Origin of the sequence: Kineococcus sp. TRM81007 (assembly GCF_022669155.1) — a bacterium.
Taxonomy (GTDB): Bacteria; Actinomycetota; Actinomycetes; order Actinomycetales; family Kineococcaceae; genus Kineococcus.
Genome location: NZ_JALBVB010000056.1, coordinates 422587 through 469124 on the forward strand (window position 1 = coordinate 422587; position 46538 = coordinate 469124).

General features: G+C 75.2%; 35 protein-coding genes and 2 tRNA genes. 22 read left to right on the forward strand and 15 right to left on the reverse strand.

The window, feature by feature from the left end:
- Positions 1-182 precede the first annotated feature (182 nt).
- The 4 genes from MN205_RS16185 to egtD are packed head-to-tail and all read left to right on the forward strand — an operon-like array spanning position 183 to position 4455.
- Positions 183-1424 (forward strand): glutamate-cysteine ligase family protein, encoded by a 1242-nt coding sequence (locus MN205_RS16185; protein WP_242129126.1) that lies wholly within the window; start codon positions 183-185, stop codon positions 1422-1424.
- Positions 1421-2761 (forward strand): ergothioneine biosynthesis protein EgtB, encoded by a 1341-nt coding sequence (gene egtB, locus MN205_RS16190; RefSeq protein WP_242129128.1) that lies wholly within the window; start codon positions 1421-1423, stop codon positions 2759-2761. The genes MN205_RS16185 and egtB overlap by 4 nt, the downstream gene beginning before the upstream one ends.
- A complete protein-coding gene (gene egtC / locus MN205_RS16195; protein ID WP_242129130.1) occupies positions 2762-3460 on the forward strand; it encodes an ergothioneine biosynthesis protein EgtC in 699 nt (232 codons plus the stop codon).
- Positions 3461-3483: 23 nt separating this feature from the next.
- Positions 3484-4455, forward strand: a complete 972-nt coding sequence (gene egtD / locus MN205_RS16200) for an L-histidine N(alpha)-methyltransferase (RefSeq protein WP_374115960.1) — start codon at positions 3484-3486, stop codon at positions 4453-4455.
- 117 nt (positions 4456-4572) lie between these two features.
- Here the strand turns inward: egtD and MN205_RS16205 are convergent, their stop codons facing one another.
- From MN205_RS16205 to MN205_RS16220, 4 genes are all read right to left on the reverse strand, one after another.
- Positions 4573-4983 (reverse strand): globin, encoded by a 411-nt coding sequence (locus tag MN205_RS16205; protein ID WP_374115961.1) that lies wholly within the window; start codon positions 4981-4983, stop codon positions 4573-4575.
- Between the two features lie 35 nt (positions 4984-5018).
- Complete coding sequence (locus MN205_RS16210) at positions 5019-6581, reverse strand: SDR family oxidoreductase (protein WP_242129134.1); 1563 nt, start codon at positions 6579-6581, stop codon at positions 5019-5021.
- Between the two features lie 67 nt (positions 6582-6648).
- Positions 6649-7743, reverse strand: coding sequence for a mechanosensitive ion channel family protein (locus MN205_RS16215; RefSeq protein ID WP_242129136.1), 1095 nt, complete (start codon positions 7741-7743; stop codon positions 6649-6651).
- 76 nt (positions 7744-7819) lie between these two features.
- Positions 7820-9952, reverse strand: a complete 2133-nt coding sequence (locus MN205_RS16220; protein ID WP_242129138.1) for a prolyl oligopeptidase family protein — start codon at positions 9950-9952, stop codon at positions 7820-7822.
- 124 nt (positions 9953-10076) lie between these two features.
- Between MN205_RS16220 and malQ the strand changes: the two genes are divergently transcribed.
- Together malQ and MN205_RS16230 are read left to right on the forward strand one after the other, a co-directional pair.
- Complete coding sequence (malQ, locus tag MN205_RS16225) at positions 10077-12299, forward strand: 4-alpha-glucanotransferase (RefSeq protein ID WP_242129140.1); 2223 nt, start codon at positions 10077-10079, stop codon at positions 12297-12299.
- 144 nt (positions 12300-12443) lie between these two features.
- Entirely contained in the window at positions 12444-15455 is a 3012-nt protein-coding gene (locus MN205_RS16230; protein WP_242129142.1) for a BTAD domain-containing putative transcriptional regulator, read from the forward strand.
- Here MN205_RS16230 and MN205_RS16235 read toward each other — a convergent pair.
- The gene (locus MN205_RS16235; RefSeq protein WP_242129144.1) at positions 15418-15930 is read right to left on the reverse strand and encodes an N-acetyltransferase; all 513 of its coding nucleotides are present in this window, start codon (positions 15928-15930) and stop codon (positions 15418-15420) included. The two genes, MN205_RS16230 and MN205_RS16235, sit on opposite strands and share 38 nt — an antisense overlap.
- 141 nt (positions 15931-16071) lie before the next feature.
- Between MN205_RS16235 and MN205_RS16240 the strand changes: the two genes are divergently transcribed.
- The gene (locus MN205_RS16240; protein ID WP_242129146.1) at positions 16072-16428 is read left to right on the forward strand and encodes a WhiB family transcriptional regulator; all 357 of its coding nucleotides are present in this window, start codon (positions 16072-16074) and stop codon (positions 16426-16428) included.
- A gap of 44 nt (positions 16429-16472) precedes the next feature.
- Here the strand turns inward: MN205_RS16240 and pepN are convergent, their stop codons facing one another.
- Positions 16473-19028: an aminopeptidase N gene (gene pepN, locus MN205_RS16245; protein ID WP_242129149.1), complete on the reverse strand. Its 2556-nt coding sequence runs from the start codon at positions 19026-19028 to the stop codon at positions 16473-16475.
- Between the two features lie 151 nt (positions 19029-19179).
- Here pepN and MN205_RS16250 point away from each other — a divergent pair, with 151 nt between their 5' ends.
- The 3 genes from MN205_RS16250 (at position 19180) to MN205_RS16260 (ending at position 21160) form a co-directional block, all read left to right on the forward strand.
- Positions 19180-19797, forward strand: a complete 618-nt coding sequence (locus MN205_RS16250; RefSeq protein ID WP_242129151.1) for a DsbA family protein — start codon at positions 19180-19182, stop codon at positions 19795-19797.
- Positions 19798-19875: 78 nt separating this feature from the next.
- Entirely contained in the window at positions 19876-20349 is a 474-nt protein-coding gene (locus MN205_RS16255; protein ID WP_242129153.1) for a ribose-5-phosphate isomerase, read from the forward strand.
- 13 nt (positions 20350-20362) lie between these two features.
- The gene (locus MN205_RS16260) at positions 20363-21160 is read left to right on the forward strand and encodes an Fpg/Nei family DNA glycosylase (protein ID WP_242129155.1); all 798 of its coding nucleotides are present in this window, start codon (positions 20363-20365) and stop codon (positions 21158-21160) included.
- Here MN205_RS16260 and MN205_RS16265 read toward each other — a convergent pair.
- Positions 21148-22362, reverse strand: a complete 1215-nt coding sequence (locus MN205_RS16265) for a glycerate kinase (protein ID WP_242129157.1) — start codon at positions 22360-22362, stop codon at positions 21148-21150. The two genes, MN205_RS16260 and MN205_RS16265, sit on opposite strands and share 13 nt — an antisense overlap.
- Positions 22363-22420: 58 nt before the next feature.
- Between MN205_RS16265 and MN205_RS16270 the strand changes: the two genes are divergently transcribed.
- The gene (locus MN205_RS16270; RefSeq protein WP_242129159.1) at positions 22421-22870 is read left to right on the forward strand and encodes a hypothetical protein; all 450 of its coding nucleotides are present in this window, start codon (positions 22421-22423) and stop codon (positions 22868-22870) included.
- 69 nt (positions 22871-22939) lie between these two features.
- Complete coding sequence (locus MN205_RS16275) at positions 22940-23386, forward strand: hypothetical protein (RefSeq protein WP_242129162.1); 447 nt, start codon at positions 22940-22942, stop codon at positions 23384-23386.
- Between the two features lie 62 nt (positions 23387-23448).
- On the opposite strand, the gene MN205_RS16280 is transcribed toward MN205_RS16275, so the two are convergent.
- Positions 23449-23522: transfer RNA gene (locus MN205_RS16280), tRNA-Gly, on the reverse strand.
- Between the two features lie 105 nt (positions 23523-23627).
- Here MN205_RS16280 and MN205_RS16285 point away from each other — a divergent pair.
- The 5 genes from MN205_RS16285 to clpX all read left to right on the forward strand — a co-directional run bounded on the left by MN205_RS16285 (position 23628) and on the right by clpX (position 28357).
- Positions 23628-23701: transfer RNA gene (locus MN205_RS16285), tRNA-Pro, on the forward strand.
- Between the two features lie 164 nt (positions 23702-23865).
- Complete coding sequence (gene tig / locus MN205_RS16290; protein WP_242129164.1) at positions 23866-25350, forward strand: trigger factor; 1485 nt, start codon at positions 23866-23868, stop codon at positions 25348-25350.
- A gap of 244 nt (positions 25351-25594) precedes the next feature.
- The gene (locus MN205_RS16295; RefSeq protein ID WP_242129496.1) at positions 25595-26170 is read left to right on the forward strand and encodes an ATP-dependent Clp protease proteolytic subunit; all 576 of its coding nucleotides are present in this window, start codon (positions 25595-25597) and stop codon (positions 26168-26170) included.
- Positions 26171-26234: 64 nt separating this feature from the next.
- On the forward strand, positions 26235-26888 hold the full coding sequence (locus MN205_RS16300; RefSeq protein ID WP_242129166.1) for an ATP-dependent Clp protease proteolytic subunit: 654 nt from the start codon (positions 26235-26237) through the stop codon (positions 26886-26888).
- A gap of 176 nt (positions 26889-27064) precedes the next feature.
- Positions 27065-28357 (forward strand): ATP-dependent Clp protease ATP-binding subunit ClpX, encoded by a 1293-nt coding sequence (gene clpX, locus MN205_RS16305; RefSeq protein ID WP_242129168.1) that lies wholly within the window; start codon positions 27065-27067, stop codon positions 28355-28357.
- 94 nt (positions 28358-28451) lie between these two features.
- Here the strand turns inward: clpX and MN205_RS16310 are convergent, their stop codons facing one another.
- From MN205_RS16310 to MN205_RS16325, 4 genes are all read right to left on the reverse strand, one after another.
- Positions 28452-29234, reverse strand: a complete 783-nt coding sequence (locus tag MN205_RS16310) for a YceI family protein (RefSeq protein WP_374115962.1) — start codon at positions 29232-29234, stop codon at positions 28452-28454.
- 74 nt (positions 29235-29308) lie between these two features.
- The gene (locus MN205_RS16315; RefSeq protein ID WP_242129172.1) at positions 29309-31837 is read right to left on the reverse strand and encodes a DHA2 family efflux MFS transporter permease subunit; all 2529 of its coding nucleotides are present in this window, start codon (positions 31835-31837) and stop codon (positions 29309-29311) included.
- On the reverse strand, positions 31834-32271 hold the full coding sequence (locus MN205_RS16320) for a MarR family winged helix-turn-helix transcriptional regulator (protein ID WP_242129174.1): 438 nt from the start codon (positions 32269-32271) through the stop codon (positions 31834-31836). The genes MN205_RS16315 and MN205_RS16320 overlap by 4 nt, the downstream gene beginning before the upstream one ends.
- A gap of 119 nt (positions 32272-32390) precedes the next feature.
- A complete protein-coding gene (locus tag MN205_RS16325) occupies positions 32391-32819 on the reverse strand; it encodes a MarR family winged helix-turn-helix transcriptional regulator (protein WP_242129176.1) in 429 nt (142 codons plus the stop codon).
- A gap of 148 nt (positions 32820-32967) precedes the next feature.
- Between MN205_RS16325 and MN205_RS16330 the strand changes: the two genes are divergently transcribed.
- Positions 32968-33561 carry a PadR family transcriptional regulator gene (locus MN205_RS16330; protein WP_242129178.1) on the forward strand — a complete coding sequence of 198 codons (594 nt, stop codon included), beginning with the start codon at positions 32968-32970 and terminating at the stop codon, positions 33559-33561.
- Positions 33561-34640 (forward strand): inositol-3-phosphate synthase, encoded by a 1080-nt coding sequence (locus MN205_RS16335; RefSeq protein ID WP_242129179.1) that lies wholly within the window; start codon positions 33561-33563, stop codon positions 34638-34640. Before MN205_RS16330 ends, MN205_RS16335 begins: the two co-directional genes overlap by 1 nt.
- A gap of 409 nt (positions 34641-35049) precedes the next feature.
- Here the strand turns inward: MN205_RS16335 and valS are convergent, their stop codons facing one another.
- The 3 genes from valS to MN205_RS16350 all read right to left on the reverse strand — a co-directional run bounded on the left by valS (position 35050) and on the right by MN205_RS16350 (position 41118).
- Positions 35050-37701: a valine--tRNA ligase gene (gene valS, locus MN205_RS16340; protein ID WP_242129181.1), complete on the reverse strand. Its 2652-nt coding sequence runs from the start codon at positions 37699-37701 to the stop codon at positions 35050-35052.
- A 100-nt stretch (positions 37702-37801) separates the two neighbouring features.
- A complete protein-coding gene (locus MN205_RS16345) occupies positions 37802-39877 on the reverse strand; it encodes a 3-hydroxyacyl-CoA dehydrogenase NAD-binding domain-containing protein (RefSeq protein ID WP_242129183.1) in 2076 nt (691 codons plus the stop codon).
- Positions 39877-41118: a thiolase family protein gene (locus MN205_RS16350; protein WP_242129185.1), complete on the reverse strand. Its 1242-nt coding sequence runs from the start codon at positions 41116-41118 to the stop codon at positions 39877-39879. Before MN205_RS16350 ends, MN205_RS16345 begins: the two co-directional genes overlap by 1 nt.
- Before the next feature lie 408 nt (positions 41119-41526).
- Between MN205_RS16350 and ileS the strand changes: the two genes are divergently transcribed.
- The 3 genes from ileS to MN205_RS16365 are packed head-to-tail and all read left to right on the forward strand — an operon-like array spanning position 41527 to position 46522.
- Positions 41527-44757 carry an isoleucine--tRNA ligase gene (gene ileS / locus MN205_RS16355; protein WP_374115963.1) on the forward strand — a complete coding sequence of 1077 codons (3231 nt, stop codon included), beginning with the start codon at positions 41527-41529 and terminating at the stop codon, positions 44755-44757.
- The gene (locus MN205_RS16360; protein ID WP_242129190.1) at positions 44754-46142 is read left to right on the forward strand and encodes a folylpolyglutamate synthase/dihydrofolate synthase family protein; all 1389 of its coding nucleotides are present in this window, start codon (positions 44754-44756) and stop codon (positions 46140-46142) included. The genes ileS and MN205_RS16360 overlap by 4 nt, the downstream gene beginning before the upstream one ends.
- A complete protein-coding gene (locus MN205_RS16365; protein ID WP_242129192.1) occupies positions 46139-46522 on the forward strand; it encodes a DUF4233 domain-containing protein in 384 nt (127 codons plus the stop codon). Before MN205_RS16360 ends, MN205_RS16365 begins: the two co-directional genes overlap by 4 nt.
- Positions 46523-46538 lie beyond the last annotated feature (16 nt).

The window sequence follows — 46538 nt, forward strand, 5'->3', positions numbered from 1 at the left end:
GCAAGATCACGGTGGGTAGGGGCGGGGGGGCGGGGAGGGGCGCGGGGCGGGGAACGGCGGGGGAGCGGTCTTGCCGGTGTCCGGGGGGCGTGCGAGGCTCCCGGCGAGGCCACGAACGGTGGCCCCACGCCGACCCGCGGCTCCCCAGGGAGCCGGTCCGGACCTGGAAGGGGCCTTTGCCAGTGCTGTCCTCCGTCGAGCAGGCGGTCCGGGACGACGCGGGGGAGCACGCCGCCCCCCTCGACGCCGACGCCGTCCGCGAGCACGTCACCGCCGGTGCCCTGCGCGACGGGCCGGTGGGCTCCGTCGGCCTCGAGCTCGAGCGGCACGCCGTGGACCTGCACCACCCCCACCGCCGCGTCGCCTGGGACCGCCTCACCGGCGCGCTGCGCGAGGCGGTCCCGCCCGCCGGGAGCCGCGTCACCCTCGAACCCGGGGGGCAGGTGGAGCTGTCCAGCCCGCCGCTGCCGGGGGTGGCGGCCGCCGTGGAGGCGCTGCGCCGCGACGCCGCGCACCTCGACGCGCTCCTCGCCGCGGACGGGATCGCCCTGCTGAGCACCGGCACCGATCTCGTGCGCGAACCCGTGCGCGTCAACCCCGGCTCCCGGTACGCGGCGATGGCCGAGCACTTCACCGCCGCCGGCCACGCCGTCGACGGCGCCGCGATGATGTGCTCCACCGCGTCCCTGCAGGTCAACCTCGACGCCGGCCCGGCCCACCGGTGGCCGCAGCGCCTGGCGCACCTGCACCGCCTGCTGCCCGCCCTCGCGGCCCTCGGCGCGTGCAGCCCCCTGCTCGCCGGTCGCACCGACGGCACCCGCTCCACCCGCCAGGGCGTGTGGCGCCGGCTCGAACCCGGGCGGTGCACCCGCCCCGCCGACGGCACCGGCGGCCCCGACCCGGCGGGGGAGTGGGCCGCGTTCGCCCTCGCCGCGCCCGTGATGCTCGTGCGCGACGGCGAGGACGCCCCCTGCCGGCCCGTGCTCGAGCCCGTGCCGCTGGCCGACTGGGCCGGTGGGCGCCGGCTCCTGCACGGGCGCCCGCCCACCGCCGCCGACGTCGACCTGCACCTGAGCACCTTGTGGCCACCGGTGCGGATGCGCGGGTTCCTCGAGGTGCGCGTCCTGGACGCCGTGCCCGCCGCCTGGTGGCCCGGCCTGGCCGCCGTGGTCGCCACCGTCGTCGACGACGAGCGCGCCGCCGACGCCGCCGCCGCCGCCGTGGACGCCTGCGGGAACGACACCGCCCGCGCCGCCCGCGGTCTCCTCGACGCCGCGCTGCCCGCCGTGCCCACCGCCCTGCGCAGCTGCGTCGAGGTGTGGGCCGACCTGCTCGACGCCGGGCACCACCCGGCCGACCTCGTCCTGGACCGGGTCCGCCGTGGCGGCCCCACCGGCTGCCTGACCGCGGAGGAACTGCGATGACCGACACGCCGACGACCACCCGCACCGCCCCCGGGTTCGGGGCGGCGGGGCTCGGGGCGGTGGGGTTCGAGGCGGCCGTGGCCGCCCTGGAGTCCGCCCGCCGCACCACCCTGACCCTCACCGAGGCGGACGACGCGGAGCTGACCGCCCAGCACTCGCCGCTGATGAGCCCGCTCGTGTGGGACCTCGCCCACGTCGGCCAGCAGGAGGAGCAGTGGCTGCTCCAGGCCGCCGACCCCGACCGCGAACCCGTCTTCCACCCCGCCGTCGCGTGCCTGTACGACGCCTTCGAGCACCCCCGGGCCACCCGCACGCAGCTGCCGCTGCTGGACGCCGCGACCTCCCGCCGCGCCCTGGCCGAGGTGCGCGGGCGCGTCCTCGGCGCGCTGGAGCGGGCCGACCCCGACGACGCGCACTTCACCGCCGGCATGGTCGCCCAGCACGAGTTCCAGCACGGCGAGACCATGCTCGCCACCCACAACCTGCGCGCCGGCGAACCCCTCCTCACCCCGGCACCCACCCCACCGGGCCGACCCGTGCCCGCCGACGCCGTGCTCGTGCCGGCCGGGCCGTTCCTCCTGGGGGCCGACCCCGCCGTCGAACCGTGGGCGCTGGACAACGAACTGCCCCAGCACGAGGTCCACGTGCCCGCGTTCCGCATCGCCCGCGTCCCCGTCACCAACGGCGAGTGGGCCGCGTTCGTCACCGCCGGCGGTTACGACGACCCGCGGCTGTGGACCGCCGAGGGCTGGGCCCACCGCAGCGGTCAGGGCCTGCGCGCGCCGATGTCGTGGGAACCCGACGGTGCCGGGTGGTGGACTCAGCGCCGCTTCGGCACCGTGCGCCCCGTCGACCCCGCCGAACCCGTGCAGCACGTGGACTTCCACGAGGCGCAGGCGTACGCGCGCTGGGCCGGGGCCCGGCTGCCCACCGAGGTCGAGTGGGAGAAGGCGTGCACCTGGGACCCCGCCGCCGGCCGGCGCCGCCGCTGGCCGTGGGGCGACGAGCCCTGCACGCCCGAGCGAGCGAACCTGGGCGGCACCGCGCTCGGCCCGGCCCAGGTCGGCGCCTACCCCGCGGGCGCCTCCGCGTACGGCGCCGAGCAGATGATCGGCGACGTGTGGGAGTGGACGAGTTCCGCGTTCGCGCCCTGGCCGGGTTTCTCGGCGATGCTCTACGCCGACTACTCCGCCCCCTTCTTCGGCGGCGACTACCGGGTGCTGCGCGGCGGAGCCTGGTCCACCCACGCCGGTGCGGTGCGCCCCTCGTTCCGGAACTGGGACCACCCGATCAGGCGGCAGGTCTTCACCGGCCTGCGCCTGGCCTGGGACGCCTGAGTGTGCCGGCACGTCGCCTGGCTCGGCGCCCCGCGCACCCTCGCCGAACTCCTCCTGGAACCCGGGCACGGGCTGCTGCACCAGAGCTGGGAACCGCGCCGCCAGGTGCACGGCACCGTCAACGCCGACGGCTGGGGCGTCGGCTGGTACAGCCCCGCCCGGCCCGAACCGGCCCGCTGGCGCTCCTCCCGGCCGATGTGGGCGGAGGCGTCGTTGACGTCCGTCGCCCCGCACGTCGTCTCCGGCTGCGTGCTCGCCGCCGTGCGCGACGCCACCGTCGGCATGCCCGGTGACGAGAGCGCCTGCGCACCGTTCGCGCGCGGGCGCTGGCTGCTGTCCCACAACGGGGTCGTGGACCGCTCCGTCCTGCCCGCCGAGGCGTGGCCCGCCGCGGAGTCCGTGTGCGACAGCGCGGTGCTCGCCGCGCACCTGCTCGCCGCGCCGCACGAACTGGGCGAGCGCGTCGCCGCCGCCGGCGCCGCGGACCCCGCCGCCCGCCTCAACGTCCTGGCCACCGACGGCGAACGCCTCCTGGCCACCGCCTGGGGCGACACCCTCAGCGTCCTGCGCACCCCCGACGGCGTCGCGCTCGCCAGCGAGCCGTGGGACGACGACCCCGCCTGGCGCGACGTGCCCGACCGCACCCTCGTCACCGTGACGCCCGACGGCGTCGGACTGACCCGACTGGAGGCCCCGTGAGCACCACCCCCGCCACCGACGCTCTGCCCCTCGTCGTCGAGCGGCACCTCACCCCCGACGTGCTCTCCGACGCCCTGCGCCGCGACGTCCGGGCCGGCCTGACGGGCACCCCGAAGACGCTCCCGCCGAAGTGGTTCTACGACGAGCGCGGCAGCCGCCTGTTCGACGAGATCACCCGGCTGCCGGAGTACTACCCCACGCGCCGCGAGCGCGAGCTGCTCGAGCGCGTCGCCGGGGAGGTCGCCACCACCACCGGCGCCGACACCCTCGTGGAGCTCGGCAGCGGCACCAGCGAGAAGACCCGCCTGCTGCTGGCCGCGCTCGCCGACGCCGGCACCCTGCGCAGGTTCGTGCCGTTCGACGTCGACGGCGTCACCCTCGTCGCCGCCGGCACCAGCGTCGCCGCCGCCCACCCGGGCGTCGCCGTGCACGCCGTCGTGGGTGACTTCGAGCACCACCTGGACCGCCTGCCGCGCGGTGGCCGCCGGGTCGTCGCGTTCCTCGGCTCCACCCTCGGCAACCTCGAACCCGCGCCCCGGGCGGAGTTCCTCAGCTCGCTGGCCGCCACCCTCGGGCCCGACGACGCGCTGCTGCTGGGCACCGACCTGGTCAAGGAGACCACCCGGCTCGTCGCCGCGTACGACGACGCCGCGGGCGTCACCGCGGAGTTCAACAAGAACGTCCTGCACGTGCTGCGCCGCGAGCTCGGTGCCGACGTCGACCCCGGCGACTTCGACCACGTCGCCGTCTGGGTGCCCGAGCACGAGCGCATCGAGATGCGCCTGCGCGCCCGCCGCGACCTGACGGTCCGCGTCCCGGCCCTGGAGCTGGAGGTCCCCTTCGCGCGGGGCGAGGAGCTGCGCACCGAGGTCTCCAGCAAGTTCCGCCGCGAGACCCTCACCGCGGAACTGGCCGCCGCGGGCCTGGACCTGGCGCACTGGTGGACCGACGCCCGCGGTGACGTCGCGCTCAGCCTGGCCGTGCCGCGGGTGTGACCCCCGGCCGTCCCGTCTGGTGGTCGGGGCCCGTCGCGCGTGGTCGCCCTGGTGGGCCGTCGGCGGGTGCGGTGAGCGCGGGTCTCCCGCCACCCGGCCGCGAACCGCCCGGGAGGCTCAGTCCTCGAACGTGTTCAGCAGGCTGTGCGCGGCCCGCTCCAGGTAGTCCCACAGCAGCCCGTGCTGGGCCGGCGGCAGGCCGAGCGAGTCCACCGCGACGCGCATGTGCGCCAGCCAGCGGTCCCGGGCGTCGGGGTTGACCTTGAAGGAGGCGTGGCGCATCCGCAGCCGCGGGTGGCCGCGCTGCTCGGAGTACGTCGTCGGCCCGCCCCAGTACTGCTCCAGGAACATGCGCAGGCGCTCCTTCGCCGGCCCCAGGTCCGCCTCCGGGTACATCGGGCGCAGCACCTCGTCGGCGGCCACGCCGTCGTAGAAGGCGTCCACCAGGCGCACGAAGGTCTCGTGGCCGCCGACCTCCTCGTGGAAGCTGATCGTGCCGCCGTCGGGCCCGGCGGGCTCGCGGCCGATGAGGTTCTGCGGGCGGACGAGTGGCAGGTCGGGGCTCACCGCACCAGTGTCGCCCCTGCCTGCGCCTCGCGGGCCGCGGCCTCCGCGGCGTGCTTGACGTTGCGCTGCATCCCGCCGAACACGACCTCGTGGAACGGGCTGATCGCCGCCCAGTACGCCTGACCGGCCAGGCCCTTGGGGTGGAACAGGGCCCGCTGCCGGAACAGCGTGCGTCCCACCGGGTCGGACTCCACCCGCAGGTCCAGCCACGCCTGGCCCGGCAGGCGCATCTCCGCCCGCAGCCGCAGCAGCCGGTCCTCCTCGCGCTCCTCCACGCGCCACCAGTCCACCGCGTCGCCCACCATCAGGTGGTGCGGGTCGCGCCGGCCCCGGCGCAGCCCGGGACCGCCGGAGAAGCGGTCCATGAGCCCGCGCACCGCCCACGCCATCGGCCACGAGTACCAGCCCCGCTCACCGCCGATGCCCTCCAGCACCCGCCACAGCACGTGCGCGGGGGCGTCGACCACGATGGTGCGCTCGTCCACGTACAGGTTGCCCCCGGCCCAGTCCGGGTCCGAGGGCAGCGGGTCGCTGGGGGCGCCCGGCAGGGACGCGGAGCTCCACCGCGTGGCGACGTTGGCCTCCTGCACCCGCTGCAGCGCCAGCTGCACCGCCTCGCGGAAGCCCAGCAGGCCCTCCGGCGGGTCCGGCACGTGCTCGGCGATGTCGTGCTCCTTGCACACGACCTCGTGCACGAGGCTCTCCACCAGCGGCCGGGCGATCTGCTTGGGCACCGGCGTCACCACGCCCACCCAGTGGCTCGACAGGCGCGGGGACATCACCTCCACCGGCAGCACCCGCCGCTTCGGCAGCCCCGCCACCTCGGCGTAGCCGCGCATCATGTCCAGGTAGGTCAGCACGTCCGGGCCGCCGATGTCGAAGGCCCGGTTCACCTCCGGCGGCATGTCCGCCGAGCCCACCAGGTAGCGCAGCACGTCGCGCACCGCGATCGGCTGGATCCGGTTGCTCACCCACTTCGGGCACACCATCGCCGGCAGCCGCTCGGTCAGGTACCGCATCATCTCGAAGCTCGCCGACCCGGACCCGAGGATCACGGCCGCGCGCAGCACCGTGGTGGGCACGGGGGAGTCCAGCAGGATCTCCCCGACCTCGCGCCGCGACTCCAGGTGCGTGGAGAGGTCCTCGTCCTCCGGGTACAACCCGCCCAGGTACACGACCCGGTCCACCGCCTGCGCGGTGGCGGCGCGCGCGAACGTCCGCGCCGTGCGGCGGTCCTTCGCGGAGAACGGCCCCCCGCTGCTCATCGCGTGGATCAGGTAGTAGGCGACGTCCACCCCGCGCAGCGCCTCGGTGATCTCCTCGGCGTCGGAGGCGTCGGCCCGCACCACCTCCACCCGGCCGATCCACGGGCGGTCCCGCAGCACCTCGGGGCGGCGCGCCACCGCCCGCACCCGGAACCCGGCGGCCAGCAGCTCCGGCACGAGGCGGCCGCCGATGTACCCGCTGACACCCGTGACCAGCGCCAGCCGCCCGCGACCGTCACCGGCCTCGTGGGCGGGTCCTGGCGAGCCGGAGGTGGGAGGGGTGTCGTCGTACACGCGGCCAGTCTGGGGGCGGGGTGCCGCCCCCGGCGAGCCGGCCGCGGCCGGTCGGGAGGGCTCGTGCTCACAGCCCCCGCGTCACCGCGTCCGGGTCCACCGTCGCCGTCGTCTCGGCGGACACGTCCGCCTCGCTGCGCGGCGGGGGGTGCGAGCCGGCCGCGGCCGCCGGGTCGGTGTTCCCGCCCGCCGGCTTCGGCTGCGGGCGGGTGTCCTCGTTGCGCAGCCACACGGTGCGCTGCGGGAAGGGGAACTCGATGCCCTCGGCATCGAAGACCGCCTTGATGCGCCGGCGCAGCTCGCGCTGCACCGCCCACTGCTGCAGCGGCGCGGTCTTGACGACCAGCCGCAGCACGACGGCGTCGGCGCCCATCTGCTCCACGCCCCACACCTCGGGGCGCTCCAGCACCAGGGGCTTCCAGTCCTCCTCCGCGGCGAGGGCGTCGCCGACGCGCTGCAGCACCTCCTGCACCCGCGCGACGTCCTCGCCGTAGGCGACGGAGATGTCCAGCACGGCGCGCGCCCAGCCCTGGCTCTGGTTGCCCACGCGGATGATCTCGCCGTTGCGCACGTACCAGACGGTGCCCTGCACGTCGCGCAGCCGTGTCACGCGCAGGCCGACGGCTTCCACCGTGCCGGTGGCGTCGCCGAGGTCCACGACGTCGCCGACGCCGTACTGGTCCTCGGCGAGCATGAAGAAGCCGGACAGGAAGTCCTTCACGAGCGCCTGCGCGCCGAAGCCGATGGCGACGCCGGCGATCCCCGCCGACGCCAGGAACGGGGCGATGGACACGCCGACGATGTCGAGCACGGACATCACCGCGGCGATCCCCAGCACGAGCGTCGTGGCGCTCTTCAGGACCGACGCGATGGTCTCGGCGCGCTGCTCGCGCCGCTCGGACAGCAGGGGGGAGGACTCCATGAGCCCGTTGCGCCGGCCGCCGCGACCGCCCAGGCGGCTGGCGCCGGTGGCGATGCCGGTGGCGACGCGGCTGATGAGCCGCAGCAGCAAGTAGCGCGCCACGAAGCACACCACCAGGACGATGGCGATCTTCAGGGGCTTGTCGAGCAGGAACTGCCCGACCTCGCTGGCGGTCTCCGTCGCCGCCTCGGTGGCCTGGGCGGTGTCGGTCTCGAGCACGTCGGAGAGGGGTTCGGACACGGGGAGGTGGGGCTCCTTCCGGGGTGGTGGGCCGGTGCGGTGGATCGAAGGTGGATCGAAGGTGGATCGAGGTGGATCAGGACAGGTCGAGGCCGGTGGCGGCCGCGGCGAAGGCCAGGGTGTCGCGCACGAGGCCGGCGCTGCGAGAGACCGAGCGCGCGCCGTGCCCGACATCACCCTCCCGGCGCAGCAGGACCGGCCGCCCGGAGGACGTGGCGTGCTGCAGCGCCGCGCACAGCTTGCGCGCGTGCAGCGGGTCCACCCGCGAGTCGCCGTCGAAGACGGTGAACAGCACCGCCGGGTAGGCCGTCCCCTCCACGACCCGGTGGTACGGCGAGTACGACAGCAACCAGCCGAACTCCTCGGCGACGGCGGCCGTGCCGTACTCGTCGCTCCACGTCGCACCCAGCCCGTGCTGCTCGTAGCGGACCATGTCCAGCAGCGGCGCGGAGCACACCACCCCGGCGAACAGCTGCGGCTGCTGCGTGAGGGCCGCCCCCACGAGCAGGCCCCCGTTGGAGCCGCCGTGCACGCACAGCCGCTCGTGCGTGGTCCAGCCCTGCTCGACGAGGAACCGGGCGGCGGCGTGGAAGTCGTCGAACACGTTCTGCTTGTGCTCGCGCATCCCGGCGCGGTGCCAGTCCTCGCCCTCCTCGCCGCCGCCGCGCAGGTTCGCCACCGCGTGCACGCCGCCGGCCTCCACCCACGCCAGCGCGTCCGGGGCGTAGTGCGGGGACAGGCTGATGCCGAAACCGCCGTAGCCGTAGAGGATCGCGGGGGCGGGCGAACGGGGCCGGCCGTGCTCGTCGAGGGCGTCGGTGCGCGCGGTGACCTGCAGCCGCACCACGGTGCCGTCGTCGCTGAGGTACTCCAGCAGCCGGCTCGTCACGGGCGGCACGTCCACGACGCCGGGCGGTGCGGCGTCGACCACGAGGGAGCCGTCGCGGGCGTCGAAGCGGTGCACGTGCGCGGGGCTGGTGGTGGTCGTGAAGCCGAACCACAGCTCGTGCCCGCCCTCCGGGCGCGTGAGGAGCCCGCCGGCCGACCCGGTGCCCGGCAGCTCGATCGTCCCCGCCGCGCCCGGGCGGCGCCGGCCCGTCACCAGGTCGTGCACGCTGATCGACGACACGGCGTGCCGGGTCCAGCCCAGCACCAGCAGCGGCTCGGCCAGCTCCGGGCCGTCCAGCACGGCGACGTCTTCCAGCAGCGCGTCGTCCGCCTGCGGCACCAGCTCGCGCCAGTGCGCCACGCCCGGCTCGGCCGGGTCGGCCACCGCCAGGCGGCCGCGCGGGGCGTCCAGGTCGGTCAGCAGGTACAGCCGGCCGTCCCGGCCCACCCACGCGCTCGTCTGCGCGTCCACACCCGCGACGACCTCGCGCAGCACCGGCGCGTCCGGCCCCGACGCCGCCAGGTCCGCGATCCACACGTCGTTGCGCGGCGCCGTGCCGTCGGAGGCGCTGACCACCAGCCAGCGCCCGTCGCGCGAGGTCCACACCCCGTAGTAGTTCGTCATCGACCGGCCGGCGCCGAACACCTCGACGTCCCCGGCCGGGTCGGTGCCCACCCGGTGCAGGTACACGCGGCGGTGGTACTGCCGCTCGGCCTCCGGCAGCTCCTCCGGCGGCAGGCGGCGCACGTAGTAGAAGGCGCGCGGCTCGCCCTCCCGGGCCGGCAGCCACGCCACGGGGGAGTAGCGGGCCCGGTCCACCGGGCCGTCGACGACCTCGCCGCTCGCCACGTCCAGCACCCGCAGCACGCTCTCCTCGCTGCCGCCCTCGGAGAGCTGGTACGCCAGCAGGTCCCCCTCGACGCTGGGCCGCCAGGAGTCCAGCGTCGTCGTGCCGGAGGGGTCCAGCGCCACCGGGTCCACCAGGACGCGCTCGGCACCGCCCGGCGCGTCGGTCACCCGCAGCACCGCGTGCTCCGCGCCCGGGTCGCGGCGGCTGCGGAACACCCGCTCACCGCGGTGCACCGGCGCACCCACCGCGCCCGTGGCCATCAGCTCGCGCACCCGCCGCTCCAGGCGCTCGCGGCCCGGCAACCCGGCCGCGAACCGCTCCCAGGCGCTGTCCTGCCACGCCGACCACTCCCGGGTCCGCGGGTCGCCGGCGTCCTCCAGCCAGCGGTACGGGTCGCCGACGGCGACGCCGTGCAGCTCCTCCACGAGGTCCAGGCGCGGGGCGGGCGGGCTGGTCGCGGGGGTCTCCATGGGCGCCCACCCTAGGCACCGCGCGGGCGCCCCGGCCCCGGCGTCGCGTGGACGAGCGGGGCGGGTGCCGGGCGGGGGACGTGTGGACGGGCCGGGACGGGCGCCGCGTGGCAGAGTCGGCCGCGTGCCGTCCGACGCCCCGCGCACCGACCCGCGCCCCGCCCCCGGGGACCGCCCCGACCCGCAGCTGCTGGAGCTGGCCGCCGCCTGCGGCGTGGCCACCCGCTTCACCGACTGGCAGGGCCAGGAGAGCGCCGTCAGCCCCTCCACCGTCGAGGCCGTCCTGACCGCGATGGGCCTGGACGTCTCCAGCCCCGCCGCGGTCGGCGAGGCGCTGCACGAGGTGCGGCTGCGGCCGTGGCGGCGCACCCTGCCGCCGGTCGTCGTCACCCGCGAGGGCCGCCCCCACCAGGTGCCCGTGCACGTGCCGCACGGCGACCCCGTCGAGCTCGTGGTGGAGCTGGAGGGCGGCGGCTGGGCGGCCCTGCGGCAGGTGGACCGCTGGGTCGACCCCGTCCACGTCGACGGCCGCCTCACCGGCCGGGCCACCTTCGAGGTGCCCGAGGACCTGCCCCTGGGCTGGCACGAGCTGCGCGTGCACACCCCCTCCGGGGACGCCTCCTGCCCGCTCGTCGTCACCCCCGACGCGCTGGAGCTGCCGGAGGCGCTGCAGCGCGGGCGCAGCTGGGGGTACCAGACGCAGCTGTACTCGGTGCGCTCGTCGCGCTCGTGGGGCATCGGCGACCTCGCCGACCTGGGGGAGCTGGCCTCGTACGCCGCCGAGCAGGGCGCCGGCTGGGTGCTGGTCAACCCGCTGGCCGCCGCCTCGCCCGTGCCGCCGATGGAACCGTCCCCGTACCTGCCGACCACCCGCCGCTTCGTCAACCCCGTCTACCTGCGGGTGGAGGACGTGCGCGAGGTCGCCTACCTGACCCCCGCCGACCGCGCCGCCGTCGAGGAGCTGGCCGCCGGCTGCCGCCCGTCGAACACCGACCCCGGCGAGATCGACCGCGACGCGGTGTGGGCCGCCAAGCGGCGCGCCCTGGAGGTCCTCTTCCGGCACGGGCGCACCCCGGCGCGCGAGGCCGCCTTCCGCCGCTACGTCGCCGCCGAGGACCCCGGCCTGACGGACTTCGCCACCTGGTGCGCCCTCGCGGAGCGCCACGGGCTGCCCGCGGGCGACTGGCCCGAGGAGGTCTCCACCCCCGAGCGCGCCGCCGCCTCCGGCGCCCTGGACGAGCTGGGCGACCGCGTGGAGTTCCACCGCTGGCTGCAGTGGCAGTGCGACGAGCAGCTGCGCACCGCGCAGGACCTCGCCACCGCCGCCGGCACCGGGCCCGGCATCGTCCACGACCTCGCCGTCGGCGTGCACCCCGACGGCGCCGACGTGTGGTCCCTGGGCGACGCCCTCGCGCACGGCGTGAACGTCGGCGCCCCGCCGGACGCCTTCAACCAGCAGGGCCAGGACTGGAGCCAGCCGCCGTGGCGCCCGGACCGCCTCGCCGAGCAGGCGTACGCGCCGTTCCGGGACATGGTCCGCACGATCCTGCGGCACGCCGGCGGCCTGCGCGTGGACCACGTCCTCGGCCTGTTCCGGCTGTGGTGGATCCCCGCCGGCGCACCCGCCTCCGAGGGCACCTACGTGCGCCTGGACCACGAGGCGCTCATCGGGATCCTCGCGCTCGAGGCCCAGCGCGCCGGCGCCGTCGTCGTCGGCGAGGACCTCGGGACCGTCGAGCCGTGGGTGCGCGAGTACCTCGCCGAACGCGGCGTGCTCGGCAGCGCGGTGCTGTGGTTCGAGTACGACGGTGCCGAACCCCGCCCCCCGGAGGACTACCGGGAGCTGGCCCTGGCCAGCGTCACCGTCCACGACCTGCCGCCCACCGCCGGGTACCTCGCGCAGGAGCACGTCGCCCTGCGCGACCGCCTCGGGCTGCTGACCCGGCCCGCGGAGGAGGAGCGCCGCCGCGACCAGGCCGAGCAGGACCGCATCCTCGGCCTGGTGCGCGAGCGCGGCCTGCTGCGCGAGGGCGCCGCGGAGCAGCAGACCGTCGAGGCCCTGCACCGCTACCTGGCCCTGGCGCCCTCGCTCATGCTCGGCGTCTCCCTCGTCGACGCCGTCGGTGACCGCCGCACCCAGAACCAGCCGGGCACCTCCCTGGAGCACCCCAACTGGAAGATGCCGCTGACCGGCCCCGACGGCCGGGTGGTCCTCCTGGACGACCTGCCGGCCGACGCGCGGGCGCGCTCGCTGGCACGGGTCGTCGAGGCAGCCGTTCGCCGTGGCGACGAGGCGGGCGGTGAGGCGGACGGCGAGGTGAGCGGCGGCCGGGGCGCCGCCCGCTGACACCCCCGGGACGGGCGGTCCCCCCGGTCCGCCCGTCCCTCCGGCTCCCCCCGGGGCCGGCGGCACCAGCCTGCCCGGCCCGCCTTGCAGGGGGCTTGCAGCCACCTGACCCCGCGCCGCCCCTCGCGGACCTACCCTGAGCCGGTGACGACGGCGCTCGCGGTGCGGGTCCTGGGACCGGTCGAGGTGGGCACCACCGACGGACCCGTGCCGCTCAGCGGCTCCCTGCGCACCCTGCTGGCCGCGCTCGCCGTGGACGCCGGGCGCGTCGTGGCCGCCGACACCCTCGCCGACCGGCTCTGGGACGACGGCGGCCTGGACGCCGGGTCCTCCACCGTGCACAGCTACGTCTCGCGCCTGCGACGCCGCCTGGAGCCGCAGCGACCACCGGACGGCTGGGGCGTGCTGCGCACCCGCGCCCCCGGCTACGCGCTGGTGCTGGAGCCGGGGGCGCTGGACGCCGCCGAGTTCCACCGGCTGGTCGCCGCGGCCCGCGCCGCCGCCGAGCCCGTCGCGGCCCGCGACGCCGCCGCGCGGGCCCTGGCGCTGTGGCGCGGACCCACCGCCTACGCCGACGTCCCCGCCGACTTCGCCCGCGCCGAGGCCGACCGGCTGCACGAGCAGCGGCTGGAGGCCGAGGAGCTCGCCGCCGACCTGGACCTGACCCTCGGCCGGCACCACGAGCTCGCCGAGCGCCTGCCGGCCCTCGTGGCCGCCGAGCCGTTCCGCGAGGGCCTGCGCGCCTCGCTCGTGCTCGCCCTGTACCGCTGCCACCGGCAGGCCGACGCGCTGCGCACCTTCGAGGAGGGGCGGGCGCTGCTCGCCGACGCACTCGGCGTGGACCCCGGCCCGCGGCTGCGCCGGCTGCACGAGCTCGTGCTGCGGCAGGACCCCGCCCTCGACGCGCCGGAGCCGCCGCGCCCCGCACCGGCGCCCGTCGCGCGGACCGTGCGGGCCGCGCCGTCCGCGCCGGTCGCGGACCCACCGGGTGCCGCGGCGCTGCGGCGCCCGCCGCTGCCCGTGCCGCCCACGCCGCTGCTCGGGCGCGAGGAGGACCTCACCCGCCTGCACCGCCTGCTCGACGACGGCGCCCGCCTGCTCACGCTCACCGGCACCGGCGGTGTCGGCAAGACCCGGCTCGCCCTCGCCCTGGCGCAGCGGGTCGCCGACCCGGCCGGCTCGCGCTTCCCCGACGGGGCCGTGCTGGTGCCGCTGGCGACCCTCGACGACGCCGGCGCCGTGCTGCCCGCCGTGGCCCGGGCCACGGGCGCGGGCGCCGTCGACGGCCCCGCCGCCCGCGACGCCGTGACCGCCCACCTGCGCCCCCTGCGACTGCTCCTCGTCCTGGACAACGTCGAGCACCTCCTCGACGCGGCCGTCGACGTGGCGGAACTGGTGCGCACCTGCCCGGACCTGTCCGTCGTCGTCACCAGCCGCGCACCGCTGCGCGTGGGCGGCGAGGTGGAGCACCGCGTCGAGCCGCTGGCGCTGCCCGGCGCCGGCGCGAGCCCGCGCGAGGTGCTGGCCTCCCCGGCCGTCACCCTGTTCTGCGAGCGCGCGCGGGACGTGGTGCCCGGCTTCACCGTGGAGCGCGACGACGCGCGGACCGTCGCCGACGTGTGCGCCGCGCTCGCCGGCATCCCCCTGGCGCTGGAGCTGGCGGCCGCGCGGGTGCGCGTGCTCAGCCCCCGGGACCTGCTGACCCGGCTGGACGAGGCCCTCTCCGGCGGGCGACGGGACCTGCCGGAACGCCAGCGCACCATGCAGGCCACCCTCGACTGGAGCATCGGCCTGCTGGACGAGCCCGCCCGGCGCCTCTTCCGCCGCCTCGCCGTCTTCGCCGGGGGCTGGACCCTGCCGGTGCTGGAGGCCGTGGAGGGGCCGGCCGTGCTGCCGGTCCTGGAGGCGCTCGTGGAGCAGTCGCTCGGGCGCGTCGAGCACCCGAGCGACGGGGCCCGCTTCTCGATGCTCGAGCCCACTCGCCAGCACGCCCGGCGCCTGCTCGGCGAGGACGAGCGCGCGCGGGTCGCCGCCGCCCACGCCGCCGCCCACCTCACCCTCGCGGAGGAGGCGTACGTCGGCTACCAGCGCGACGCGCAGGTCGGCTGGCTGCGCCGCGTCGAGCGCGAGCACGCCGACCTGCTGGCCGCCGTGGAGTCCTCCTGCGCCGCCGGCGACGGCGAGACCGCCGGGCGCCTGGTGTGGGCGATGTGGCTGTTCTGGTGGATGCACGGCCACCTCGCGGTGGGCCGGCGCGCCTGCGAGGCCGTGCTGGACGTGCCCGGCCTGCCCGGGCGGGTGCGGGTGCGGGTGGACCTCGCCCTGGGCGCCATGCTCTTCGCGCAGGGCGAGCACGAGCACGCCGAGGAGGTGTGGCAGCGCGCGCACCGGCTGGCCGAGGCCGTCGGCGACGACGAGGCGCTCGCGCACACCACGGCCGGCACCGGCATCACGGCGCTGGCCCGCGGCGACGCCGCCACCGCCGTCGCCCGGCTGCGCACCGCGCTGCCGCTGGCCGCGGCGCTGCCCGCCGCCTCCGACGGGCCCTGGCTCCAGGCGCTGGGGCACGTGTGGACGGGCACGGCGCTGACCGCCCTCGGCGGGCTGGACGCACCGCGCCGGGCGCGGGAGCACTTCGAGGCGGGCCTGGCGCTGGCCCGCGCCCGCGGGGACCGGCTGACCACGTTCGTGGCGCTGTACAACCTCGCCCAGGCGGAAGCGCTGCGCGACCCGTCCGCCGCGCGGCGCCACCTGCACGAGGGCACGGCCCTGTCCGCCCAGGTCGGCGACCTGGCCAACCTCTCGCACTTCCTCGACGCGCTCGTCGTGCTCGGCGTCGGCGCGCACGATCCGGTGGCGGGGGAGGAGGCGGAGCGGCTCGCCACCGCGCTGGGCGCGGCCCGCGCCGCCCGGGAGACCGTGGGCGCCGCCGTGTACGGCTTCTACCTGCGCGACGACGCGCAGCTGGCCGCGGCCCGGGAGCGGTTGCGCGAGGTGCTGGGCGAGGACCGCTTCGCGGCGGCGGTGGCCGCGGGGCGGGCCCTGCCGGTGGTGGAGGTCGTGCGGCTGGCCACCGGCGCGGGCGGGCCCGCCCGCGCGCCCGGCGCCGCGCCGGGGCTCACGGCGCGGGCAGCGCCAGCCACTGCTCCCAGGTGAGGTCGCGCCCCACGAACCGGGGCCGGGTGAACGGCCAGTCGCGCCGCACCCAGCGGGGAACCTCCGCGTCCAGCACCGCCTCCAGCTCCGAGCCGACGAGGCGGTCCACGACCCACCACGAGACGTCCGCGTCGGCGCCCGCCCGGCCCGCGGGGTCCAGGTAGACGCAGCCCAGCAGCTCGGCCTCCTCGTCGTCGAACAACGCGTAGTTGAACGACTCGTGCCGGGCGATCTCCGCCTCGTGGTGGGCCAGGTCCAGGCGGTCCTGCTCGTGGGTCATGCCCTCCGGCGGCCAGCCCCACGCGGCGCCGTAGATGGACCACAGGCGCTCGCGCGAGCCCATCACCGCGGGCAGGTCGAGGTCCACGTCCACCTCGCGGATCGGGCGCAGGTGGTGGCCGGTGGGCAGCTCCAGGCGGGTGGGGTGCCGGAACCACGGCGGCAGCCACGGTTCCACGACGCGGTCCTCGGGCACGGGCTCTCCTCTCGCGGCACCGCCGGTCGGCGGTCCCGCACAGGCTGCCCGCCCGTCCTTGCCGGTCGCTTGCAGCACCGGGGGAGTGCGGGCACGGCGCGTGCAGGCCGCCGGCAAGGCGAGCGGGACACGCTCGGTGGCGTGCAGGCAGCAACCTCGTCCCCAGCCCTCGCCGTCCCGCAGGCCCGCGACGGACGGTCCCCGCGCACCCCGTCGCCCACCCGGGCGCCCACCCAGGCGCACGGCGCACCCGCCACGCCGTGCCGCACGGCGCCGGCGGACCTCTTCTTCGCGGAGGACCACGAGCTCGTCCTGGCCGCGAAGGCGCTGTGCTCGTCGTGCCCGCTGCGGGCGGCCTGCCTGGCCGGGGCGCTCGCCCGGCGCGAGCCCGCCGGCGTGTGGGGCGGTCAGCTCTTCGTCGGCGGGGTCGCCGTCGCCTACCGCCGTGGTCGCGGCCGCCCCCGCAAGGACGCCCCGCCCCTCACGCCGGTGCTGTGAGACGGGCGCCCCCGAACTGCCGGGGGACGCCCGCCCGGGCCGGGTCAGCTCGCGTCGCGCTCCTGGGCGCGCAGGGCGCGGGCCACCCCGTCGCGGTTCTCCAGCACCAGGCGCCGCAGGGCCGGCGGGGCGTCCTGCGCCTCGGCCAGCCAGCGGTCGGTGCGCTCCAGCAGCTCGCCGTCGGCCAGCACCAGCGGGTACAGGCCGGTGACGACCTGCTGCGCCATCTCGTTGGTCCGCTGCTCCCACACCGTGCGCAGCGCGGCGAAGTACGGCTCGACGAACGGCCGCAGCAGGTCGCGGTCGTGCACCCGGCCGAAGCCGGAGATCACCGAGGCCTGCACGGCGTTGGGCAGGGTGCCGCGCTCGACGACCTCCTCCCACGCGGTGCGCTTGGCCGCCGGGGTCGGCAGCGCAGCGCGCGCCGCGGCCGCCGAGCGCTGCCCGGTCGCGGTGGCGTCGCGCCGCAGCTCGGCCTCCACCGCCGCCTCGTCGGCGGCGCCGCCCGCCGCCAGCGACGTCAGCAGCGCCCACCGCATGTCCGCGTCGACCTCCAGGCCCTCGATGACCGAGGTGCCCTCGTACAGGCCGCGCACCACCGCCAGGTGCTCCTCGCCCCGTGCGAAGGAGGCGAACGCGCGGGCGAACTGCAGCTGGGTGTCGCTGCCGGGCGCGGCCGCCCGCAGCATCTCCAGCAGCGCCGCCGCGGTGCGGTCCTTCGCGTCCTCCCGGCGCGCGGGGGCGGTGTACAGCTCGACGGTCGTGGCCAGCTGCCGCAGCAGGACCAGGGCGACGGTGGAGTCGGCGCGCGCCGCGTCACCGGGCAGCAGCGTGCCGAGCAGCAGGTCGACGTAGTCGCCCGCGGGCAGCTCGCCGTCGCGCGTCATGTCCCACAGCGCCGCCGCCACCAGCGAGCGCGGCATCGACTCGGTGAAGTCGTCCAGGTGCTCGAGCGCCGTCGCCAGCGAGACGTCGTCCAGGCGGATCTTGGCGTAGGCCAGGTCGTCGTCGTTGACCAGCAGCAGCGCGGGCCGCTGCCGGCCCACCAGCTCGGGCACCTCGGTGCTCCCACCCGCCGCGTCCAGCTCGACGCGGGCGGTGCGCCGCAGCTTGCCGTCGACGAGGTCGTAGCAGCCGACCGCGAGCCGGTGCGCGCGCAGGTGCGGGTGCTCCGCCGGGGCCTCCTGGCGCAGCACCGCGGAGGTGACCGTGCCGTCGGCGTCCGTCTCGAGGACCGGCCGCAGCGTGGCGACGCCCGCGGTCCCCAGCCACTCGCGCGACCAGGAGCCCAGGTCGCGGCCGGAGGTGGCCTCCAGCTCGCGCAGCAGGTCACCCAGCTCGGTGTTGCCCCACGCGTGGCGGCGGAAGTAGGCGCGCACGCCGGCGAGGAACTCCTCGCGGCCGACGTAGGCGACGAGCTGCTTGAGGACGCTGGCGCCCTTGGCGTAGGTGATGCCGTCGAAGTTGACCTCGACATCCTCGAGGTCGTTGATCTCGGCGACGATCGGGTGGGTCGTGGGCAGCTGGTCCTGGCGGTACGCCCAGGACTTCTCCAGGGAGTTGAAGGTCGTCCAGGCGCCCTCCCACTCGGTGGCCTCGGCGGCGGCGAGCGTGCTGGCGAACTCCGCGAAGGACTCGTTGAGCCACAGGTCGTTCCACCAGCGCATGGTCACCAGGTCGCCGAACCACATGTGCGCCAGCTCGTGCAGCACCGTCACGACGCGGCGCTCCACGGTCGCCCGCGGCACCTTGGAGCGGAAGACGTAGCTCTCCACGAAGGTCACCGCCCCGGCGTTCTCCATGGCGCCGGCGTTGAACTCCGGGACGAACACCTGGTCGTACTTGGCGAACGGGTAGGGCGTGTCGAACTCGCGCTCGAAGAACTCGAAGCCCGCCTTCGTGGCGGCGACGACGTTGTGCGCGTCGAGGTGCTCCACGAGCGACTTGCGGCAGTACACGCCCAGCGGGACCGTCCGGCCGTCGGAGGAGACGAGGGAGTCCTCGGAACCCTCGTACGGGCCGGCGATGACCGCGGTGACGTAGCTGGACAGGCGCGGCGTCGGCTCGAAGCGCCACCGCTTCCCGCCGGCGACCTCGTCGGTGCCGGCCACCGGTGCCCCCGAGATCACCCGCCAGTGCGCCGGCGCGGTCACCGTGAAGGTGAAGGCGGCCTTGAGGTCGGGCTGCTCGAACACGGCGAACACCCGGCGGGAGTCGGCCACCTCGAACTGCGTGTAGAGGTACACCTCGTCGTCGACGGGGTCGACGAAGCGGTGCAGGCCCTCGCCGGTGTTCATGTACCGGCAGTCGGCCACGACGCGCAGCTCGTTCTCCTCGGCCAGGCCGTCGAGCTGCACGCGCACGCCGTCGCTGACGGCCGCCGGGTCCAGCGAGCGGCCGTTGAGGGTCACCTCGTGCACCGCGGCGCTGATCAGGTCGATGAACGTGGACGCGCCCTCGCGCGAGCGGAAGCGGGCGGTCGTCACCGAGCGGAACACCTCCGGACCCGTCGTCAGGTCCAGCTCCACGTCGTAGGTGTCGACCTGCACGAGGTCCGCGCGGGCGCGAGCCTCCTCGCGCGTCAGGTTCTCGCCGGGCACGTCCACGTCCTTCCGGTCCACCGGGTGCGCTGGGAGGCGGCCCCTCGTCCAGCCGCGCGCCACTCTGCCACGGCCCGCCGACACCGCGACCTCCGGTTTCCCGGTCCGCCGCGCCGTGGCCGCCTCCCGGCGCGCGGGGCAGGATGGCGCCATGACGACGACCACCGCGAAGGACAGCGCCGACTTCTGGTTCGACCCGCTGTGCCCCTGGGCCTGGATGACCTCGCGCTGGATGCTCGAGGTGGAGGAGGTCCGGGACGTCACCGTCCGCTGGCACGTGATGAGCCTGTCGGTGCTCAACGAGGGCCGGGACCTGCCGCCGGAGTACCGCGACCTCATGGACCGCGGGTGGGGCCCGGTGCGCGTGGTGACCGCCGCCCGCGCCCTGCACGGCGAGGAGGTGGTCCTGCCGCTGTACACCGCCATGGGCACCCGCATCCACCCCGGCGGGAACAAGGACCTCGACGAGGTGATCGCGCAGTCCCTCGAGGAGGTGGGGCTGCCCGCCGACCTGGCGAACGCCGCGCGCACCGACACCTACGACCCGCAGTTGCGCGCCTCGCACACCGAGGGCATCTCCCTGGTCGGCGAGGACGTCGGCACCCCCGTCGTCGCCTTCGAGGGCACCGCCTTCTTCGGGCCCGTGGTCACCCCCACCCCGAGGGGCGAGGACGCGGGGAAGCTGTGGGACGGCTGCCTGCTCGTGGCGCGCACGCCCGGCTTCTTCGAGCTCAAGCGCACCCGCACCCAGGGCCCCGTCTTCGACTGAGGCGCCCGGCCCGGCCGGTGCCGCCCACCCGTAGGGACCCGGCGGGTGGGCGCGCGGCGGGCCTGCGAAGCTGTCGCCATGCGCGTCCACATCGGCACCGACCACGCCGGCTTCGAGCTCAAGCAGCACCTCGTGAACCACCTGCGCGAGCAGGGCCACGACGTCGTCGACCACGGCGCGCCCGAGTACGACGGCACCGACGACTACCCGCCGTTCGTGCTGCGCGCCGCCGCCGCGGTCGCCGCCGAGCCCGGCAGCCTCGGTGTCGTCCTCGGCGGCTCCGGCAACGGCGAGCAGATCGCCGCCAACCAGGTGCCGGGCATCCGGTGCGCGCTGGCCTGGTCGGTGGAGACCGCCCGGCTCGCCCGCGAGCACAACGACGCGCAGTGCGTGGGGATCGGCGCGCGCATGCACTCCTTCGACGAGGCCACCGCCCTGGTCGACGCCTTCCTGGCCACCCCGTTCTCCGGTGACGCCCGCCACCAGCGCCGCATCGACATGCTCACCGAGTACGCCCGCACCGGCGAGCTGCCGCCGCTGCCGCACGCCTGAACCGGGCACCGAGGTGCCCGAGGGGAACGTCGTCCACCGCCACGCTCGCGTCCTGCGCGAGCGGTTCGGCGGCCACCGGCTGACCGTCAGCAGCCCGCAGGGGCGCTTCGCCGAGGGCGCCGCGCTGCTCGACGGGCGGGTCCTGCGCGGCACGGACGCGCACGGCAAGCACCTGCTCCTCGACACCGGCGCCGAGCGGGTGCTGCACGTGCACCTGGGCCTGTACGGCACCTGGAACCTCGGCGACGGGGAGCCGCCCGAGCCGCGCGGCGCGGTGCGCGCCCGCCTGGTCGCGGACAGCGGCTGGGCGGACCTGCGCGGGCCCAACGCCTGCACGGTGCTCACCGCCGCGGAGGTCGCCCAGCTGCACGCGCGGCTGGGCGCGGACCCGCTCCGCGCGGACGCCGACCCCGACGCCGCCTTCGCCGTGGTGAGCAGGTCCCGCGTCGCGGTGGGCGCCCTGCTCATGCAGCAGGAGGTCGTGGCGGGTCTCGGGGCCATCTACCGGGCGGAGCTGCTGTTCCGCGCCGGGGTGGACCCGTACCGGCCGGGCCGTGAGCTGGGGCGCGAGGAGTGGGACGCGCTGTGGGCCGACGCGGTGCACCTGCTGGGGAAGGACGTGCGCACCGGGCGCATCGTCACCACCCGCCCGGCGCACCGCTCGAACCCGCGCGGTGCGCCGTCGGAGGAGGACCGCTTCTACGTCTACCGGCGCGGTGGGCAGCCGTGCCGGTTGTGCGGCACCCCGGTGCGGCACGCGCAGGTGGTGGCCCGGCACCTGTTCTGGTGCCCCACCTGTCAGCCGGCCTGACCGCCGACCGCCCGGTCCGCGGCCGCCAGCTCGGCGGCCAGCTCGGCGCCCAGCCCGCGCGCCAGGTCCTCCAGCAGCGGCCCCGCGTCCGACAGGCAGCGCTCGGTGTCCGGTTCCACGTCGGTCAGGGCGCGCGCGTCCGCGAACCCGGCGCCGCGCCAGCGCTCCTGCGGCAGCGTCCGCCGGCCGCTGACGACGACGACCGGTGCGCCCAGCTCCGCCGCGGCGCGCGCGACACCCACGGGCGTCTTCCCGCCCAGCGACTGCTCGTCGAAGCTGCCCTCCCCGGTGACCACCAGATCGGCGCCCGCAGCGCGCCCGGGCCAGCCCACCAGTTCCAGGACGACCTCGACACCGGGCCGGCGGTCCGCGCCCAGCAGGCCGAGCGCCACCAGGCCGGTTCCGCCGGCGGCACCGGCGCCGGGGGCCTCGCGCGCGTCGGGGACCCCGGCGGCCGCCAGCGCATCGGCGAGGCGGGCCAGGCCCGCGTCCAGCGCGGCCACCTGCGCGGGGTCGGCACCCTTCTGCGGGCCGAAGACGGCCGCCGCCCCGCGTGGGCCCAGCAGCGGGTTGTCCACGTCGGCGGCCAGCGTCCAGCGCACCTGCCGCACGCGCGGGTCCAGGCCCTCCAGGTCCACGCGCTCCAGGCGGCTCAGCGCGCCACCGCCGTCCGTCAGCTCCCGCCCGTCGGCGTCGAGCAGCCGCGCCCCCAGGGCGGCCAGCAGACCGGCCCCGCCGTCGGTGCAGGCGCTGCCGCCGACCGCCAGCACGACCTCGCGGGCGCCGTCGTCGAGCGCGGCGCGCACCAGCTCGCCGGTGCCGCGGGAGGTCGCGGTCAACGCAGCGCGCCTCCCGCCGGGCAGCCGGTCCAGCCCCGACGCCTGGGCCAGCTCCACCAGGGCCGCCGGCCCGTCCTGGCGGCGCGCCCAGGTCGCCGCCACGGGTTCCCCCGTGGGCCCGGTCACCGTGGTGGTGACCGCGCGCCAGCCGGCGGCGACCGCGGCGTCCACCGTGCCCTCACCGCCGTCGGCGACCGGCACCTCGCTCACCCGCAGGTCCGTCGCGGCCCTCGCCGCGCCGAAACCCGCGCGCAGCCCCGCGGCCACGCGCGCGCACACCTGGGCCGAGGTCAGGGACCCCTTGAACTTGTCGGGGGCGACGACGACGTGCAGGGGCAGCGACACCGGTGTACGCGCGATCACGGTGCCAGCCTGCCAGGTGGACGCGCGCCGCGGGCACCGGGCGCGCACGATGCCGGACGTGGCGATCCCCAGGCTGACGGCCGACGACGTGGCGTGCTGGGTGCTGAAGACGGGTGCCGACGTGGCCGAGCTGGCCGGCGCGCCCGAGGGGGAGGCGGTGCCGCTGGCCCGCTGCGTGCACCCGACCTACCGCCTCGGCCTGGTCAGGCCGGGGCAGCCGGTGCTGCTGTGGCGCAGCGGGCGCCAGGCCGGGGTCCGGGCGGTGGGGCAGGTGCTCGCCGCGCCCGCCGGCGGCGCGGTGCGGGTGGCGCTGCGGCGGCTGGCCGAGCCCGTGCCGCGCGCGGACCTGCTGGCCGACGCGCGCTTCCGCGCGGCGGAGGTGGTGCGGGTCCCCATGGGCGCCAACCCGTCCTACCTGACGGCGGTGCAGCTCGCGGCGGTGGCCGAGCGCCTCGCGCCGGCCGCGGGCTGGCCGTCGCCGGGAGGAGCCGGCGCAGCGGTGCCGTGATCGCGTCCCGACGCGCCGGGCGGGCGCAGGTGTGCCAGGTTTGACGGTGTCCCGAGTGAGGAGAGTGCCGTGCGTGTCGCGCTGATGTCCCTGTCCGTCGCCGGTCTGGTCGCGCTGGCCGGGTGCAGCACGCAGACCAGCGAGAGCACCACCGAGGAGACCGAGGTGGTGAGCCCGGAGGACCGCGGTCCCTCGGAGGAGGTGCCGACCGAGGTCACCGACGAGGAGCCGCCTGTGGGCGACGCCGCCGTCGAGGAGGAGGTCGTCGTGGACTCCTGCCTGGTCGTCGAGGGGCAGGTCGTCGCCGGCCTGACCGTCAACAACGGCGAGGTGGACCCCCGCAGCTACGTCATCACGGTGGCGGTCGCCGGTCCCGACGGTCAGCCGGTGACCGAGGTGGCGGCGACGGCGGACGACGTGCGTTCCGGGCAGGTGGTCGAGGTGCAGGCCGTGGGCGACGTCGCCGACCCGCCGGCCGAGGTGACCTGCGAGGTCGCCGACGTCAACAGGTTCTGAGGCCGCTCCCGGCCTCCTGCGACGAGAGCCGCCGCCCCCGGAGGGGCGGCGGCTCTCGCGCGTGGAGCGGGCGACGGGAATCGAACCCGCGTAGCTAGTTTGGAAGACTAGGGCTCTACCATTGAGCTACGCCCGCGCGACCGCGCTCACGCGCCCGGGCGGGCGGGCGTCGCGGTCGGTACCCAGCTTAACGGGTCCGCAGCGGTAGCCTGTCGCGGTACCCGCCGTGCGCGGCGGGTCGCGGGGTGTGGCGCAGCTTGGTAGCGCGTCCGCTTTGGGAGCGGAAGGCCCCCGGTTCGAATCCGGGTACCCCGACGGCCACCGCCCGGTGGTCCGCGGACGACGTGCCGCGGCGCTCGGGCGGGACGACGCCCCGGCGCGGACGGCTAGGCTTCCGCGGTGCGCCGGGGCACCCCGGTGCACCGCACGCCTGACCACGACCTCCGCACCGCGCGGAGAGACCCCAGGAGAACCCCGCTGTGAAGAGCGACGTCGAGACCCTCAACCCGACCCGGGTGAAGCTGACCGTCGAGGTCGGCTACGACGAGCTGAAGCCGAGCCTCGACGCCGCCTACAAGTCGATCGCGGGCCAGGTGCAGGTGCCGGGCTTCCGCCGGGGCAAGGTCCCCCCGCGCGTGATCGACCAGCGCTTCGGCCGCGCCGCGGTGCTGGAGGAGGCCGTCAACGACGCCCTGCCGAAGTTCTACCAGCGCGCCGTGGAGGAGAAGGAGCTGCGCCCGCTGGGCCAGCCCACCGTCGACGTCTCCCAGGCGCCGGACCCGAGGACCGGCGGTGACCTGCGCTTCTCCGTCGAGGTGGACGTCCGCCCGACCCTGGAGCTGCCGGTCCTGGAGGACCTCGAGGTGTCGGTGGACGACCTGTCCATCGCCGACGAGGACGTCGACGCGCGCCTGACCTCGCTGCGCGAGCGCTTCGGCACGCTGACGGGCGTGGACCGCCCGGCCGTCGACGGCGACTTCGTCTCGCTGGACCTGCGCGCCGAGATCGACGGCGAGGAGATCGAGACCGCCAAGGGCATCTCGTACCAGGTCGGCCAGGGCAACATGATCATCGGCCTGGACGACGCCGTGACGGGCCTGTCCGCCGAGGGCAGCACCACCTTCACCGCCCCCCTGGCCGGCGGCGACCGCAAGGGCGAGGACGCCGAGATCACCGTGACGGTGCAGTCCGTCAAGGAGCGCGTCCTGCCCGAGGCCGACGACGACTTCGCGCAGCTGGCCAGCGAGTTCGACACCCTGGAGGAGCTGCGCGCCGACCTGCGCAACCAGGTCGAGCAGTCCAAGAAGTTCGAGCAGGGCCTGCAGGCGCGCGACCGCGTCCTGGAGAAGCTGCTGGAGCTCGTCGAGGTGCCGGTGCCCGAGTCGCTCGTCGAGGCGGAGATCCACTCCCACCTCGAGCGCGAGGGCCGCCTGGAGGACGCCGAGCACCGCGCGGAGATCGACGAGAGCACCCGCGCCGCGCTGCGCAGCCAGCTCCTCCTCGACGCGCTCGCCGAGCGCGAGGAGATCGGCGTGGAGCAGCAGGAGCTGCTGGAGTACCTGGTCGGCCAGGCCCAGCAGTACGGCATGGAGCCCAACCAGTTCGTGCAGATGGTCGACCAGTCCGGGCAGGTCCCCGCGATGGTCAACGAGGTGCGCCGCCGCAAGGCGCTGGCGGTGGCGATGGAGAAGGCCACCGTCAAGGACGCCTCCGGCGCCGTGGTGGACCTCGAGGAGCTCGTGGGCGGTCCCGAGGACGACGAGGAGGCTCCCGCCGGCGCGCCCGAGGGTGCTCCCGCGGAGGCCGTCGAGGAGCGCGCGGACGGTGCCGAGGGTGCGGCGGACGCGCCGGAGACCGGCGAGACGGTCGACCCCGTGGGCGACGACGCGCAGGCCGCGGCCGACGCGGCCGCCCAGAGCGCGACCGAGCAGCCGCAGGGCGGCGAGGACCAGGCCAAGGCCTGACCGGACGCACCGGCGCCGACCCCCCGGGCCGGCGCCGGTGCGCCCACAGCGAAAAGCCCCCGGCCCCGACATGCCCGCGACGGCCTGCGCGTTAGGGTCGATCGAGATCGGCGGGACGCTCCGCCGGCCCCCGTGCGCGGGGGTGGTCGACGCCAGGAGAGGGCCAGGGAACAGCGTGAGCGAGATCTTGAGCGCACCGGGACTGGTGACGCCGCAGCACGCCCGCACGCCGGGCACGCCGGGGATGGGCCTCGACGACAACGTCTACCAGCGGCTCCTGCAGCAGCGGATCATCTGGCTGGGCTCGGAGGTCCGCGACGAGATGGCCAACGCCATCTGCGCGCAGCTGCTGCTGCTGGCGGCCGAGGACCCGGACGCCGACATCTACATGTACATCAACTCGCCCGGCGGGTCGGTCTCCGCGGGCATGTCGATCTACGACACGATGCAGTACATCAAGCCGGACGTGGCGACCATCGCCACCGGTCTGGCGGCCTCGATGGGCCAGTTCCTGCTGTGCGCCGGTGCCGCGGGCAAGCGCTCGGCACTGCCGCACGCCAAGATCATGATGCACCAGCCGCTCGGCGGTCTGGGCGGCTCCGCGAGCGACATCAAGATCCTCGCCGAGCAGATCATCATGACGAAGAAGCAGATGGCCGAGCTCATCGCCCAGCACAGCGGCCAGAGCTACGAGACCATCACGCGCGACTCCGACCGGGACCGCTGGTTCACGGCGGAGGAGGCCCAGGAGTACGGCCTGATCGACCACGTCGTGGGCCGCTCCAGCGAGGTCTCCGGCGGTGGGGGCACCGGTGCGTGAGCCCGGGGGCCGGCCCCCGCTGCACCTCCCGCCGCACCTGACCGCCCAGATGGGAGACCGCCCGATGGACCAGCACAGCCGCTTGAACCCCGCGTACGCGCCGTCGGCGCGCTACGTGCTCCCGCAGTTCGAGGAGCGCACGTCCTACGGGATGAAGCGCTCGGACCCGTACACCAAGCTCTTCGAGGACCGCATCATCTTCCTCGGCGTGCAGGTGGACGACGCCTCGGCGGACGACATCATCGCCCAGCTGATCGTCCTCGAGTCCCAGGACACCGACCGCGACATCATCATGTACATCAACTCGCCCGGCGGGTCCTTCACGGCCCTGACGGCGATCTACGACACCATGCAGTACATCCGTCCGGACATCCAGACGTACTGCATGGGCCAGGCGGCCTCGGCCGCCGCCGTCCTGCTGGCGGCGGGCGCCCCCGGCAAGCGCTTCGCCCTGCCGAACGCCCGCATCCTCATCCACCAGCCGGCGATGTCCGGCGGCGGCTACGGGCAGGCCTCCGACCTGGAGATCCAGGCCAACGAGATCCTGCGCATGCGCACCTGGCTGGAGCAGACGCTGGCGGCTCACTCCGGCCGCACCGCCGAGCAGGTCGGCACGGACATCGAGCGCGACAAGTTCCTCTCGGCCGAGGAGGCCGTCGAGTACGGCCTGATCGACGAGGTGCTGCAGAGCCGCAAGGCGTCCGCGGTCACCCGTTAGGCAGCAGCGCACCGAGCGTCCCGGGGGGCCGGTCTGGCACCGTGTCCCCCGGGGGCGTGTAATGAGTCCGCGGCGCGCACCCGGCGGGTAGCGTGGACGAGTCGTGACGGTGCCGGGGACCCGGCTCCCGCGGGGTCCGCGGACCCGTCGAGCAGGACGAGGAGAGGAATCCGTCGGTGGCACGCATCGGTGACGGTGGCGATCTGCTGAAGTGCTCCTTCTGCGGAAAGAGCCAGAAGCAGGTCAAGAAGCTCATCGCCGGCCCCGGCGTCTACATCTGCGACGAGTGCATCGACCTCTGCAACGAGATCATCGAGGAGGAGCTCGCCGAGGCCAACGACCTGGGTCTGGTGGAGCTGCCCAAGCCGCGGGAGATCTTCGAGTTCCTCGACCAGTACGTCATCGGCCAGTCCTCGGCCAAGAAGTCGCTGGCGGTGGCCGTCTACAACCACTACAAGCGCATCCAGGTGGGGGAGCCGGCCGCGAAGGGCCGCGACGAGGCCGTCGAGATCTCCAAGTCGAACATCCTGCTGATCGGTCCCACGGGCTGCGGCAAGACGTACCTGGCGCAGACGCTCGCCAAGATGCTCAACGTCCCCTTCGCCATCGCCGACGCCACGGCCCTGACCGAGGCCGGCTACGTCGGCGAGGACGTGGAGAACATCCTCCTGAAGCTCATCCAGGCCGCCGACTACGACGTCAAGAAGGCCGAGACGGGCATCATCTACATCGACGAGGTCGACAAGATCGCCCGCAAGTCGGAGAACCCCTCGATCACGCGGGACGTCTCCGGTGAGGGCGTGCAGCAGGCGCTGCTGAAGATCCTCGAGGGCACCACCGCGAGCGTGCCGCCGCAGGGTGGCCGCAAGCACCCGCACCAGGAGTTCATCCAGATCGACACCACGAACGTGCTGTTCATCGTGGGTGGGGCCTTCGCGGGCCTGGACCGCATCATCGAGGCCCGGGCGGGCAAGCAGGGCCTCGGCTTCGGTGCCCAGCTGCGACCGACGGGGACGGCGAAGCCGGAGCCGACCTTCGGTGACGTCATGCCCGAGGACCTCATGAAGTTCGGGCTGATCCCCGAGTTCATCGGCCGCCTGCCCGTCATCACGTCGGTGGAGAACCTCGACCGCGACGCGCTGGTGCGCATCCTCACCGAGCCGCGCAACGCCCTGGCCAAGCAGTACCAGCGGATGTTCGAGCTGGACGGCGTGGAGCTGGAGTTCACCCCCGATGCCCTGGAGGCGGTGGCCGACCAGGCCATCCTGCGCGGCACGGGTGCTCGCGGTCTGCGGGCGATCCTCGAGGAGGTGCTGCTCCCGGTGATGTTCGACGTGCCCAGCCGCGACGACATCGCCCGCGTGGTGGTGACCCGCGAGGTGGTGCTGAAGAACGTCAACCCCACGCTGGTGCCGCGTGAGGCGCCGGCGCGCAAGGGCAGCCGGGAGCGCCGCGAGAAGTCGGCCTGAGCCCGCGGCCGGGTGCTGCGAGCGCGAGAACGACGGAGGGCCCCGCCCCGTGCCGATCGGCACGGGGCGGGGCCCTCCGCGGTGGTGCGTGGACTCAGTCCTGCAGGACGGCCTGGACGTCGATGCTGACCTTCAGGGTGGTGCCGAAGACGGCCACGCCGATGCCCACCGCCTGGTTCCAGTTCATCTTGAAGTCGTCGCGGTGCAGCTCGGTGGTGGCGCTGAAGGCGGCGCGGGTGCCGCCCCAGGGGTCGGCACCGGAGCCGGTGTAGGTCAGCTCCAGCTGCACGGGGCGGGTGGTCTCCAGGAGCGTCAGCTGCCCCGGCAGCAGCCACCGCCCACCGTGGCGCTGCACGCCGGTGGCGCGGAAGCGCAGGTGCGGGAAGCGGGCGACGTCGAGGAAGTCGGCGGCGCGCAGGTGCTCGTCCCGCTGGGCGTTGCCGGTGTCGATCGAGGCGGCCTCGATCTCCACCTCCACCGCCGAAGCGGTGACGTCGTCGGCGGGCACGGTGATGACACCGCCGAAGCGGGTGAAGCGCCCGTGCACCGCGGAGATGCCCAGGTGGTGGGCGGTGGCGGTGATGGAGGAGTGGGCGGTGTCGATGGACCACGTCCCCGGCGGGGGGACGTCCTGCCCGCCGGTGCGGCGCAGGTGGACCTCCCCGGCGTTCCAGGTGCCGCCGGCGGGGACCACGACGCTGGTCGCCCGGGGCTCGTGGGCGGGGGCGGCCACCAGCACGGTGACGGCCCCCGCGGGCACGGCCGGCAGGGCGAAGGTCCCGTCGCCGCCGGTGACGGCGCGCGCCACCTGGCTGCCGTCCGACCCGAGCAGGGTCACGGCGGCGCCGGGCACGGGCCAGCCCTCCCGGGTCAGCACGCGCCCGCCGCCCGGGACGGTGCCGGCGGGCTGACCGGTGGTGCCCGCCGGCGGCTGGGCCGGTTCCCGGGCGCTCACCGCTGCCGCTCCCGGACCGGGGCACCTTCGGCGGTGCCGGCCGAGCCGAGGGTCACCTGCACCGCGGAGACGGTGTCCTCCTCCACGTCGACGTTCGTGGCCACGGGTGCGTACCCGGCCGCGGTGAGCGTGTAGTGGCCGCCGGCGAGGTCCTCGAAGCCGTAGCCCCCGTCGCTGTCGGTGAGCACCGAGCCGACGACCTGACCGTCGCCGTCCACGAGGGTGACGGTGGCCTCGCGCAGGCGCCGGCCGTCGCTGGCGGCGACGACGGTGCCGGTGAGGCGGCCGCCGCCGGTGAGCAGCAGGTCGCAGGCCAGGGCCCCCGAGTCGGGGACGTCGATGCTGCGGGCCAGCGGCCGGTGCGACTCGCTCTGCGCGGTCAGCACGTAGCCGCCGCCGACGAGGGCGCCGAAGGAGTAGCCGCCGTCGGTGCCGCTGCGGGTGGAGCCGACCACCTGCCCGGTGACGTCGGTCAGCGTCACGAGGGCGCCGGCCACGCCACGGTCGGTGTCGGTGGCCGCGTCCCGGGTCAGGACCCGGCCGGTGATGGCCGAACGGCCGGACAGGACGACGTCGCGCTGCACGGAGGCGCTGCCCACGCCGACGAGGGTGGCGGACGGTGCCACGTGCGGGGCGGCGACGATGAGCAGGTAGGTGCCGCCGGTGGGCAGGGCGATGCGGTAGCCGCCGTCGTCACCGCTGGAGGTGCGCGCCACCTGCTGGCCGCCCTGGTCGGCCAGGGTCACCACGGCGTCGGGCAGCGGGCGCCCGTCGGCGTGGCGGACGGTGCCGGCGAGGGCCAGTCCGGTGTCGGTGCGTTCGGCCGGTGCCGGTGCCGGCACCGCGCCGCCTCGCGCGGCGGTGCCGCCCTGCGCCGCGGTGCCGGCCTCGGACGCGTCGGCGGCGACCGGTGGCTGCACGGGCGTGCTGCCGGTGGCGGCAGCGGTCTCGGGCGCCATCGCGGGAGTCGCGTCGTCGCTGCGCAGCGAGTTCTCCTTGAAGAAGAGGGTCACGAGGAACGCCACGAGGGCGAAGGGGGCGGCGACCAGGAAGACGTCCGCGATGCCGGAACCGTAGGCGGACATCACCAGGGTGCGCAACGGCTCGCCCAGCTCGGACAGGTCCGGCAGGCTGCCGCCGCTCAGGGGCGCCAGGGCGGCCGGGTCGACACCGGCGTCGCGGACGCCGTCGAGCAGGTGGTCGGTGACGCGGTGCCCCAGGACGGCGCCGAGGGCGGAGACGCCGATGGCGCCGCCGAGGCTGCGGGAGAAGGCGACGAACGAGCTGGCCGAGCCCAGGTCCTCGGGGGCGGCGACGTTCTGCACGGCGAGCACGAGGTTCTGCATCATCATGCCGACGCCGAGACCCACGAGGGCCATGAAGATCGCGACGGCCCAGTAGGCGCTGTCGTGCTCGACGGTGCCCATGAGCGCCAGTCCAGCGGTGAGCAGGACACCGCCGGAGACGAGCCAGCCCTTCCAGCGGCCGGTGCGGGTGATGAACTGCCCGGCGATCGTGGAGGACAGGAACAGGCCCACGATCATCGGGATGGTGGAGAGGCCCGAGCGGGTCGGCGACTGCCCGCGGCCGAGCTGGAAGTACTGGCTCAGGAAGATGGTGGCGCCGAACATCGCCACGCCGACGAAGAGGCTGGCGAGGGCGGAGAGCACGATCGTGGGGTTGCGGAAGAACCGCAGCGGGATGAGCGGGTCCGCGGCGCGGGACTCGGCGAGCACGGTGAGCGCGAGCAGGACCACGCCGGCGGTCACGAGCGCGACGGTCCACCACGAGCCCCACGCGAACTGGTGCCCGGCGAGGGAGACCCAGACGAGCAGGGCGGACACGCCGCCGGCCAGCAGCAGGGCGCCGAGGTAGTCGATGTGGATCTCGCGGCGGGGCTGCTCGGGCAGCTTGAGGCGGAACTGCAGCACGAAGAAGGCGACGATCGCGAAGGGGACGCCGACGTAGAAGCACCAGTGCCAGGACAGGTGCTCGGTGAGGACGCCGCCGATCAGCGGGCCACCGACGGTGGCCAGGGCGAACGTGGCGCCCAGGTAGCCGGAGTAGCGACCGCGCTCCCGCGGGGTGACCATCGTGGCGAGGATGACCTGGGCGAGGGCCAGCAGGCCGCCGCCGCCGATGCCCTGCGCCACGCGCAGCGCGATGAGCATGCCCATGCTCGTCGACAGGCCCGCCACGGCGGAGGCGACGACGAACAGGACGAGGGCGATCTGGACGAGCAGCTTCTTGGAGAAGGTGTCGGCCAGCTTGCCCCAGATCGGGGTGGAGATCGTCGTGGCCAGCAGCGCTGCGGTGACGACCCAGGTGTAGCTGGACTCGGTGCCGCCGAGGTCGTTGACGATCGTGGGCAGGGCGTTGGAGACGACCGTGGAGGACAGGATCGCGACGAACATGCCGAGCAGGAGCCCGGACAGCGCCTCGAGCACCTGCGCGTGGGTCATCTTCACGGGGGCGGCCTGGTGAGCGTGCGCGACGTGGTCGGGTGGTGCGGTGGGGGTGCTCATGCGTTCCTCTGCAGGGTCTTCTCCGGGGCGGTGGTGGCGGCCAGCTTCCGCAGCAGGCGGGCGAGGTCGTCGACCTCGGCGTCGTCCCAGCCGGCCAGGCGCGCCACGAGCGCACCGACGACGCGGTCGCGCTGCGCGCGCAGCTCGGCCTCGCCGGCGGCGGTGACGGCCAGCCGCTGGGAGCGGCCGTCGTCGGGGTCGGGGGAGGTGGTCAGCAGTCCTTCGGCGCGCAGGTGGGCGACGTGGCGGCTGACGGTGGACAGGTCCAGGCCGAGACCCTCGGCGACCTCGCTCATGCGCAGGCTTCCGTGCTCGCGCACGATCGAGAGCGTCGCGGTGCCGGGCAGGGACGCGGCGCCGATGAGGCGCCGGCGGGCCCGTGCGAGGTGCGGCAGGACGGGGACGAGCGCGGCGCACGCGGTGGCGGTGGCCATGATCACCTCGGGGTGAGCGGTTGGTGTGTGCAAGCAACGATATGACGAGTGGTTGCTGCACACAAGCCAGCCCCGCGACGGCGGTGCCGCGCGGGGCCGGGAGGGGTGGGGGGGCCCGGTCAGAGCTGGGAGTTCAGGCGTGCCACGAGCGTGGCCAGCTGGGTCATGTCCTCCTCGGACCAGTCCTGCAGGCGCGCGTACAGGCGCTCCCGCCGGGCCGTCCGAGCCGCGTCCACCTTCTCGGTGCCGAGGGCCGACATCCGCAGGCGCACCGCCCGGCCGTCGGTGGGGTCGGCCGTCCGCTCCACCAGGCCGAGGTTCTCCAGCAGCTGCACCTGCCTGCTCAGGGTCGGCTTGCCGATGCCGAAGAAGGCCGCCAGGTCGGAGGGCCGGGCCTCCCCGACGTCGCCGAGGCGGACGAGCAGGCTGTAGGCCTCCGGCTCGAGCTCCGGGTGCACCGTGCGAGCCGTCTCGCGGCTGATCGCGCGCGAGCGGCGCAGCAGGACGGCGAGTTCTCGCTCCAGGTGGTCTGCGGCCTCGGGGTGCACGGGTGAACCGTACCGTCCCCGTCGCCGGCGACGGGGGACCTCCGCGACGCGTCGCACCCACCCGTGCTTGTGGTCGAGGGGACGCACCCCTAGGGTCGTCCCGATGCATCGGTCCGATGCATCGGGACCAGGTCGGAGGTGTTCGGTGGTGCGCAAGCGCGCAGACGTGCTGCCCCTGGCGGTGCTGGCGCTGCTGGCCGACGGCCCCCTGCACGGCTACGAGGTGCGCCGGCGGCTCGACGTGCGCCTGGGGGCGTTCCGCGCCCTGTCGTACGGCACGCTCTACCCCTGCCTGCGGGCGCTGCAGGCGGGCGGTTGCCTCACCGAGGCCACCGAGCAGCGTCAGCCGGGCACCGTCAGCACCAAGCGGGCCCGGGTCGTCTACGAGATCACCGACCACGGCAGGGAGCGGCTCGCGGAACTCCTCGAGGAAGCCGGTCCCTCCGCCTGGGAGGACGACGCGTTCGGGGTCCGCCTGGCCCTGTTCCAGCGCGTCGCCCCCCGCACGCGGTTGCGGATCCTCGAAGGCCGGCGCGCCCGGCTCCTCGAACGGCTCGAGCAGCTCAGCACGTCCATCGAGCGGACCCAGGCCCAGCTCGACGCCTACGCCCTCGAAGCGCAGCGGCACGGTCTGGAGACCGTGCGCAGCGAGGTCGACTGGCTGGACCGCCTCATCACGGCCGAGCGCCGTGCCCCCGCCCGGCCGGGCGTTCCGGCCGCCCCCCTCACCGAGGAGAGTTGATGTCCGAGATCCGCGTCGCCGTCGTGGGGGTGGGCAACTGCGCCGCCTCCCTCGTCCAGGGCGTCCACTTCTACGCCGACGCCGACGAGAACGCGACCGTGCCCGGCCTCATGCACGTGGAGTTCGGCGACTACCACGTGCGCGACGTGACCTTCGTCGCCGCCTTCGACGTCGACGACAAGAAGGTCGGCACCGACCTGGCCGACGCCATCGGCGCCAGCGAGAACAACACCATCAAGATCTGCGACGTGCCGGCCACCGGGGTCACCGTCCAGCGCGGCCACACCCTCGACGGCCTGGGCCGCTACTACCGCGAGACCATCACCGAGTCCACGGCCGAACCGGTGGACGTCGTCGCCGCGCTGCGCGAGGCGCGGGCCGACGTCGTCGTGTGCTACCTGCCGGTGGGTTCCGAGGACGCGGCGAAGTTCTACGCCCAGTGCGCCATCGACGCCGGGTGCGCCTTCGTCAACGCCCTGCCCGTCTTCATCGCCAGCACCCCCGAGTGGGCGCAGAAGTTCACCGACGCGGGCCTGCCCATCGTCGGCGACGACATCAAGTCCCAGGTCGGCGCCACCATCACCCACCGGGTGCTGGCCAAGCTGCTGGAGGACCGCGGCATCGAGCTCAAGCGGACGTACCAGCTCAACGTCGGCGGCAACATGGACTTCAAGAACATGCTGGAGCGCGACCGTCTGGAGTCCAAGAAGACCTCCAAGACGCAGGCCGTCACCAGCAACGTCCACGCCGACTTCGGCACCCGCGACGTCCACATCGGGCCCAGCGACTACGTGCAGTGGCTCGACGACCGCAAGTGGGCGTACGTGCGCCTCGAGGGCGAGGCGTTCGGCGGCGTGCCGCTGAACCTGGAGTACAAGCTGGAGGTCTGGGACTCCCCGAACTCCGCTGGCGTCATCATCGACGCGGTGCGCGCCGCGAAGATCGGGCTGGACCGCGGCATCGGCGGCCCGCTGCTGTCCCCGTCGGCGTACTTCATGAAGTCCCCGCCGGAGCAGCGCGACGACGAGCGCGGCCGCGCCGCCGTCGAGGCGTTCATCGCCGGGACCGTCGAGCGCTGATCGGCCGTCTCCCCACGCGGAGCCCCGTGGTGCACCCGCACCGCGGGGCTCTCGTGGTTCCCGGCCCCGGTCGGGTTCGTCGCCGGGTGGCGGGCCGGTCATGTTCGCCCGCGGTGCGGGTGCGCCGCGGAACCCCGCGCACCCGACGGCTCGACGCTGCTCCGGCCCCGGGTGCGATGTGGGGGAGGGGAGAGGTGCGGGGGCAGAGGACGGTGGCGGGTGCGGAGGCCGGCGTCCGGAGCCCGCCCCGCGCGAGGAGCCGCACCGGTGCACCGAGCAGCGGGCGGAGAGCCGGCCGCAGCACCCGCCACCGGCGCACCAGGGCGACAACGGCCCCGCGACAACGCGAGGGGGACAATGCGACGGGGCCGCCCCCGGTGGGGGAGCGGCCCCGTCGACGGGGAGAGCGTCAGCCCTGTTCGGCGATCTCCGCCTTCGCGGTCAGCGCCGGCGCCTGCTCGCCCTCGGCGAGCGGCACCTCCTGCCAGGAGATCGACGCGGCGCGGCTGGCGGCGAGCACGTCCGCCTCGGCGCGCGCCGCGTCGGCGACCGCGTCGGCGGGGCCGTACACGGTGGCGGCGGTCAGCGGGGTCTTCTGCGAGACCTTCGCCTCGCTCTTCACCTTGCGCAGCGCCGAGAGCGCCTGACCCGCCCCGCCGAGCACGCCGATCGCGGCGGTGTCCGCGGACGCGGGTCCCAGCTCGTCCACCACGGGCCAGGAGACGGTGTGCACCGAGCCGTCCTGCCACCACGACCACACCTCCTCCGCGGCGAACGGCAGGAACGGCGCGAACAGCCGCAGCAGGGTGCGCAGCGCGATCGCCGCGGTCGCCTGCGCGGACGCCTGCGCGGCCTCGCCGCGTGCGCCGTAGGCGCGGTCCTTGACGAGCTCGACCCAGTCGTCGCAGAACGTCCAGAAGAACCGCTCGGTGACGTCGAGGGCGGTGGCGTGGTCGTAGCGCTCGAAGGCGCCGGTGGCGGTGCGCACCACCTGCGACAGCTGGACGAGGACGCTGGCGTCCAGGGGTTCGGTGACCGCGGCCGGGTCGGCGGAGGTGCCGCGCTCCACGCCCAGGCCGAGGACGAACTTGGAGGCGTTGAGCAGCTTCATCGCCAGCCGGCGCCCGACCTTCATCTGCCCGGTGTCGAAGGTGGCGTCGGTGCCCAGGCGCGAGGACGCCGCCCAGTAGCGCACCGCGTCCGAGCCGTGCTCCTCCAGCAGCGCCAGGGGGGTGACGACGTTGCCCTTGGACTTCGACATCTTCTTGCGGTCCGGGTCGAGGATCCACCCGGACAGCGCGGCCTTCGACCACGGCAGCCCCCCGGTCTCCAGGTGCGAGCGCACCACGGTGGAGAACAGCCAGGTGCGGATGATGTCCTGCCCCTGCGGGCGCAGGTCCATGGGGAACACGCGCCCGTACAGGTCGGGGTCGCGCTCCCAGCCGCCGGCGATCTGCGGGGTCAGCGAGGACGTCGCCCAGGTGTCCATGACGTCGGGGTCGGCGGTGAAACCACCCGGGACACCGCGCTGGGACTCGGAGTAGCCGGGCGGGGTCTCCGAGGCCGGGTCCACCGGCAGGGCGGACTCCTCGGGCAGGATCGGCGCGTCGTAGCGGGGGGAGCCGTCCTCGGCCAGCGGGTACCAGACGGGGAACGGCACGCCGAAGAACCGCTGCCGGGAGATCAGCCAGTCGCCGTTCAGGCCGGAGACCCAGTGGTCGTACCGGTGCTTCATGTGCTCCGGGTACCAGGTCAGCTGGGCACCGCGCTCGAGGAGCTGCTCGCGCAGCTCCGCGTCGCGGCCGCCGTTGCGCAGGTACCACTGGCGGGTGGTGACGATCTCGAGGGGGCGGTCGCCCTTCTCGTAGAACTTCACCGGGTGCGTGATCCTCTTCGGCTCGCCGACCATCGCGCCGGACTCGCGCAGCGCGGCGACGACCTTCTCCTGCGCGGTGTGCACGGTGGCGCCGCCGATCTCGGCCCACAGGGCCTCGCCGGGGCCGCCGGCGATCCACTCGGGCGTCTCGCGCACCAGCCGGCCGTCCCAGCCGATGACGGCGCGGGTGGGCAGCTGCAGCTCGCGCCACCACGTGACGTCGGTGGTGTCGCCGAAGGTGCAGATCATCGCGATGCCGGAACCCTTGTCCGGCTCGGCCAGGCGGTGCGCCACCACGGGCACCTCCACCCCGAACAGCGGCGAGCGCACCGTGGTGCCGAACAGCGGCTGGTAGCGCTCGTCGTCGGGGTGCGCCACGAGGGCCACGACGGCGGGGACGAGGACGGGCCGGGTGGTCTCGATGAACACCGGCTCGCCGCCGTCGGTGCGCTCGAACGCGACGCGGTGGTAGGCGCCCTCGCGCTCGCGGTCCTCCAGCTCCGCCTGGGCCACCGCGGTGCGGAACGTGGTGTCCCACAGGGTGGGTGCCTCGGCGGCGTACGCCTCGCCGCGGGCGAGGTTGCGCAGGAAGGCGCGCTGGGCGGCGGCGCGGGAGGCACCGGAGATCGTGGAGTAGGTGTGCGACCAGTCCACCGACAGGCCCAGGCGCCGCCACAGCGACTCGAAGACCTGCTCGTCCTCGGCCGTCAGCCGCTCGCACAGCTCGACGAAGTTGCGGCGGGAGACCTGCACGAAGTCGCGGTCGTTCTTCGGCGCCTTCTCGGGGGGCGTGAAGGACGCGTCGTACGGCAGGGAGGGGTCGCAGCGCACGCCGTAGTAGTTCTGCACGCGCCGCTCGGTGGGCAGGCCGTTGTCGTCCCAGCCCATCGGGTAGAAGACCGACTTGCCGCGCATGCGCTGGAAGCGGGCGACGACGTCGGTGTGCGTGTAGCTGAACACGTGGCCGACGTGCAGGGAGCCGGACACGGTGGGCGGCGGGGTGTCGATGGAGTAGACGTCGGCGCGCTCGCGCGAGCGGTCGAAGGCGTACGTGCCGCCCTCCTGCCACGCGGGGGCCCAGCGCTCCTCCAGCCCGTCCACGGTGGGGCGGTCGGGGACCGAGACGCCGGCGGCGGTGCCGTCCGGGCGGTGCGGGGGTGCGGGCGCGGTGCTGGCGTCGGACATGCCCCCCATCATCCCGCAGGTGCGCGCGGGGCCGCGCACGCCCCGGGACCGGGCGGGGGGCGGCGGCCCGGACGGGGAGCCGCCCGGGCCGCCGCGCCGCTCACCCGCGGTGGAAGCGGCGGCCGGTGACCCGCTCGGAGGCGCCCACCCGGTCCAGGTAGGGGGTGATCCCGCCGGTGTGCAGGGGGTGCCCGGTGCCCAGGACGAGGCACACGTCGACGTCCTCGGGGCCGGCGACGACGCCCTCGTCGAGGACGCGGCGGACCTCGTCGGCCAGGGCGTCCTGCACCCGCCGCAGCAGCTCGGGTCCGCTGACCGGCTCGTCGCCCTGCACGAGCACCCGCTCGGCGGCGCGGGTGGCCTCCACCGGCCCCTTCGGGGTGACCAGGGGCGGCGAGCCGGCCTCGACCCAGCGGCGCAGGTTGTCCGAGACGCGGTAGCGGTCCGGGAACGCGGCGGCCAGCGTCTCGTGCACGTGCAGCATGACGGCCGGCCCCACGAAGGAAGCCAGGCGGAAGGGCGTCATCGGCAGCCCCAGCTCGTCCAGGGCGTGCTCGGCCTCCACCAGCGGCGTCCCGGCGTCCACGGCGCGCACCACCTCGTCGAACATCCGGGTGGAGACGCGGTTGACCACGAACGCGGGGGCGTCGCGCACCAGCACGCACGTCTTCTTCAGCCTCGCCCCGACCGCGAACGCGGTGGCCAGCGTCGCGTCGTCGGTGCGCTGCGTGCGCACCACCTCCACCAGCGGCAGCACCGCCACGGGGTTGAAGAAGTGGAACCCGACGAACCGCTCGGGGTGCTCCATCACCGAGGCCATCTCCGTGACCGACAGGGAACTGGTGTTCGTGGCGATGACGGCGTCCTCGCGCAGCAGGGGTTCCAGCTCGCGCAGCACGGCGTGCTTGACGGACATCTCCTCGAACACCGCCTCGACGACGACGTCGCAGCCGGCGAGGGCGGACTTGTCCACCGACCCCGACACCGACGCCTTCAGCCGGTTCGCCACGTCGGGGGTCACGCGCCCCTTGGCGAGCAGGTCGTCCACGCCGGAGCGCACCGCCTCGACCCCCTTGGCGACGCGGGCCTCGTCGACGTCGGTGAGCACCACGGGCACCTGCAGCCGGTGCAGGAGCAGCAGCGCGATCTGGCCGGCCATCAGCCCGGCGCCCACGACGCCCGCGGAGGTGACCCCCCGCGCCAGCTCCTTCGGCGGCGCCCCGGTGGGCTTCCTGCCGTACCGCTGCACGAGGTCGAACGCGTACAGCCCGGCGCGCAGCTGCGGGGAGGCGACGAGGTCGCCGATCGCGGCGTCCTCGGCGGCGAAGTGCCCCTCGCGGGTGTTCGTGCGCGCGGCGGCGACGAGGTCGAGCGCCCGGTGGGGGGCGGGCGCGGCGCCGCGCACGCGGGCGTCGGCGACGGCGCGACCGCGGGCGACGGCCGCCTCCCACGCCGCGGCCTCCTCCGTCTCGGGCAGCGGGACCCGCCGCGGCACCTGCACCTCGCCGGCGAGGACGGCGGCCGTCCAGCGCAGCGACTGCAGGAGGAAGTCGGCGGGCTCCACGGCGAGGTCGGCGACGCCCAGCTCCACGGCCTCGGGGCCGGTGATCGTGCGGTTGTTCGCCAGCGCGTTCTCCACGGCGATGCGCACGGCGACGTCGGGACCGGCCAGGTGCGGCAGCAGCCAGGTGCCGCCCCAGCCGGGCACCAGGCCCAGGTGGGTCTCGGGCAGGCCCAGGCCGCGGGCGGTGGTGGCGACGGTGCGGTACGTGGCGTGCAGGGCGGTCTCCAGGCCACCGCCCAGGGCGAGGCCGTTCACGTACGCGAAGGTCGGCACGCCCAGGGTGCCGAGCCGGCCGAGGACGTCGTGCCCGAGGCGCCCGGTGGCCAGCCCGGTCTCGCGGTCGGCGGTGGCCATGGACTTCAGGTCGGCCCCGGCGCAGAACACCCCCTGCACGCCGGTGATCCCCACGGCGACGACCTCGCCGGCGGCGGCCAGGCGCTGCGCCTCCTCCAGCGCCTCGCGCAGCTGCGGCAGCGTCTCGGCGCCCAGCACGAACGGCCGGCGCGGGTCGCCGGGGTCCAGGGTGATCAGGGCCAGGCGGCTGGAGCCGGGCTGCCCGGTGGGCGCACCGGGCGCGCCGGGCAGGTCGAGGACGCGGACGTGGACGGGCATCAGCGGGCCTCCCCGGCGCTCGCGGTGGTGGGTTCGTACGCGGCGTGGTGCGGGTTCTCCCAGATCACGGTGCCGCCCTGGCCGAGCCCGACGCACATGGCGGTCAGGCCGTAGCGGACCTCGGGGTGCTCGGCGAACTGCCGGGCCAGCTGGGTCATCAGCCGCACGCCGGAGGCGGCCAGCGGGTGGCCGATGGCGATGGCCCCGCCGTAGGGGTTGACCCGCTCGTCGTCGTCGGCGATGCCGAAGTGGTCCAGGAAGGACAGGACCTGCACGGCGAACGCCTCGTTGAGCTCGAACAGGCCGATGTCGTCGATCGTCAGCCCCGCGCGGGCCAGCGCCTTCTCCGTGGAGGGGATCGGCCCCAGGCCCATGACCTCCGGCTCGACGCCGGCGTAGGCGAACCCGACCAGACGCATGCGGGCCTGCAGGCCCAGTTCGGCGGCGGTGCCCTCCTCGGCGACCAGGCAGGCGGTGGCGCCGTCGGTCAGCGGGGAGGCGTTGCCGGCGGTGACGCGCCCGTGCGGGCGGAAGGGGGTGCGCAGGTCCGCCAGGGCCTCCACCGTCGTGCCGGGACGGGCGAGCTCGTCGGCGGTGGCCAGCCCCCAGCCCTTCTCGGAGCTGGCCACGGCGACCGGGACGAGGTCGGCGCCGACCTTCCCGTCGGCCACCGCCCGCGCGAACTTCCGCTGGCTGGCGGCGGCGTACTCGTCGGCGCGCCGCTTCGTCAGCGCGGGGAACCGGTCGTGCAGCGCCTCGGCGGTCCTGCCCATGTCCAGGGCGTCGGGGGAGACGATGCGCTCGGTGAGGAAGCGGGGGTTGGGGTCCAGGCCCTGCCCCAGGGGGTGGTGGCCCATGTGCTCCACGCCGCCGGCCAGCGCCACGTCGAGGGCGCCGACGGCGATGGAGGCGGCGGTGGTCGTCACTGCGGTCATGGCGCCGGCGCACCAGCGGTCGACCGCGTAGCCGGGCGTGGTGACCGGCAGGCCCGCCAGGAGGGCTGCGCTGCGGCCGAGGACGAGCCCCTGGTCGCCGCTCTGGGTGGCGGCGGCGATCGCGACCTCCTCCACCCGCTCGGGCGGCAGGGAGGGGTTGCGGCGCAGCAGCTCCCGCAGGCAGGCGACGACGAGGTCGTCGGCGCGGGTCTCGGCGTGCAGGCCGTCGGGCCGGGCCTTGCCGAAGGGCGTGCGCACGCCGTCGGCGAACACGACGCTGCGCGCGGCGGGGGTGGTGCGGGCCACGGGACCTCCTCGTTCGGTGGCGTGGCCGCGACGGTGCGGCCCGGGGCCACAGTACGCCCGCCGGACGGGTAACCGGTACTGGTGGTGACAGGTACTTCGCCGCGGTCGGTGACCCGGTGCGCGCGACGCGCTGCGGGTAGGATCGAGCGCACAGGCGTCGACCCGGCCATCACCGGTGAGCCTCCGGAAGAACGGGCGCCGGCCACCGCGGCGGCGCCCCACTAGACCCGGACGGGTCCGGCCCGTGACAGCCGGACGACGAGCGGTCGTCGTCGCGCCTCCCCGCGGGGAGGGGTGCCGGCGGCAAGCGGGGTGGTACCGCGGCACCGCCGGCCCCGGCGGGAGTCGTCCCCGCGGCAGCAGCGACGTCGTCGAGGAGCACACGTGTCCGAGGTCACGGACCAGGCAGTGGAGCAGACCCCCGAGCCGGGGGGCGTCCCCGCGGAGCAGGGCGGCACCGGCCCCCGCTTCCCCGAGATCGAGCGCGCCGTCCTGGACTCCTGGGCGGCCGACGGCACCTTCGCCGCCAGCGTCGAGGCGCGCCGCGGGTCGGCCGCCGGGGAGTTCGTCTTCTACGACGGCCCGCCGTTCGCCAACGGCCTGCCGCACTACGGCCACCTGCTCACCGGGTACGTCAAGGACGTCGTCCCGCGCTACAAGACGATGCGCGGGTTCCAGGTGGAGCGCCGCTTCGGGTGGGACACCCACGGCCTGCCCGCCGAGGTGGAGGCCGAGCGCCAGCTCGGCATCACCCACAAGTCCGAGATCGAGTCCATGGGCATCGCGACGTTCAACGACGCGTGCCGCAGCTCCGTGCTGCGCTACACGCGCGAGTGGGAGGAGTACGTCACCCGGCAGGCGCGCTGGGTGGACTTCGAGGACGACTACAAGACCCTCGACACCGACTACATGGAGTCGGTGATGTGGGCGTTCAAGACCCTGCACGACAAGGGCCTGGTGTACGAGGGCTTCCGCGTCCTGGCGTACTGCTGGCGCTGCGAGACGCCGCTGTCGAACTCCGAGACCCGCCTGGACGACGTCTACCGCAACCGCCAGGACCCGGCCGTCACCGTCGGGTACCCGCTGCTGGGCTCCGACGCGCACCCGGAGCTGGCCGGCGTGCTCGCCCTGATCTGGACCACCACGCCGTGGACGCTGCCCAGCAACCTGGCGATGGCCGTGAACCCGGAGCTGGACTACGTCGTCGTCGACGGCGCGCCCAGCACCGAGCACGAGGGCCGCAGGTTCCTGCTCGCCGAGGCGCGCCTGGGCCACTACGCCCGCGAGCTCGGCGAGGACGCCGCCGAGCGGGTCGGCGCCCGGTTCCGCGGCGCCGACCTGCTGGGGGAGCGCTACCGCCCGCCGTTCGGGTACTTCGAGGGCCGCGAGAACGCCCACCAGGTGCTGTCCGCCGACTACGTCACCACCGACTCCGGCACCGGCGTCGTGCACATCGCCCCCGCCTTCGGCGAGGAGGACAAGCTCGTCACCGACGCCGCCGGCATCGTGCCCGTGGTGCCGGTGGACTCCCGCGGCCGGTTCACCGCCGAGGTGCCCGACTTCGCCGGCGAGCACGTCTTCGACGCCAACAAGGCGATCACGCGCGCCCTGAAGGAGGGCGTGCCCAGCGGGGCCCTGCTGCTGCGCCAGGAGACCTACGACCACCCGTACCCGCACTGCTGGCGCTGCGGCAACGCGCTCATCTACCGCGCCGTCTCCAGCTGGTTCGTGGCCGTCACGCAGATCCGTGAGCGGATGGTCGAGCTGAACCAGGACATCACCTGGGTCCCCGAGCACGTCAAGGACGGTTCCTTCGGCAAGTGGCTGGCCGGTGCCCGCGACTGGTCCATCAGCCGCAACCGCTACTGGGGCAGCCCCATCCCGGTGTGGGTCTCCGACGACCCCGCGTACCCGCGCACCGACGTGTACGGCTCGCTGGAGGAGCTGGAGCGCGACTTCGGCGTGCGCCCGGCCGACCTGCACCGCCCGCACGTGGACGAGCTCACCCGGCCCAACCCCGACGACCCGACCGGGAAGTCCACCATGCGCCGGGTCCCGGAGGTCCTGGACTGCTGGTTCGAGTCCGGGTCCATGCCGTTCGCCCAGGTGCACTACCCGTTCGAGAACACCGAGTGGTTCGAGAGCCACTACCCGGGCGACTTCATCGTCGAGTACATCGGGCAGACCCGCGGCTGGTTCTACACGCTCCACGTGCTGGCCACCGCGCTGTTCGACCGTCCCGCGTTCCGCACCTGCGTCTCCCACGGCATCCTGCTGGGCGACGACGGGCGCAAGATGAGCAAGTCGCTGCGCAACTACCCGGACGTGACCGAGGTGCTGGACCGCGACGGCTCCGACGCCATGCGCTGGTTCCTCATGAGCTCGCCCGTGCTGCGCGGCGGCAACCTCGTCGTCACCGAGCAGGGCATCCGCGACTCCGTGCGCCAGGTGCTGCTGCCGCTGTGGAACACGTTCCAGTTCTTCCAGCTGTACTCCGGCACCTCCAGCCACACCCCCCGCTGGCGCACCAGCTCACCGGACGTGCTGGACCGGTACGTGCTCGCCAAGCTGCACGACACCGTCGTGGCGGTCACCGCCCAGCTCGACGGGTACGACATCGCCGGCGCCTGCGAGAGCGTGCGGCAGTTCCTCGACGTCCTGACCAACTGGTACGTGCGCCGCTCGCGCGCCGCGTTCTGGGACGGGGAGTCCGAGCGCGCCCGCGACGCCCTGGACACCCTGCACACCGTCCTGGAGACCACCGCGCGGATGCTCGCGCCGCTGCTGCCGCTGGTGAGCGAGCACGTGTGGCGTGCGCTCACCGGTGGCCGCTCGGTGCACCTGACCGACTGGCCGGACCCGGTCGACCTGCCCGCCGACCCGGGCCTCGTCGCCGCGATGGACGCCGCCCGCGCCGCGTGCTCGTCGGCGCTCGCGCTGCGCAAGGCCGGCGGCCTGCGGGTGCGGCTGCCGCTGAACCGCCTGGAGGTCCTCGTGGCCGACCCCGCCGCGCTCGAGCCGTTCGGCAAGCTCATCGCCGACGAGGTCAACGTCCGCGAGGTCGCCCTCGGGCACCTCGACCGCGCCGTCGAGTACGGGGTGAGCGCGAAGCTCACCGTCAACGCGCGCGCCGCCGGCCCGCGGCTGGGCAAGCAGGTGCAGCAGGCCATCAAGGCGTCGAAGTCCGGCGACTGGGAGGAGCGCCCCGACGGCACCGTGATCGCCGGCGGCATCGAGCTGACCGAGGGCGAGTACGAGCTGACCACCACGGTCGAGGGCGAGAACCCGGGCCTGGCCACCGCCGCCCTGGACGGCGGCGGGTTCGTCGTCCTGGACACCACCGTCACGCCCGAGCTGGCCGCCGAGGGCATGGCCCGCGACGTCATCCGCCTCGTGCAGCAGGCCCGCCGCGACGCCGGCCTGCACGTGTCCGACCGCATCCGCCTGACCGTGGCCGCCGACGGGCCCGTGTGGGAGGCGCTCGTCACCCACCAGAACCTCGTCGTCGACGAGACCCTCGCGCAGCAGTTCGGCTCCTCCGGGCAGGCCGAGGCCCTGCCCGCCGAGCGCGCCACCCTCGTGGCGTCCGTCGAGGGCCACGAGGTCCGCGTCGCCGTCGAGAAGCTGGAGGAGCGGTGAGCAGCCCCCACCCGCGCTCCGAGCGGGCCCGCACCCCCGTCGACGACCCCCGCTACGCCGAGGTCGTCGCCGGGATCCTCGCGCGCAACCCCGAGCACCGCATCCACCCCACCCTTGACCGGGTGCGCGAGGCGTGCGGCCTGCTCGGCGACCCGCAGCGCGCCTACCGCGTCGTGCACGTCGCCGGCACCAACGGCAAGACGTCCACCGCGCGCATGGTCGAGCGCCTGGTGCGCGAGCACGACCTGCGCACCGGCCGGTTCACCAGCCCGCACCTCGTGGACGTCACCGAACGCATCTCGATCGACGGCGAACCGATCAGCCGCGCCGCGTTCGTGCGCGCCTGGGACGACGTCGAGGCGGTCGTCGACATCGTCGACGCCCGCGCCGCCGAGCGCGGCGACCCGCGCCTGAGCTTCTTCGAGGTCCTCACCCTCATGGCGTTCGCCGCGTTCGCCGACGCACCCGTGGACGTCGCCGTCGTCGAGACCGGCCTGGGCGGCACGTGGGACACCACGAACGTCGTCGAGCCCGACGTCGCCGTCGTCACCCCCGTGGCGATGGACCACGAGGCGTGGCTGGGGTCCACGCTGGAGGAGATCGCCGCCCAGAAGGCCGGGATCGTCAAGCACGGCGCCACGTTCGTCGTGGGCCGGCAGGAGGAGGAGGCCGCCGGCGTCCTCCTCGCACGGGCCGCCGCCGAGCGCGTCACCGTGCTGCGCGAGGGCGCCGACTTCGGCGTGGAGTCCCGCTCGCTGGCCGTGGGCGGGCAGCTGCTGTCGCTGCGCACCCGCGGCGGCCTCTACACCGACGTCCTGCTGCCGCTGCACGGCGCCCACCAGGCGTCGAACGCGGCGGTGGCGCTCGCGGCCGCCGAGGCGCTGCTGGCGCTGCCCGGCGACACGCTGGTGCCCGGGCTGGTGGAGGCCGCGTTCACCGACGCGACCTCCCCCGGGCGGCTGGAGGTGCTGCGCACCTCCCCGCTGCTCGTGGTGGACTCCGCCCACAACCCCGCCGGGGCCCGGGCGCTGGCGGAGGCGGTCGCGGAGGCGTTCACCCTCACCCGCCTCGTCGGCGTCGTCGCGATCGCGGGCGACAAGGACGTCGAGGGCGTCCTCGCCGCCCTCGAGCCGGTCCTGGCCGAGGTGGTCGTCACCCGCACGTCCTCGGACCGCTCGCTGGAGCCGGCCGAGCTCGCCGACATCGCCGAGGGCGTCTTCGGCGAGGACCGCGTGCACGTCGCCGAGCGCCTCGACGCGGCCCTGACCACCGCGGTGGACCTGGCCGAGTCCGAGGGCGGTCCCGGTGCGGGCGTCCTGGTCGCCGGCTCGGTCGTGCTCGCCGGGGACGCCCGGCTGCTGCTGGCCAGGGGAGGCGCGCGGTGAGGAACCCCAAGCGCGTCCTCGCGGCCTCCACGCTGGTCTCCGAGGCGCTGGTGGTCTTCTTCGCCACCCTCGCCGCCACGGCCCTGCACCGCGAGGAGCAGGGCCGCTACCTCGTCGCCGGCGGGGTGCTGGTGCTGCTGTGCGTGCTGTGCGCCGGGCTGCTGCGCTCGCGCGCCGGCTACGTCCTCGGCTGGGCGCTGCAGGTCGTCATCGTCGCCTCCGGCTTCGTGGTGCCGGAGGCGTTCCGCTGGACGATGGTCGGCATCGGCGTCGCCTTCGCCGGCATCTGGTGGGGGTGCCTGCACATCGGGGAGCGCGTGGAGCGCGAGCGGGAGCAGGTCGCGCGCGGGCTGGCGGACCGGTCGGGCTCCGAGGGCTGAACCGCCGGTGGGCCGG

Excerpts from the sequence above, each read along its gene's own strand:
- egtB (WP_242129128.1), top strand. The coding sequence starts at position 1,421 with ATGACCGACACGCCGACGACCACCCGCACCGCCCCCGGGTTCGGGGCG.
- MN205_RS16220 (WP_242129138.1), bottom strand. The coding sequence starts at position 9,952 with ATGGAGACCCCCGCGACCAGCCCGCCCGCCCCGCGCCTGGACCTCGTG.
- MN205_RS16250 (WP_242129151.1), top strand. The coding sequence starts at position 19,180 with ATGACGACGACCACCGCGAAGGACAGCGCCGACTTCTGGTTCGACCCG.
- MN205_RS16255 (WP_242129153.1), top strand. The coding sequence starts at position 19,876 with ATGCGCGTCCACATCGGCACCGACCACGCCGGCTTCGAGCTCAAGCAG.
- MN205_RS16295 (WP_242129496.1), top strand. The coding sequence starts at position 25,595 with ATGGGCCTCGACGACAACGTCTACCAGCGGCTCCTGCAGCAGCGGATC.
- MN205_RS16300 (WP_242129166.1), top strand. The coding sequence starts at position 26,235 with ATGGACCAGCACAGCCGCTTGAACCCCGCGTACGCGCCGTCGGCGCGC.
- MN205_RS16315 (WP_242129172.1), bottom strand. The coding sequence starts at position 31,837 with ATGAGCACCCCCACCGCACCACCCGACCACGTCGCGCACGCTCACCAG.
- MN205_RS16320 (WP_242129174.1), bottom strand. The coding sequence starts at position 32,271 with ATGGCCACCGCCACCGCGTGCGCCGCGCTCGTCCCCGTCCTGCCGCAC.
- MN205_RS16335 (WP_242129179.1), top strand. The coding sequence starts at position 33,561 with ATGTCCGAGATCCGCGTCGCCGTCGTGGGGGTGGGCAACTGCGCCGCC.
- valS (WP_242129181.1), bottom strand. The coding sequence starts at position 37,701 with ATGTCCGACGCCAGCACCGCGCCCGCACCCCCGCACCGCCCGGACGGC.
- MN205_RS16345 (WP_242129183.1), bottom strand. The coding sequence starts at position 39,877 with ATGCCCGTCCACGTCCGCGTCCTCGACCTGCCCGGCGCGCCCGGTGCG.